The 57,671-nt window shown below is 72.0% G+C and carries 40 protein-coding genes and 3 pseudogenes (1 of these 43 running past the window's edge); 22 read left to right on the forward strand and 21 right to left on the reverse strand.

Annotation, left to right across the window (positions count from 1 at the left end):
• The 4 genes from AC0693_RS13775 to AC0693_RS13790 form a co-directional block, all read right to left on the reverse strand.
• Nucleotides 1-8,159: type I polyketide synthase (locus AC0693_RS13775; protein ID WP_478801868.1), on the reverse strand; the 8,159-nt coding region annotated here is incomplete at its 3' end.
• A 282-nt stretch (nt 8,160-8,441) separates the two neighbouring features.
• Nucleotides 8,442-9,986: a PH domain-containing protein gene (locus AC0693_RS13780; protein ID WP_478801869.1), complete on the reverse strand. Its 1,545-nt coding sequence runs from the start codon at nt 9,984-9,986 to the stop codon at nt 8,442-8,444.
• Nucleotides 9,983-10,483 (reverse strand): PH domain-containing protein, encoded by a 501-nt coding sequence (locus AC0693_RS13785; protein WP_356408377.1) that lies wholly within the window; start codon nt 10,481-10,483, stop codon nt 9,983-9,985. Before AC0693_RS13785 ends, AC0693_RS13780 begins: the two co-directional genes overlap by 4 nt.
• 40 nt (nt 10,484-10,523) lie before the next feature.
• The gene (locus AC0693_RS13790) at nt 10,524-11,120 is read right to left on the reverse strand and encodes a hypothetical protein (protein WP_469337439.1); all 597 of its coding nucleotides are present in this window, start codon (nt 11,118-11,120) and stop codon (nt 10,524-10,526) included.
• Nucleotides 11,121-11,276: 156 nt separating this feature from the next.
• On the opposite strand from AC0693_RS13790, the gene AC0693_RS13795 reads away from it, so the two are divergent.
• Nucleotides 11,277-12,578, forward strand: a complete 1,302-nt coding sequence (locus AC0693_RS13795) for a sensor histidine kinase (protein WP_469337441.1) — start codon at nt 11,277-11,279, stop codon at nt 12,576-12,578.
• On the forward strand, nt 12,571-13,203 hold the full coding sequence (locus tag AC0693_RS13800) for a response regulator transcription factor (RefSeq protein WP_356408386.1): 633 nt from the start codon (nt 12,571-12,573) through the stop codon (nt 13,201-13,203). The genes AC0693_RS13795 and AC0693_RS13800 overlap by 8 nt, the downstream gene beginning before the upstream one ends.
• Nucleotides 13,204-13,324: 121 nt before the next feature.
• Here AC0693_RS13800 and AC0693_RS13805 read toward each other — a convergent pair whose 3' ends face one another.
• Complete coding sequence (locus AC0693_RS13805; RefSeq protein ID WP_478801870.1) at nt 13,325-16,168, reverse strand: helix-turn-helix transcriptional regulator; 2,844 nt, start codon at nt 16,166-16,168, stop codon at nt 13,325-13,327.
• Nucleotides 16,169-16,280: 112 nt separating this feature from the next.
• Nucleotides 16,281-17,045: a thioesterase II family protein gene (locus tag AC0693_RS13810; protein WP_469319315.1), complete on the reverse strand. Its 765-nt coding sequence runs from the start codon at nt 17,043-17,045 to the stop codon at nt 16,281-16,283.
• A gap of 777 nt (nt 17,046-17,822) precedes the next feature.
• Here AC0693_RS13810 and AC0693_RS13815 point away from each other — a divergent pair.
• Nucleotides 17,823-18,362 (forward strand): hypothetical protein, encoded by a 540-nt coding sequence (locus AC0693_RS13815; RefSeq protein ID WP_478801871.1) that lies wholly within the window; start codon nt 17,823-17,825, stop codon nt 18,360-18,362.
• Between the two features lie 178 nt (nt 18,363-18,540).
• On the opposite strand, the gene AC0693_RS13820 is transcribed toward AC0693_RS13815, so the two are convergent.
• On the reverse strand, nt 18,541-18,744 hold the full coding sequence (locus tag AC0693_RS13820; protein WP_356408397.1) for a hypothetical protein: 204 nt from the start codon (nt 18,742-18,744) through the stop codon (nt 18,541-18,543).
• Between the two features lie 82 nt (nt 18,745-18,826).
• Here AC0693_RS13820 and AC0693_RS13825 point away from each other — a divergent pair, with 82 nt between their 5' ends.
• From AC0693_RS13825 to AC0693_RS13835, 3 genes are all read left to right on the forward strand, one after another.
• Nucleotides 18,827-19,726 carry an aminoglycoside phosphotransferase family protein gene (locus AC0693_RS13825; RefSeq protein WP_478801872.1) on the forward strand — a complete coding sequence of 300 codons (900 nt, stop codon included), beginning with the start codon at nt 18,827-18,829 and terminating at the stop codon, nt 19,724-19,726.
• Nucleotides 19,727-19,729: 3 nt separating this feature from the next.
• Nucleotides 19,730-20,110, forward strand: coding sequence for a hypothetical protein (locus AC0693_RS13830; RefSeq protein ID WP_478801873.1), 381 nt, complete (start codon nt 19,730-19,732; stop codon nt 20,108-20,110).
• A gap of 850 nt (nt 20,111-20,960) precedes the next feature.
• Nucleotides 20,961-21,620 carry a DEAD/DEAH box helicase family protein gene (locus tag AC0693_RS13835; RefSeq protein WP_478801874.1) on the forward strand — a complete coding sequence of 220 codons (660 nt, stop codon included), beginning with the start codon at nt 20,961-20,963 and terminating at the stop codon, nt 21,618-21,620.
• A gap of 45 nt (nt 21,621-21,665) precedes the next feature.
• On the opposite strand, the pseudogene AC0693_RS13840 reads toward AC0693_RS13835, so the two are convergent.
• A pseudogene (locus AC0693_RS13840) lies at nt 21,666-22,704 on the reverse strand (MFS transporter).
• A 129-nt stretch (nt 22,705-22,833) separates the two neighbouring features.
• Here AC0693_RS13840 and AC0693_RS13845 point away from each other — a divergent pair.
• The 6 genes from AC0693_RS13845 (at nt 22,834) to AC0693_RS13870 (ending at nt 25,971) form a co-directional block, all read left to right on the forward strand.
• Nucleotides 22,834-23,043, forward strand: coding sequence for a hypothetical protein (locus tag AC0693_RS13845; protein ID WP_478801875.1), 210 nt, complete (start codon nt 22,834-22,836; stop codon nt 23,041-23,043).
• Nucleotides 23,044-23,073: 30 nt separating this feature from the next.
• Nucleotides 23,074-23,373 (forward strand): hypothetical protein, encoded by a 300-nt coding sequence (locus tag AC0693_RS13850; RefSeq protein ID WP_478801876.1) that lies wholly within the window; start codon nt 23,074-23,076, stop codon nt 23,371-23,373.
• Nucleotides 23,374-23,782: 409 nt separating this feature from the next.
• A complete protein-coding gene (locus AC0693_RS13855; protein ID WP_478801877.1) occupies nt 23,783-24,199 on the forward strand; it encodes a hypothetical protein in 417 nt (138 codons plus the stop codon).
• Nucleotides 24,196-24,528 carry a winged helix-turn-helix domain-containing protein gene (locus AC0693_RS13860; RefSeq protein ID WP_478801878.1) on the forward strand — a complete coding sequence of 111 codons (333 nt, stop codon included), beginning with the start codon at nt 24,196-24,198 and terminating at the stop codon, nt 24,526-24,528. The genes AC0693_RS13855 and AC0693_RS13860 overlap by 4 nt, the downstream gene beginning before the upstream one ends.
• A 106-nt stretch (nt 24,529-24,634) precedes the next feature.
• A complete protein-coding gene (locus tag AC0693_RS13865) occupies nt 24,635-24,973 on the forward strand; it encodes a hypothetical protein (RefSeq protein WP_478801879.1) in 339 nt (112 codons plus the stop codon).
• Between the two features lie 188 nt (nt 24,974-25,161).
• Nucleotides 25,162-25,971, forward strand: a complete 810-nt coding sequence (locus AC0693_RS13870; RefSeq protein ID WP_478801880.1) for a transposase family protein — start codon at nt 25,162-25,164, stop codon at nt 25,969-25,971.
• Nucleotides 25,972-26,168: 197 nt separating this feature from the next.
• Here the strand turns inward: AC0693_RS13870 and AC0693_RS13875 are convergent, their stop codons facing one another.
• Nucleotides 26,169-27,536 (reverse strand): NAD(P)-binding domain-containing protein, encoded by a 1,368-nt coding sequence (locus tag AC0693_RS13875; protein ID WP_478801881.1) that lies wholly within the window; start codon nt 27,534-27,536, stop codon nt 26,169-26,171.
• A gap of 205 nt (nt 27,537-27,741) precedes the next feature.
• Here AC0693_RS13875 and AC0693_RS13880 point away from each other — a divergent pair, with 205 nt between their 5' ends.
• The 3 genes and pseudogenes from AC0693_RS13880 to AC0693_RS13890 all read left to right on the forward strand — a co-directional run bounded on the left by AC0693_RS13880 (nt 27,742) and on the right by AC0693_RS13890 (nt 29,222).
• The gene (locus AC0693_RS13880) at nt 27,742-28,107 is read left to right on the forward strand and encodes an ArsR/SmtB family transcription factor (RefSeq protein ID WP_478801882.1); all 366 of its coding nucleotides are present in this window, start codon (nt 27,742-27,744) and stop codon (nt 28,105-28,107) included.
• A pseudogene (locus AC0693_RS13885) lies at nt 28,104-28,597 on the forward strand (N-acetyltransferase family protein). Before AC0693_RS13880 ends, AC0693_RS13885 begins: the two are co-directional and overlap by 4 nt.
• A gap of 229 nt (nt 28,598-28,826) precedes the next feature.
• Nucleotides 28,827-29,222, forward strand: a complete 396-nt coding sequence (locus AC0693_RS13890; protein WP_356408420.1) for a hypothetical protein — start codon at nt 28,827-28,829, stop codon at nt 29,220-29,222.
• A gap of 46 nt (nt 29,223-29,268) precedes the next feature.
• On the opposite strand, the gene AC0693_RS13895 is transcribed toward AC0693_RS13890, so the two are convergent.
• Genes AC0693_RS13895 through AC0693_RS13905 form a run of 3 tightly spaced genes read right to left on the reverse strand, consistent with a single transcriptional unit; the run spans nt 29,269 to nt 31,726 of the window.
• Nucleotides 29,269-30,333, reverse strand: coding sequence for an ArsO family NAD(P)H-dependent flavin-containing monooxygenase (locus AC0693_RS13895; protein ID WP_478801883.1), 1,065 nt, complete (start codon nt 30,331-30,333; stop codon nt 29,269-29,271).
• The gene (arsB, locus tag AC0693_RS13900) at nt 30,330-31,421 is read right to left on the reverse strand and encodes an ACR3 family arsenite efflux transporter (RefSeq protein WP_478801884.1); all 1,092 of its coding nucleotides are present in this window, start codon (nt 31,419-31,421) and stop codon (nt 30,330-30,332) included. The genes AC0693_RS13895 and arsB overlap by 4 nt, the downstream gene beginning before the upstream one ends.
• On the reverse strand, nt 31,418-31,726 hold the full coding sequence (locus AC0693_RS13905; protein WP_356408423.1) for an ArsR/SmtB family transcription factor: 309 nt from the start codon (nt 31,724-31,726) through the stop codon (nt 31,418-31,420). Before AC0693_RS13905 ends, arsB begins: the two co-directional genes overlap by 4 nt.
• Before the next feature lie 99 nt (nt 31,727-31,825).
• Here AC0693_RS13905 and AC0693_RS13910 point away from each other — a divergent pair, with 99 nt between their 5' ends.
• Nucleotides 31,826-32,245, forward strand: coding sequence for an arsenate reductase ArsC (locus AC0693_RS13910; RefSeq protein WP_478801885.1), 420 nt, complete (start codon nt 31,826-31,828; stop codon nt 32,243-32,245).
• 4 nt (nt 32,246-32,249) lie between these two features.
• Nucleotides 32,250-32,545, forward strand: a pseudogene (locus tag AC0693_RS13915) (NAD(P)/FAD-dependent oxidoreductase); the annotation flags it as partial.
• A gap of 50 nt (nt 32,546-32,595) precedes the next feature.
• Here the strand turns inward: AC0693_RS13915 and AC0693_RS13920 are convergent.
• Nucleotides 32,596-34,461, reverse strand: a complete 1,866-nt coding sequence (locus AC0693_RS13920; RefSeq protein WP_478801886.1) for a YVTN family beta-propeller repeat protein — start codon at nt 34,459-34,461, stop codon at nt 32,596-32,598.
• Between the two features lie 421 nt (nt 34,462-34,882).
• Nucleotides 34,883-36,388 (reverse strand): hypothetical protein, encoded by a 1,506-nt coding sequence (locus tag AC0693_RS13925; protein WP_478801887.1) that lies wholly within the window; start codon nt 36,386-36,388, stop codon nt 34,883-34,885.
• Nucleotides 36,389-36,545: 157 nt separating this feature from the next.
• On the opposite strand from AC0693_RS13925, the gene AC0693_RS13930 reads away from it, so the two are divergent.
• Nucleotides 36,546-36,698 (forward strand): hypothetical protein, encoded by a 153-nt coding sequence (locus AC0693_RS13930; RefSeq protein WP_478801888.1) that lies wholly within the window; start codon nt 36,546-36,548, stop codon nt 36,696-36,698.
• Nucleotides 36,699-36,957: 259 nt separating this feature from the next.
• Here AC0693_RS13930 and AC0693_RS13935 read toward each other — a convergent pair whose 3' ends face one another.
• A complete protein-coding gene (locus AC0693_RS13935) occupies nt 36,958-37,893 on the reverse strand; it encodes a nitrilase-related carbon-nitrogen hydrolase (RefSeq protein WP_478801889.1) in 936 nt (311 codons plus the stop codon).
• A 388-nt stretch (nt 37,894-38,281) separates the two neighbouring features.
• On the opposite strand from AC0693_RS13935, the gene AC0693_RS13940 reads away from it, so the two are divergent.
• On the forward strand, nt 38,282-38,923 hold the full coding sequence (locus AC0693_RS13940; protein WP_478801890.1) for a hypothetical protein: 642 nt from the start codon (nt 38,282-38,284) through the stop codon (nt 38,921-38,923).
• 255 nt (nt 38,924-39,178) lie between these two features.
• Here the strand turns inward: AC0693_RS13940 and AC0693_RS13945 are convergent, their stop codons facing one another.
• The 6 genes from AC0693_RS13945 to AC0693_RS13970 form a co-directional block, all read right to left on the reverse strand.
• Nucleotides 39,179-40,960, reverse strand: a complete 1,782-nt coding sequence (locus AC0693_RS13945; RefSeq protein ID WP_478801891.1) for a hypothetical protein — start codon at nt 40,958-40,960, stop codon at nt 39,179-39,181.
• Nucleotides 40,957-44,778, reverse strand: a complete 3,822-nt coding sequence (locus tag AC0693_RS13950; protein ID WP_478801892.1) for a vWA domain-containing protein — start codon at nt 44,776-44,778, stop codon at nt 40,957-40,959. The genes AC0693_RS13945 and AC0693_RS13950 overlap by 4 nt, the downstream gene beginning before the upstream one ends.
• A 4-nt stretch (nt 44,779-44,782) precedes the next feature.
• The gene (locus AC0693_RS13955; protein ID WP_356408437.1) at nt 44,783-45,973 is read right to left on the reverse strand and encodes an ATP-binding protein; all 1,191 of its coding nucleotides are present in this window, start codon (nt 45,971-45,973) and stop codon (nt 44,783-44,785) included.
• Entirely contained in the window at nt 45,970-50,952 is a 4,983-nt protein-coding gene (locus AC0693_RS13960) for a hypothetical protein (RefSeq protein WP_478801893.1), read from the reverse strand. Before AC0693_RS13960 ends, AC0693_RS13955 begins: the two co-directional genes overlap by 4 nt.
• On the reverse strand, nt 50,949-51,803 hold the full coding sequence (locus tag AC0693_RS13965; protein WP_478738420.1) for a DUF4132 domain-containing protein: 855 nt from the start codon (nt 51,801-51,803) through the stop codon (nt 50,949-50,951). Before AC0693_RS13965 ends, AC0693_RS13960 begins: the two co-directional genes overlap by 4 nt.
• Before the next feature lie 852 nt (nt 51,804-52,655).
• Complete coding sequence (locus AC0693_RS13970; protein ID WP_478801894.1) at nt 52,656-53,975, reverse strand: MFS transporter; 1,320 nt, start codon at nt 53,973-53,975, stop codon at nt 52,656-52,658.
• A 228-nt stretch (nt 53,976-54,203) separates the two neighbouring features.
• Here AC0693_RS13970 and AC0693_RS13975 point away from each other — a divergent pair, with 228 nt between their 5' ends.
• The 3 genes from AC0693_RS13975 to AC0693_RS13985 form a co-directional block, all read left to right on the forward strand.
• A complete protein-coding gene (locus tag AC0693_RS13975) occupies nt 54,204-56,189 on the forward strand; it encodes a S9 family peptidase (protein ID WP_478801895.1) in 1,986 nt (661 codons plus the stop codon).
• A complete protein-coding gene (locus AC0693_RS13980; protein WP_469319338.1) occupies nt 56,186-56,350 on the forward strand; it encodes a hypothetical protein in 165 nt (54 codons plus the stop codon). Before AC0693_RS13975 ends, AC0693_RS13980 begins: the two co-directional genes overlap by 4 nt.
• Nucleotides 56,351-56,446: 96 nt before the next feature.
• Nucleotides 56,447-57,671, forward strand: partial view of a cytochrome P450 family protein gene (locus tag AC0693_RS13985; protein ID WP_478801896.1) — the 5' portion only. It continues 74 nt past the right edge of the window; the window shows 1,225 of its 1,299 coding nt (coding positions 1-1,225); it begins with the start codon at nt 56,447-56,449; its stop codon lies beyond the right edge, outside the window.

A 57,671-nucleotide genomic window follows, 5' to 3' on the forward strand; every position in this document is an offset into this window, starting at 1 on the left:
GCCTGCACCAAAGCGGCGGTAGCAACAAGCCCACCCACCTCATCCAGCGCCAGCAACGACACCACACCAACCACCGAACCAGCACCAGCCAGCAGTGCAACCAGCCCAGCACGGTCCATGCCCGGATCGACTACAACCCGACGCACCCCAGCACCCAGCGCGGCGACCACCGCAGTGTCGTCCACACCACCAGCCGGCACCACGACCAGCCACTCACCATCCAGCCCACCAGCAGACGCCGCTGCCAGCGGCTTCCACGACACCCGGTAACGCCAGGAGTCGACCTGCGCCTGCTCCTTCGTCTGGCGGCGCCACGCCGACAGGGCGGGGACGAGTTCACTGAAACTCGCGTCGTCGTCGACCTCCAGCTCCGCGACCAGCGAGGCGAGATCTCCGCGCTCGACCGCGTCCCAGAACCGGGCGTCCACCGCGTCGACCGCCTGCACTGGGGCCGAACCGCCGCTCGACAGGGCGGCCTCGGGCCAATAGCGGCGACGCTGGAAGGCGTACGTCGGCAGCTCCACCCGACCGGTACCCGCGTCAGCAAGCAAGGTGGACCAGTCGACGGTCACACCGCGCACGTACGCCTGCGCCAGAGCCGCCACCGCGGTCTCCGCCTCCGGCCGCCCGGCGCGCAGGACCGGCACGAACCCGGCAGTCGCATCGCCCGTCACACACTCCTGGGCCAGCGCCGACAGCACACCGTCCGGCCCCAGCTCGACGAACGTCGTCACGCCCGCGGCCTCCAAGGCCCGCACACCATCGAGGAAGCGAACCGCCTCCCGGACGTGCCGCACCCAGAAGTCCGCCGAACCCATCTCGTCCGAGACCAGCGCACCCGTCAGGTTGGAGACAACCGGAATCCGCGGAGCGGCGAACTCCAACCCCGCCACCACCTCACGGAAGTCCTCCAACATCCCGTCCATGTGCGGCGAATGGAACGCATGGCTGACGGTGAGCCGCTTGCTCTTGCGGTCGGCGAACACCTCCACCACCGCGAGCACGGCGTCCTCGTCACCGGCAACGACCACCGACTGCGGACCGTTGACCGCAGCGATGCTCACCCGCTCGTTCAACAGCGGCAGGACCTCGTCCTCCGACGCCTGCACCGCCACCATCACCCCACCACCCGGCAGCGCCTGCATCAGACGCCCCCGCGCAGCCACCAACGTGCACGCGTCCTCCAGCGAGAACACACCCGCGACATGCGCGGCCGCGATCTCACCGATCGAATGACCCGACACGAAGTCCGGCTTCACACCCCACGACTCGACGAGACGGAACAGCGCCACCTCGACCGCGAACAACGCCGGCTGCGCCCACTCCGTACGGTTCAGCAGCTCCGCATCCGCACCGAAGAGGACATCCCGCAAAGGCACATCCAGATCGAACCGCGCACACACCGCATCCAGCGCATCCGCGAAAGCAGGGAAGGCGTCATACAACTCACGCCCCATCCCCAGTCGCTGGCTGCCCTGACCCGTGAACAGGAAGGCCAGCCCTTCCCCGGACACCGTGCCCTGGACCAGGCCCGGCACCTGCGCGCCCGCCGCAAGGGCGCGCAGTCCGGTGAGCAGCTCTTCGCGGTCCGCGTTCTGCGTGACCAGAACGGCCCTGGCCTCGAAGGCGGACCGTCCGGCCGCGAGGGAGCGCGCGACGTCGGCGGCAGCTGCCTGCGGGTTATCCGCCAGCCAGGACACGAGCTGTTCGGCCTGGGCGCGCAACGCGTCCGTTCCCTTGCCGCTGACAACGAAGGGCAGGACAGAGGCTGCGATCCCGGTCCCTGTCCGGTGACCGGCTGCCGTCGCCCCGCCATCGAGCGGCGGGGCCTCTTCGATGATCGTGTGGGCGTTCGTCCCGCTCAGGCCGAAGGAGGACACACCGGCCCGGCGCGGGCGACCCGTCCCGGGCCACTCGCGGAGCTCAGTCAACAGCTCGACCTCACCCGCGGACCAGTCGACGTGCGGGGTGGGAGCGTCGACGTGCAAGGTCTTGGGCAGTACCCCGTGCTGCATCGCCAGCACCATCTTGATCACACCGGCCACACCCGCGGCGGCCTGCGTGTGACCGATGTTCGACTTCACCGAACCGAGCAGCAGCGGACGGCCGTCCTCGCGCTCCTGACCGTACGTAGCCAGCAGCGCCTGCGCCTCGATCGGGTCACCGAGCCGCGTACCGGTACCGTGCGCCTCGACCGCGTCCACGTCGGCAGCCGAGAGCCCCGCACTCGCCAGCGCCTGGCGGATGACACGCTGCTGCGAAGGCCCGTTCGGGGCCGTCAGACCATTGCTGGCACCGTCCTGGTTGACGGCCGAACCCCGCACCACCGCGAGGACCGGGTGACCGTTCCTCCGGGCATCCGACAGCCGCTCCATGAGCAGCATGCCGACACCCTCACCCCAACCGGTCCCGTCCGCACCAGCCGCGAAAGCCTTGATCCGACCGTCCTGCGCCAACCCACGCTGACGGCTGAAATCGATGAACGCGTCAGGGGTGGACATGACGGTCACACCACCGGCGAGCGCCAGGGTGCACTCACCCTGGCGCAGGGCCTGAACGGCCAGGTGCAGGGCGACCAGCGAGGACGAGCATGCCGTGTCGACCGTGATCGCCGGGCCTTCGAGGCCGAAGACGTACGAGATGCGGCCCGAGACGACGCTCGCCGCGTTGCCCGTACCGACGTGCCCCTCCAGGCCCTCGGCGTCGCCCGCGACCAAGGAGAGGTAGTCCTGGCCGTTGGTGCCGACGAAGACACCGGCGCGGCTGCCCTTGAGCACGGCGGGGTCGATGCCGGCCCGCTCGAAGGTCTCCCAGGAGGTCTCCAGCAGCAGGCGCTGCTGCGGGTCCATCGCAAGGGCCTCGCGGGGCGAGATCCCGAAGAAGTCGGCGTCGAAGTCCGCTGCGTCGTAGACGAAGCCGCCTTCGCGGGTGTACGAGGTCCCGGGCTGGTCCGGGGCCGCCGCGTAGAGTCGGTCCAGGTCCCAGCCACGGTCGGCGGGGAACTCGGCGACGGCGTCGGTGCCTTCCGAAAGGAGCTGCCAGAGCTGCTCAGGCGTCCGCACACCGCCGGGGAAGCGGCAGCTCATGGCCACGATGGCGATCGGGTCCTCGTCCGCCGCTACGGCACGGTCCGAGGAGGTATCGGCCTCGGGAGCGGCGCCCGTCAGTTCCCCGCGCAGGTACTCCGCGAGGGCCGAGGCCGTGGGGTAGTCGTAGACGAGGGTGGTGGGGAGCTGAAGCGCGGTGGCCGCGCCGAGTCGGTTGCGGAGGTCGACCGCGGACAGGGAATCGAAGCCGAGCTCCTTGAAGGCGCGCTCCGCGCCCACCTCCTCCACACCGTCGTGCCCGAGGACCGCGGCGACGTGCGTACGAACCAGGCCGAGCAGTTCGCGCTCCTGCTCGGCCCGGGGCAGCTCGGCCAGCTTCGCGAACGCCCCTCCGGCGACGTCGGCGCCTGTGACCACGGTCCCCTGACCGGTGACGGCGGCAGTGGGTCGGTGCGTGAAGTCGGCGAGCGAGGGGTTGGGACGGACGGCCGCCACGACGTCGGAGAGGCGCTCCCAGTCGATGTCCGCGACGGTCAGGGCGGCTTCGGGAGAGCCAACGGCCTGCGTCAGAGCGGCGATCGCCGAGTCGGGCGCCATCGGCGGCACACCCTCGCGCCGCATCCGCGCATCCATCGCCTCGTCGGCGGCCATACCGCCTTCGGCCCACGGACCCCAGGCGATGGACGTCGCGGCCAGACCAGCCGCACGCCGCTGCTCTGCCAGGGCATCCAAGTAAGCATTCGCAGCCGCGTAGTTGCCCTGACCAGCAGCACCGATCGACCCACTCATGGAGGAGAACAGCACGAAGGCATCGAGCTCGATCCCCAGCTCAACCGTCAGCTCATGGAGGTTGAGCGCGGAGGTGGCCTTGGCCCGCAGCACGCTCTCGAACCGCTCCGGCGTCAACGCATCCAGCACACCGTCATCCAGCACACCAGCCGTATGCACCACAGCCGTCAACGCGCCGGCCTCGGCAGCCAACAGCTCCCGCAACGCCCCGCGATCAGAAACATCACAAGCAACCACAGACACATCAACACCCAGATCGGCCACCAGCTCAGCCACACCAGGAGCATCCGGACCACGGCGACTGGTCAGCACCAGACGCTCAACACCCGCACCAGCCAGCCAACGAGCAACCCGCCCACCCAACGCACCCGTACCACCCGTCACCAGCACCGTCCCCGACGGCGACCACGAACCCCCAGCCCTCGCCGCACGCACCAGACGACGACCGAACACACCAGAGGACCTCACCGCCACCTGGTCCTCGACACCATCCAGGACCGCAACCAGCCGGCTCATGGCCCGCTCGTCCCACACCTCGGGAAGGTCGACCAGACCACCCCAACGCTCCGGAACCTCCAGAGCCGCCACCCGACCCAAACCCCACACCTGCGCCTGAACAGCAGACACAAGCTTGTCGGAACGGCCCACACTCACCGCACCACGCGTCAGGCACCACAACGGCGCCCCCACCCCAGCATCACCCAACGCCTGCACCAAAGCGGCGGTAGCAACAAGCCCACCCACCTCATCAAGCGCCAGCAACGACACCACACCAGCCACAGAGCCCACACCGGCACCAGCCAGCAGTTCAACCAGCCCAGCGCGGTCCGTTCCCGGATCCACCACAACCCGACGCACCCCAGCACCCAGCGCAGCAACCACCGCAGTGTCATCCACACCACCAGCCGGCACCACGACCAACCACTCACCATCCAGCCCACCAGCAGACACAGCCGCCAGCGGCTTCCACGACACCCGGTACCGCCAGCCGTCGACCTCCGACTGGGTCCGTACCCGGCGGCGCCACGCCGACAGGGCCGGGACCACCTCGCTCAGGGGCTGGTCTGCGTCCGCGTCCAGTTCGAGGGCAGCGGCCAGCGCGGCCACGTCCTCGTGTTCGACGGCGTCCCAGAACTCGCTGTCGGCGGGGTCGGTCCCGCGCGACCCGGCGGTGGCCTGCTCGGTGGTCTCGGGGCGGGCGTTCATCCAGTAGCGCCGGCGCTGGAAGGGGTACGTCGGCAGATCCACCCGCTGCGCGCCCGTACCGGCGTAGAAGGCGGCCCAGTCCACGTCCGCGCCCTGGACGAACATCCGGGCGACGGCGTCGAGCAGGGTGGCGGCCTCGGGGCGGCCAGCGCGCAGTCCGGCGGCGAAGACGGGTACCGATGCAGCGGTGCCCTGGGTTTCGGTGGCAGCGTGGAGGCAGTCCTGGGCCATGGCCGTGAGGACGGGGTCGGGGCCGAGTTCGAGGAAGGAGTCGGCGCCGCGGGCACGCAGGGTGCGTACGCCGTCGAGGAAGCGGACGGCGTCGCGGACGTGCCGGACCCAGTGCTCCGGGTCGGCCAGTTCGGCGGCGGTGGCCGTGGTGCCGGTGAGGAGGGAGACGACGGGCAGAGTGGGAGTGCCGTATTCCAGGACCTGCGCGACGCGGCGGAACTCGTCGAGCATGCCGTCCATGTGCGGGGAGTGGAAGGCGTGGCTGACGGTGAGGCGCTTGGTCTTGCGGCCCTGGGCCTCGAAGGCCTCGGCGATGGTGACGACCGCGTCCTCGTCGCCGGCGATCACGACGGCCTGCGGTCCGTTGACGGCGGCGATGCTGACCCGGCCCGCCGTCAGGAACGGCAGGATCTCGTCCTCCGCGGCCTGGACGGCGATCATTGCCCCACCACCCGGCAGCGCCTGCATCAGGCGACCGCGCGCAGCGACCAGCGCACACGCGTCCTCCAGCGAGAAGACGCCCGCGACGTGCGCTGCGGCGATCTCACCGACGGAGTGACCTGCGACGAACGACGGCCGCAGTCCCCAGGACTGGACGAGGCGGAACAGCGCCACCTCGATCGCGAAGAGGGCGGGCTGGGTGTATGCGGTCTGGTGCAGGAGGGCGGCGGCGGGTGTGCCTTCGGCGGCGAACAGGACATCGAGCAGGGGGAGTTCGAGCTGCTCGTCCAGGTACCAGGCGGCGTTGTCGAGGGCGTCCGCGAACACAGGGTGGGACAGGTACAGCTCGCGGCCCATGCCGAGGCGCTGGCTGCCCTGGCCGGTGAAGAGGACGGCGGAGCGGCCGGCGGCCGGGGCGCCGTGGACGACGGCGGGTGCGTCGATCCCGTCGGCGAGGGAGCGCAGGGCGTGCTGGAGGGCGGTGCGGTCGTCGCCGAGGACCACGGCGCGGAGGTCGAAGCGGCCTCGGGTGGTGGCGAGGGAGTGGCCGAGGTCGAGGGGGGTGGCGTCCGGGTGGGTGTCGATCCAGTCTCCGAGGCGGCGGGCTGCGCCGCGCAGGGCCTCGGGGGTCTTGGCGGACAGGGCCCAGGGAAGCGGGCCGGGCAGCTGCGCCGTTCCGTGCCCGGGCTCGATGGCCGAGTCGTCCGGCGCACCGGTGGGCGCGGTCTCCGGCTCCTCGATGATGGCGTGGGCGTTGGTGCCGCTCATGCCGAACGACGAGACGCCCGCCCGGCGCGGTGCGTCGGGCGAGGGCGGCCAGTCCACGGCCTCGGTCAGCAGGGCGACGGATCCGGCCGCCCAATCGACGTGCGGGGTCGGCGCGTCGACGTGGAGGGTCCTGGGCAGAATGCCGTGCCGCATCGCCATGACCATCTTGATGACGCCTGCGACACCGGCGGCGGCCTGGGTGTGGCCGATGTTCGACTTCAGGGAGCCGAGCCGCAGCGGCCGGCCCTCGGGACGGCCCTGCCCGTACGTGGCGAGCAGCGCCTGGGCTTCGATCGGGTCGCCGAGCTTCGTGCCGGTGCCGTGGGCCTCGACGACGTCCACGTCGGCGGGGCTCAGGCCGGCGTTGGCGAGGGCCTGGCGGATGACGCGCTGCTGGGCGGGACCGCTGGGGGCGGTCAGGCCGTTGCTCGCGCCGTCCTGGTTGATCGCGGTGCCGCGGACGACGGCCAGCACCTGGTGGCCGTTGCGGCGCGCGTCGGAGAGGCGCTCGACGACGAGCATGCCCGCGCCCTCGCCCCAGGCGGTGCCGTCGGCGGCGGCCGCGAAGGGCTTGCAGCGGCCGTCGGGGGCGAGGCCGCGCTGGCGGCTGAAGGAGACGAAGGAGCCGGGGCTCGCCATGACCGCGACACCGCCGGCGAGGGCCAGGGTGCATTCGCCGGTGCGCAGGGCCTGGACGGCGAGGTGCAGGGCGGCGAGCGAGGAGGAGCAGGCGGTGTCGACGGTGACCGTGGGGCCTTCGAAGCCGAAGGTGTAGGCGATGCGCCCGGAGGCGACGCTCGCCGCGTTGCCGGTGACGAGGTAGCCCTCGAAGCCGTCCGCGGCGTCCTCCAGGCGGGGGCCGTATTCCTGGGTCTCGGCGCCGACGAACACGCCGACCTGGCCGCCGCGGAGCCCGGCGGGGTCGAGGCCGGCCCGGTCGAAGGCCTCCCAGGAGGTCTCCAGCAGCAGGCGCTGCTGCGGGTCCATCGCGAGGGCCTCGCGCGGGGAGATCCCGAAGAAAGCGGCGTCGAATTCGTCGGCGTCGTGAAGGAATCCGCCTTCCCGGGTGTAGGTGGTGCCGGACCGGTCGGGGTCGGCGTCGTACAGGGAATCGAGGTTCCAGCCGCGCCGGGTGGGGAATTCCGAAATGGCGTCGGTGCCGTCGGCGACGAGTTCCCAGAGCATTTCCGGGGAATTCACCCCGCCGGGGAAGCGGCAGCCGATGCCGACGATGGCGATCGGTTCGTCGCTGCTGATCGCGGCGGTGACCGGGGCCTCGGCGGGGGCGGTCAGTCCCAGCAGCTGCGTGTGGAGGCGGCGGGCGAGGTGGTGCGGGGTGGGGTGGTCGAAAGCGAGGGTGACGGGCAGGAGCAGGCCCGTGCCGGCCACGAGTCGCGCGTGCAGGTCGACGGCGGCGAGGGAGTCGAAGCCGAGGTCGAGGAAGGAGCGGTGCGGGTCGAGGCTGGCGGGCGCGGAGTCGCGCATGGCGGCGATGGCCAGCGAGGAGACCCATGCGAGGAGCTCGGTGTGCTGTTCTTCCGGGGTCAGCCCGCCGAGGCGTTCGCGCCAGCCTTCCCGGAGGTCGGCGGCGGTGACGCTGTCGGTTTCACCCTGGGTTCCGCCCGTCTGGGAGGACCCGTCGATTTCGGCTGCGAAATCCTGGGATTCGTTCAACATCGTGCGCTCCATCACTCCGTGCACAGAAACCTGAGACCAGAGACGACCCTGGCACGGAAGAGTGGCCGCAGAAACCCCTATCGCTCCCCTAGGGGCCCCTATTCAGGGTCCCGGCAGGGGGTATTGGGCGACTCTGCGGGCGCAATCGAATCATGATGCCCCCGGCGCGCGGAGAATTGCAAGAATTCCACGGCATGAATTCTGGGCGCAAGAGCGGAAAGCAGAGGAGGAGGGGCGGTCACGGGGACCGTCCCTCCTCCTCCCGGGGGTGCGCCAGTTGGTCTAGGGGCGGCGTTCGATGAACGGCGCCAGCAGGCCGGGTACGGTCTCCTCGGCGAAGGCGAGGCCGTCGCAGACCCGTACGTCGCGGACCTTGTAGACGCCGTCGCCGACGGCGGTGGCGGCGCCGAGGGTGAGCAGTCCGGCCCGGCGCTGGAAGGCGGACCGGGTGATCGACCAGCCGATGATGCCGTCGCGTTGCACGGCGACGGTGCGGCGGGTGAAGGTGCCGGCCCGGGTGACGAGGTAGGGGCCGTCCAGTGCGTGGCCGAGGTTGCGGTAGGCGTCGTAGGCGAAGGCGGTGCCGATGGGGAACAGCACGACGGCCGTGATCCAGCCGGTGTGGACGAGGACCGGGGTGAGCCACAGGCCGAGGCCGACGAAGGGTGCGGCGAGCAGGACGGCCCAGATCAGGGCGCGGTTGATCCGGCGGCGCAGCGCGGCCCGGGGGTGGGCGGCCAGGTCGGCGGTGGTCGTCGGGGAGGCGCTCTCGCCCAGGACGCGGGCGGCGATCTCCTCGGCCAGGGCGACGGGGACGGGCGGGGTGAGGCGGCTGCGGCTGCTGTTCTCGTCCTCGTCACCGAGGCCGCTGGCGACGGCCTTGACCCGGGCGCCGCGGGCCCAGCGCAGCAGGAGGGGTTCTGCCACTTCGATGCCGCGCAGGCGCTGTTCCTCGATGCTGACCGAGCGGGTGATGAGCAGGCCGCGGCGGACGCGGACCATGCCTGGTTCGTCGCGGTCGAGGCGGTAGCCGCCCCAGCCCTCGATGAAGGTGGCGGTGGAGCCGATGACGCCGATGACGCCGATGACGAGGAGGGTGACGAGGATGCCGTACCACAGGGGCACGGAGCCGAAGCGCGCCTCGATGTCCTTGACGACGCCTAGTTCCAGCGGGTCGACCTTCAACTCGTGCAGGGTGCGGTAGACGCTGCCGACGGCGATGAAGACGCCGCCGACGCCCCAGAGGGTGAGGGGGGCGTAGCGCAGCCAGGCCCAGTCGAGTTCGGCGACGGTGGTGTCGGCGGCGGGGTCGGCCGGGGCGAACCCGTGGCGGGCCTGGCGCAGTTCGCTGAGCTGGCGGCGGAGGGCTGCGGCGTCGCTGACGGCGAGGCCCTCCAGGGACAGGCCGCCGGAGGTGGAGCCCTGGTCCCCGGTCGCGATCTTCAGGGAGGTGAGGCCGAAGATCCGGTGGAGGGGTTTGGCGGTCAGGTCGACGCTGCGGATGCGGTCGACGGGGACGGACCGCTCGCTGCGGAAGAAGTACCCCTTGTGGAGTTCCACGCGGTCGTCGGTGATGCGGTACCGGGTGGTGAAGTACCGCATCAGGCTGATGCCGGAGATGACGAGGCAGGTGATGAGGAACGAGGCGCAGGTGATGAGGACTTGGAGGGTGACCTTGCCGCCGGCGAGGGCGGTGGTGGCACCGAAGGTGGCCAGGGGGACGGCCAGCACGCTCAGGTTGACGAGGATCAGGCGGGGGTTGAGGCGCCCCCAGCTGTCGTCGGAGGCCCGGTCCGTGGTGTGCCGCACCGCGGCGTCGGGGCTCACGTGGCGTCACCGGGTACGGCCTGGGTGGAGCGGGTGAGGTGTTCCACGAGGTCGGTGGCGGTGCCGTGGTCGAGCCCCTTGATCTTCACGGCGCCCGCGGAGGAGGCGCTGGTGACGGTGATCCCGGAGAGCTGGAACAGCTGCTGGAGCGGGCCGCGGAGCATGTCGACGGTCTGGACGCGGGACAGGGGAACGACCCGCCAGCGCTGCCAGAGCCAGCCGGAGGCGGCGTAGACGGCCTCGTCGGTCACCTCCCAGCGGTGGACCCGGTAGCGCCAGGTCGGCATGAGGCCCATGTAGAGGAGTCCGGGGACGAGGGCGACGAGGAAGAGCGGGCCGAAGACGAATCGGGCCGGTGCGATGGTGAGCCAGAGCACGCCGAAGACGAGCGGGAGCGGCAGGGCGAAGAGGGACGACTGGAGGGTCCACCAGCCGACGGCGCGGCTGTCGACGCGGTGGCGAGGCGGACGGAGCGTCAGTTCTTGGTTGTCTAGCACTGCTTCATCCTTGTTCCTGAACGGTCGTGGATCTCGCCGGTCAACGCGCACCGCGCTGTTGTCGGTGGCTGCGGTCGGCATCGGTATCGGCATCGGTGTCGGTGTCGTCGGGGCCGGCTTCGGCGACGGGGGTGCTCGCGGCCCGGGCGGCCCGCAACCGGGACTGCAGCACCGCGGTGCGGGCCGTCACCATCGACAGCGACATCAGGGCGAGCGAGCTGATGAGGACGTCGCTGCCGCTGAGCTGGTAGTCGGCGGTGAACCGGGTCATGCGTGCGCCGAACCAGTTCTCGCACCCGTAGGCGAAGAGGATCTGGCCCGCGCACAGCAGGATCCAGACCGCCGCGTGCCCTGGCCCGCCGGTGCTGCGGACGTCCCCGGCCCCGTCGCTGTGAACGCCGAGCAGGGAGCTCACCACGAGGCCGCAGATGGCCCCTATCCCGATCCCGGCGAGGTGCAGCGACATGTCGTTGCCCGCCGTCGGGAAGGAGTCCACGCTGACGGCGACGGCGAGGACGGCCACCAGTGTGGGGATCGTGGTCCTCACGGCGGTGATGCGCCGGTTGCCGGAATCCGTCGCGAGGATGACGGCCAGGATCGACCCGCAGGTGATGAGTGCCGTCGTGAACTGGCCCACGTGCCCGAACCCGCCCTTCCCGCATTCCTCGAAGCCCCTCGCTTCTTCTTGGATCCCACGGTAGGCGGGGCGCTGCGGGTGGCGGGACGACCGATCGGTGGGACCGGCTGTCCACCGATCGATGGACACGTGCGGGGTCGTGGTAGGACTGGTGCCGTGCACACACATCCCGAGGAGACGCAGGCAGGGACGAAGGGTGAGGGGCCGACCCCGCGGGCCGCGAGCTACGGCCCCGATTCCGGGAGCCGTTGGTTCGGCCTGTGGGACGGCTACTTCGCGATCTCCTACCTCGTCACCGTCATTCTGCTCTTCACGTCCGCCGAGAGCCAGACCCACCGGGCACTGTCCGTCGGTGCGCTGACCCTGATCGTGCCCTGGTACGCGGGGCTCGGGCGGCGGCTGATGATGAACCGGTCGAGGCACCGGCAGAGCGCGGTGTTCTCCGTCGGACTGTTCGTGCTGTTCGCCGCGGCCGGCCTGCTCGATCTGGCGGCTTCGTTCGCGCTGTTCGCGGTGGTGCCGATGCTGATGATGAGCCTGTCGACGCCGCCCGCGATCGTGCTGGTGGTGCTGGCGAACCTGTGGCCGGTGACGGTGGTGTGGCTGCAGGGTGGGGAGTTCGATCCGCACATCCTCTCGGTGCTGCCGATCTCGCTGCTCGGGATCGCGCTGTCGGTGCTGCTCGGCCTGTGGATCACGCGGGTGGTGCGGCAGAGCGCCGACCGGGCGGAGCTGATCGCCGAGTTGCGGCGCAGCCGTGAGCGGGAGGCCCAACTGTCGCATCAGGCGGGGATCTCCGCGGAGCGGGAGCGGCTTGCGCGGGAGATCCACGACACGCTGGCGCAGAGCCTGACCAGTATCATCGGCCTGGTGCAGGCCGCCGAGTCGGACGTGGCCGCCCATCCGGAGCGGGCCCGCAGCCGGCTCGGGCTGGCCGGGCGGGTCGCCCAGGACAGTCTGGGGGAGGCCCGCGGTTTCGTCTCGGCGCTCACCCCGCCGCCGCTGCGGGAGAGTTCGCTGGTGCAGGCTGTGCACCGGCAGGCCGATCTGCTCCAGGAGGAGACGGGCCTGGTGGTGCGGTGCACGGCGCGGGGCGAGGAGCAGCCGCTGCCGATGGCGGTGAGCGTGGTGCTGCTGCGCTCCGCGCAGGAGGCGTTCGCCAATGTGCGCAAGCACGCGCGGGGCGCCCGTAGGGTGGAGGTACTGGTGGCGTACGCACCGGACGCGGTACGGCTCGTGGTCCGCGACGACGGCCCCGGCTTCGTGCCGGACACTTCGCCGGACGTTCCGCGGGACGCGGCGGGCGGCGGGCAGAGCGGCTTCGGGCTGCGCGGGATGCGTGCCCGGGTGGAGGAGATCGGCGGAATGGCACAGGTCAGCAGCGGCCCGGGAACGGGCACGGTCATCGAGGTGTCGGTGCCGCTGGGCCCGGTGGGGCAGGAGCCCGACGATGAGTGAGCGCGGCCCGATCGGGGTGATGCTGGTCGACGACCATCCGGTGGTCCGGGAGGGCTTGTCGGCGATGCTGGAGCTGGACGAGGGCATCCGTGTCGTGGGGCAGGCGGGTTCGGGTGAGGAGGCGGTGCCTCTGGCGGCGCGGTTGCGGCCGGACATCGTCCTGTTGGACCTGCGGATGGGCGCGATGGACGGGGTGACGGCGACGGGCCACATCCTGCGGGAGTCGCCGGGCACCAGGGTCGTCATCGTCACCACGTACGAGGACGACGCGGACATTCTGCGGGCGGTGGAGGCCGGTGCGGCCGGGTACCTGCTCAAGGGCAGTTCCCGCGAGGAGCTGGTGCACGCGGTGAAGGCGGCGGCGCGCGGCGAGACGGTGCTGACGCCGTCGCTGGCGCCGAAGCTGTTCCGGGCGCGGGTGGTGGAGGCACCGGTGCTGTCGGAGCGGGAGCGGGAGGTGCTCCAGTTGGTCCGGCAGGGGCTGACCAACGCGCACATCGGGCGCCTGCTGTTCATCAGCGAGGCGACGGTGAAGACGCACCTGTTGCGGGCGTTCAAGAAGCTGTCGGTGTCGGACCGCACGGCCGCGGTGATGACGGCCCTTGAGCGGGGCCTGCTGTCCTGACGGGCCCCGGCCGGGGGCCTGCCGGCCCGTGTCCGGCGCGCAGCGATCCCGTGCTCCGGCCGGGCGCGGGACGGCCCCGGTGGGAGCAGGGCGTGCGCGGCCGCGGCCGGGGCCGACGGGTTCAGGCGATCCCCGTCAGGTTGAGGTCCCACAGCCGGGCCGGCAGGTCCCGGCGCCGCTTGACCTTCAGCTTGCGGTAGATCCGGGTCAGGTGCTGTTCGACCGTGGAGACGGTGACGTACAGCTTGGTGGCGATCTCCCGGTTGGTGTCCCCGCGGGCGGCGAGGAGGGCCACCCGCGCCTCCGCCTCGGAGAGCACCTCCGCCTCCCGGGGCGGTTCCGTCTCGCGCCCGACGGTGACGGGCTCTCCGTCGACCTGGCCGGGAGTGAACTGTTGGCACAGGGGCTGTGCCCCGCAGGACTTGGCGACGTGCCAGGCCTTGCGGACGAACATCCGGGCGCGGTTGTAGTCCCCCGCGGCGCGGTGGGCGCTGCCCAGTTCGCCCAGGGCCTTGGCGAGTTGGAGCCGGTCGTCGCCCTGTTCGAGGAGTTCGACGGCTTCGGTGAGCCGCTTCAGCCGGTAGGTGAGGTCGCCGCTGGTCCGGGCGAGCGCGTACAGCAGGGGTCCGCGCGGTCGCACGCCGCAGGGGCCGGTCTCGCGCTGCTTCTGCTGCTCGACGTGCTCACGGGCGCGGGCTACGTTGCCGATGGCGAGCCAGGCCTCGGCGGCGTCCAGCCGCCAGGGGACCAGTTCGGCGGCGTCCATGCCCCAGGCCTGCATGAGTTCGCCGCAGGTGAGGAAGTCGCGCAGGGCAGCGTGGTAGCGGCCGGTGGCGAGGTGGCAACGGCCCCGGGCGCGGAGGTAGTTCAGGCCGAACTGCGTCTCCGACAGCAATTCGGGTACGGGCTGTTCGAGCAGGGCCATCGCTTCGTCGAGGTTGCCCATCTGGGTCTCGGCCTCGATGAGGACGGCGAGCGGCAGGGCGATGCCGACGCCCCAGCACTGTGTGGAGATCAGCGACATGCTCTGCCGGGCCTGGGCGGCCGCGCCGGGCAGGTCGCCCTGGCGAAGGGCGACTTCGGCGCGCACGACGCCGAGGGCGGCGTGCCAGGTCGGGGCGTTGCGGGCGGAGCACTCGGCGAGGAGCCGGTCGATCCAGGTGAGGGCGAGGTCGAGGTCACCCGCGTAGATCAGGGCAAGGACGGCGAGGACGAGGGGGGTGAGCGTGCGGTCGCTGAGGTGGTAGCGCTGGAGCACCCGGGTGGCCTCGGCGACGGCCGCGTCGCCCGGGCCGCCGCGCAGGGCGGTGCGCAGGGCCTCGGCGGCGGGCAGGTGGGCGTCCTCGGGCATGTCGTAGGGGGCGGCACCGTGGGCGGCGGGCTCGGCCCGGGCGGGGCCGTCGGCGGGGAACGCCTCGCGGACCGGGGGGCTGACCAGCGAGAGCCAGCTCTGTGCGGCGGCGAGGGTGTCGGGGGCGTAGGCGATGGGCTGCCCGGCCTCCTCGGCCTGCTGCGCGGCGGCCTGCAGGCCCCGTACGGCCTCGGCGGCCTGGCGGGCCTCGCCCATCCAGGCGAGGCAGCTCACGGCGTGCAACAGGTCCTGGTCGCTGAGGCGGCCGGCGCAGAACTCGCGGGACAGCTGGCGCAGGTGTCCTTCGGCGGCGCCCGGGCTGCTGCGCCAGACGATGCTGACGAGGCGGGACTTCAGGGCGGTGCGGCGCGAGCCGTCGGGGCAGGAGTCGACGGCGAGTTCGCCGCACCTCAGGGCGAGCTGGGGGTCGTCCTCGACGAGCGCGTGCTCGGCCGCCTCCTGTAGGACGGCTATCGCCCATTCCTCGACCGGTTTGCGGGTGGCCAGGAGGTGGCGGGCGATGTCGAGGGCCGCGGCGCCCTCCTCGTGCAGGAGGCGGGCGGCACGCTGGTGGAGCGCGGACAGCGCCCCGGGCGGGGCCGCGGCCAGGACGGCGGCGCGGCTGGCCGCCAGGCGGAACGATCCGCCGTGCAGGAGGCCGCAGCGGGTGAGGTCCTGGACGGCGAGTTCGACGGCGCGGACGTGCACGTCGGTGATACGGGCGACGAGGGCCGCCGGGGCGGCGTCGCCGAGGACGGCGATGCCACGGGCGACGGCCAGCAGGTCGGGGTCGCCGCGGTGCAGGCAGTCCAGGACGGCTCGTTCGAAGGTTTCGGCGGGGGCGAGCGGCTGGAAGGGCTCGCTGTCGCCGAGGGCGGCGAGTCCGTCCTCCAGGAGCGCCTTGACGAGGAGCGGGTTTCCGCCGGTGGTGTCGTGGCAGTCGACGGCGAGCCGTGCGGCCGCCGTGGAGAAGGGGCCTGACAGGATGCGCGCGGTGCCTTCCGCTGAGAGCAGCGGCAGGCGGATGGCGGTGCAGTGGGGCTGGCGGCGCAGTTCGGCATGGAAGGCCAGTTGGGCGGGTAGCAGTCGAACGCCCTCGGTGAGGACGATCAGGACGCCGGACTGGCGGACGCGGCGGGCCAGGCAGAGCAGGAAGGCGCGGGAGAGCTCGTCGCCGTGGTGGACGTCGTCGACGGTGATGAGGACAGTGCGGTCGCGGGCGATGCGCAGGAGGGAGGCGCAGACGTGTGGCAGGACACGCATGCCGGCCTCGACGGCCGCCGCGGTGTCGCCGCTGTCCACGGCCTGGGCGGTGACGCCGTCCAGGAGGGCGGTGGCCTCGGCGTGGACGGCGGGATCGAAGGCGGCGGCGCCGTCGAGAATCCGGCGCAGGATGCCGAACAAGAGGTAGCGCTCGGCGCGGGATCCGGCAGCCTCCAGGACCAGCACACCGTCGGAGACCGCCTCCTCGGTGAAGCGCTCCAACAGGGCCGTCTTGCCCACGGCGATCGGCCCGCTGATGGCAGCGACGCGGCCACGGCCACGGCGGGCGCTCCCGAGCAGGTCGGTCAGCGTCTCCCACTGCTTCTCACGCTCGACGAACCTTGCAACCACTGCGTTCCCTTCACCGGGGGTGTTCGGATGTGCGCCCGGCGGTGCACCGGGTCCTGCGTTCCTCGCGGTCGCCGGGCGGGCGGCGGTTCGCGCGGCCCGCCCGGCGACCGGCTCAGCCCTTCCGGGTGGCTGCTGCGAGCTCTTCGGAAACGATCTTCAAGATCTGCGGCTGTTGCTTGGCGAGGAAGAAATGGCCACCGGGGAAACTCCGGAGGTCGAATCCACCGAGGGTGTGGCCTTCCCAGGCTTCGGCTTCCTCGCGGCTGGTGCGCGGGTCGGATTCACCGGTCAACACGGTGACGGGGGTCTTCACCGTGTGCTCGGGAGCGGCGCGGTAGTTCTCGATGGCCGTGTAGTCGCTCCGTATGGCGGGGAGCACCATGCGCAGGATTTCCTCGTTGCCGAGAATGGCGGCGTCGGTACCGCTGAGTTCGCGCATTTCGGCGACGATGCCGTCGTCGTCGCGCAGATGCACGGTCTCCGGGCGGTGGCTGGAGGGCGAGCGCCGGCCCGAGGCGAAGATGTGGACCGGGACGATGCCGTGGTCGCGTTCGAGGCGGCGCGTCACCTCGAAGGCGAGGACGGCGCCCATGCTATGACCGAACAGGGCCAACGGGCGGTCCGCCCAGGGCAGGAGTGCGCTGGTCAACGCGTCGGCGTAGACACCGATGTCGGTGATGCAGGGCTCGTGCCGGCGGTCCTGTCGTCCCGGGTACTGCACGGACAGGACGTCCACCGCGGGCGCCAGTGCCTGGGCCATGGGGAAGTAGAAGGAGGCGGATCCGCCCGCGTGCGGCAGGCAGACGAGCCGGATCGCAGCGTCGTCCGCGGCCTGATAGCGGCGGATCCAGGCGTCGGCGTTCTGATTGTCGATCAAGGGGATGAAAACTCCGTGTTCTTGTCCGGGCACAGCGCGACAGTCCGTCAGACCCGGACATTGCGACTACATCCGTACAGGCGTTCCGTTTGCCCCATGTCTAGCAGAGCTCCCCCTACGTCCAGTACCCCTACATTTGCCCCCTACGAGGACTGGAAATCAGCCGGACGACAACGTGCGCAGTGGGGGCGATTCCTGGCCACACACGTCGGGCAGCGGGGCGCACCGGGTCCACAAGGCCCTTATGGCCGGTCGAGCCAGACGGGCCGATGGCTCTAATGCAGCGGCGGAAGCGACCTGGTGGGGAACACATTCAGCCACGTAGACGAGACCACCGTGCCGGGTGTTCGCTCATTTCTTGAACGAACTGCAACATTGCGGGCTTCACACCCTCGCTTCACGCCCTCGCTTCACGCCCCCGCTTCACGGGAGACCTCCACGGGAGACTTCGCGAGCAACCCGGGGCACGGTGGGTGGTTCCGTAGCGTTCGGGCAGGTCTCCTCAGGGAATCCCGGTCCGGGTCCGGTGGAACGCATCGTTGCTGATGCTGCGGCGATCGGCCCACCGCGCGCCGACCCCGACGACCACGGATCGCGGGCCCGTGCGCAGCCACCCGGGCGTCACCCGCGTTGACTCTTGTCCACCGGTCGATTGACAGCCGGGTCCGTCGGTCGGTTGTCCACGTGCACCCCTCCCGCTCCCTAACGTTGCAGGTGGAAGATCCGGGAGAGCCGCAACGCGCCCCCGTACTCATCGACATGAGGGGGACTTGACCCATGAGCCCGTTCTTGACCGCATTGATCGCCAGCTCGGTGATTCTGGTCATCATCCTGTCCACCGACCTGGGCACCCGCAAAGTCACCAACATGCGGTTGCTGCGCTCGATCATCGCTGTCGCGATCGTGATCGCGCTGTTCGTCCACACCCTCCCGCTGGGGGGCAACGACCCTTGGCTCCAGCTGGCCGGTATCGGTGCGGGAGTCGTCTTTGGCCTGATCGCCGCGGTCCTGCTGCCCGCCCACCGGGGCTCCGACGGCGATATCTACACCAAGGGCGGCATCACCTATGCGATCGTCTGGACCTTGATGTCCGCCTCCCGCGTGCTCTTCGCCTACGGTTCCGAGCACTGGTTCACCGAGGATGTCATTCGCTTCAGCATCGAGAACAAGCTGAGTGGGCAAGACGTCTACTCAAACGCCTTCGTCTTCATGGCACTGGCCATGGTCCTCGTACGCACGGCTGTTCTGCTCGGCAAGCGCCGCCGGCTGCGCGGCGCCCAGGCTCCGATTCCCGATGAGGCTGTCAATCGGGTATGACGGGCGATGTGGGGTTGTGGCACCGGCCAGGGCCGGCTGTCCCCCCGCGCGGTCACCCCGGACGTGATCGCAGGCATGACCGGGCTCCGGACCGCGGCCTCCGAGGCCCCGGAGTGACCGACGACTGAGGGCCGGACCGCCCGGTGCAGGGCGGTCCGGCCTTCGCTCGCGCCGGGGGTTATCCGTTGACGACGTGGTCGTAGCGCAGCGCGACGTAACCCGAGGCGGCGTGGTGCTGCCGCGCATGGGTGGGAAACCGGCGGCGCAGTACGGCCACGATCTCGCGGATCTCCTGGGCGGGCGTGCAGGGTGTGGCGACGAAGGAGAGCCGGTCGGGGGCGGGCGGGGTGAACAGGAGCGCCTGTTCCGCCGTGCGGACCATCAGGTGTCCGGGGTGGCCGGGCGTGGTGCTTGCCGGAAAAACGTTTGACGCCCGTCGGCGCCCGACGGTCGGATGACATGCCATGAGCACAGGGCACATGCATCCCGGCACACATCCCATCAACGACGACCTTGTGCGACGACTGATCGCCGGGCAGTTCCCGCAGTGGGCGGAGCTGGCGGTGGAGCAGTTTCCGTCCAGCGGCACGGTCAACGCCATGTACCGGCTGGGCAATGACATGGTCGTACGGCTTCCGCTGGTGAAGGGCGGGGCCAACGACGTGTTGCTGGAGCGGACGTGGCTGCCCCGACTCGCACCCCACCTGCCCACACCCATCCCCGAGGTGCTCCGGGACGGGCAGCCCGCCGAGGGGTATCCGTGGCCGTGGTCGGTGTGCCAGTGGCTCACGGGGGAGAATCCCGAGGCGGGGGCGCTGAGCGAACCTGTCCTGCTGGCCGAGGACCTGGCCGCATTTGTGGCAGCGATGCGGAGCATCACCCTGCCGGGTGCGCCGCGGGCCCATCGCGGTGGGCCGATCGCCTCGCTCGACGCAGAGACCCGGGCAGCGATCGAGGAACTGCGCGGGATCCCGCAGGAGGGCGTGGACTGCGATGCTGCCGCCGACGCGTGGGAGGAGGCGCTGCGGGCCCCGGGCTGGGACGGCCGGCCGGTGTGGCTGCATGCCGACCTCATGCCGGGCAACTTGCTGGTGGACGGCGGCAGGCTGACCTCGGTAATCGACTTCGGGTGCCTGGGCGTGGGTGATCCGGCGTGCGATCTGTTCCCGGCGTGGAATCTGCTGCCAGCCGATGTGAGGGAAGTCTTCCGCGAGGCGCTGGGCGTGGACGACGCGACCTGGATCCGCGGCCGGGGGCGGACGCTCTCACAGGCGCTGATTGCGCTGCCGTACTACCGAAGGACGAACCCGGCGATGGCGCGCAATGCCCGTCACGTGATCCGGACGGTGCTCGACGAAGGCTGAACGGTGAGGGTCGCCTGCCCCGGCTCCGCCGAGCCGGGCCTGCTGCTCTCCGGCAGCGAGCCGATGCCCAGGCAGGAAGCCGAAGCCCTCGCCATCGACATCGCCCGCCGCAGCACACCGGCCGAGGGCGGCTTCCGCACCTTCCAACCCGTCGTCAACGCAGACGCCTGCCTGCTGTCGGGGGCGCAGGAGGATTCGTGGATGGCGCGGAAAGCTCTGCAAGTGCCGAGGGGGAACGTGATGTTCGGCGCGCTGCTGCATGCCGCGGACGGGCTGCGCCAGGACGAGCAGCTGACCGTCCTGGAGGAAGATCTGCTGGACGCACTGCGGAGCGTGGCACCCGAGGAAGAAGTCGAGGAATGGGCGTCTACCGTGAGTCGGTAACCGCCCGGCAAGGTGCTGGTGGGGGTGCCCGAGGTCATCACAAGCCGTCCGGTCTCCCTGGGCTACAGCTTCGCGGACCCGACCGCCGGCGTCGACCGTCCGGCGGGGCAGCAGGGAGAACGGTCATACGGGCGGGTCAGATCGCAGCCCGACCCCGCCGGCAGTGCGTCGTCACCGGACACTGCGCGCGGCCGCTGCGCCGCCTTGCCGCCATCGGCCCCGACCGGGCGTTGCGCCGGTTCCCGACCGGAGGCGGCCGGCGGCACGGTGGCGGGGCACTGCCCGCCGCCCGGCCTGCCTCGTCCCAGCGCGCCATGTACGCCAGCGCCGGACCGGAACCTGGCCGGGGTGGGAGGGTACACGCCTGAGGCTCTCACCCATCGGGTGGAGCGGGAAGGCGCGGGCCGGTCGGTGCCGCGCCGGGCGGTGAGCCGATCGCGGTCGGCGGCCATGGGGAGGCCAGTGATCGTGAAGCTGGGCGTGGGATCTAGATCCCCAGGTCGATGCGCGACAAGCTCACGGCGGAGCAGCTGGACGCGCTGCGGAAGCTGGGCGTCAAGTGAGCGCGACAGAGGCGGCTGGACGGGCTTGCCTACGGTCCCCTTGAGCCTGCCCACGCCGGGGACGGTCATCGAGGACATCATGACTCATCCGTCTCCGGCCGTCGGCCAAGCCGCACGTCAGCACAGGACCTCGGTGTCTCACCTTGGCATTCGCCGAGGGCTGTCCGCTACGAAGCGACCGTACGGGTCGCTGCCATCAAAGAGTGGTTGTGACCAGCACCAGACGGGGTGGAAGGTTCCAGGAAAACCCTTCGAGGACATCATTACTGACCTGCAACCCTGGTGAGATGCTGCTCAAACTGACCGGCTCCAGCTGTTCGGGCAAGACCACGCTCGCCTACTCCGTGGGCGAGCGGTTGGGGCGGATTGCCGTGCACGACTTCGACGAGCTCGGCGTACCGGAAGACGCCGATCGCCAGTGGCGAAACCGCATGACCGAGATGTGGGTGCGTCGCGCGCTGGAATACCAGGCCCGCGGAGTCGACCTCCTGCTGACCGGGCAGTCCCCGCTGGGGGAGGTCCTGGCCAGCCCCTCCGCCCCGTTGCTGGACGGCATCGCGGTCTGTCTGGTCGACGTGTCCGACGAGGCCCGGCGCGGCAGGCTCACCAAGCGCGACCCGGACCGATGGGACGCTCCGGCGGTCGACGCCTTTCTCGGCTGGGCCGCTTGGCACCGCAAGCACGCCGAGGATCCCCGATCCCAACCCGACGTCATCATCGACGACAGCTGGCCCCGCATGGCCTGGCGCCGCTGGACCGGGTGGACCTCCGACGATCGGCGATGGTGCACCCACCTCCTCGACACCACGGACCAGCCTGTCGCGGACTCCGTGGATCAGGTTGAGCAATGGGTGACCGAACAGCGCGACGCGCTCCGATCCGGCCGCCTCCCCCTGTCACGGGGCTGGTCAGACCAGACAGCAGCCCGAGCCGACCACGACTTTTGATCCCCTTTCGCAACAGACCCCGGTAATGCGGCGGGTGGGCATTGCTCATGCTGGTCGGTTGCGGCTTGGCGCCGCGCCGAGGGAAAGGGCAGCTGCGGCGAGCGAGAACACGGCGAGGAGGAGGAACAGGGCGGGGTAGCCGCCGAGGAGGCCGGCAAGGCCCACGCCCGCGAAGGGCGCGAGGGCTGCGGCGACGGAGGCGGGCGCGCGCGCTGAGGAGGCCGGAGAGGCGGCCGTAGTGGGTGGTGCCCCAGCGGTCGGTGACGGCGGTGGCCTGCAGAAGGGTGAGGTTGCCGCGGACGGTGCCCGCCAGCACTGCGAAGAGGGCCAGGAGTGGCAGGGGGCCGGGGATGAGGGCGAGGGCCGTTGTGGTGGCTCCGCCGGCTGCGATCAGGGCGGCGGTGCGCGCGGTGACGGACAGGGTCAGGGCTGCGGCGAGGAGGAGGAAGGGACAGCTGCGCTCCACCGCCTGCCCCGTGGCGATGGCGTGCCGGGGGTGGACCGCCGGGGCGGGCGGCCAGGGTGCGCGCAGGCCGAGCGCGTGCGCGGGGATGGTCACGAGGGCGAGGACGGCAGCCAGGATGAGGTAGGTGGTGCGCCGGCTGAAGTGTTCGGCGAGAGCCGCGGTCAAGGGTGCGAAGACGGTGGAGGCGAGCCCTCCGGCCAGCGTGACGATGGGGAGGGCGCGCACGCGGTCCTCGCCCCACCAGCGGGTCAGGGCGGCGAAGGCGGGATGGTAGAACGTGGCGGCCATTGCCAAGCCCGCAAGGAGCCATCCGGCCGAGAACACGGCGAGGTTCGGTGCCCAGGCGATGGTCAGGAGCGCCAGCACTGCCAGGACGGAGCCGGCGGTCATGACGGCGCGTGGTCCTCGTCGGTGGAGGATGCGGCCGATGGGGATGCCAGCGAGGGCGGAGACGAGCAGGGCGCCGGAGAAGGCGGCGGCGGTGGTGGCCGGTGACCAGCCCGTCTGAGTGGTGATGCGGGAGTTCAGGACGGGGAAGGCGTAGTAGACGATTCCCCAGCTGGTGATCTGGGTGGCGCACAGGGCGGGCAGTGAGCCTACGCCAACTTGAAGTCGCAGGTCGAAGGGCTGGTGTGATCGATCCTCGGGGTACTCGTGCTGGTCGTGGGCGGCTGTCCGCGCCGTAGATCGTCCGTTAGCGGTTGGTTGCCAGTTTTTCGGTGCTCGATTTCGACGTACGATGCCGAGATGCACGCAGACAGCCCTCGGGACGCTCGCGCCCTCCTCCTCAACGGCACTGTCGGCGTGGGCAAGACAACCGTTGCCGAGGTCCTGGGCGACCTTCTCGCCGATGCCGGGGTCCCTCATGCTGTCGTCGATCTCGACTGGCTGCGCAAGTCGTGGCCTGCGCCTCCCGGTGACCGTTTCAACTTCGGCATGCTGCTGCGGAATCTGTGAAGCGTCACCGGTCACTATCTTGATGCCGGGGTGACGCGCCTGGTCCTCGCTGGTGTGATTGAGGACCAGGACGAGAGGAAGCTACTGGCCGATGCCGTGGGTGCTGAACTCTCGGTCTGTCGGCTCCAGGCTGAGCTGTCGATCATCCACCAGCGACTGGCCCAACGCCACGACAGCGAGCCCGAAGCACTGCAATGGCATCTGAACCGGTCTGGTGAACTGGACGGCATCCTCAGCCGGTCCGCAGTCGACGACTTCGTCGTCGATGTCGGCACAGACTCCGTCGCTGACGTCGCCGTATCGGTGCTCAGGGCAGCAGGCTGGACGTGACCATCGGATTGCAGCCGTAGTCGTCGCGGAGGCTCGGTCACACCCTTTTCGGGAGGGCCCGCCACCGCGGTGCGCCCTTTGGTGCGGTGCGGTGCGGTGCGCCTCCGTCAACTTGAACTTGCAGGTCGCAGTGCTGGTGTGACCGGTTCTCGGGGTGCTCGTGCTGCTCGTGGGTGGGAGTCTGCGGAGAAGATCGTCTGTCAGGCGGGCGGCTTGTTGGCTACGTAGGCCGCGCCACGGAGAGTGATCAGGTAGGCCCGGATCGGACAGGGGGGTGACGTTCTGCGCCTTCGAGTCGAGAGGTCGCATTTACGCTGTGAACTCTCCATCCCATCAAGTAGTTGCTACTCTGGCAAGTGGATGCCGGGAGTAAAAGGGGATGCCTCGGCGGCGACGGGAGGGGCGTGTCATGCGTGAACAGGCTGACGTAGCGGCAGCGTTGAAGGGGATTGCGCGGATCGAGGCGACAGCGCGGCTGCGAAGCCGCTGGTACGTGGGTTACCTGTGGCTGTTCGCCGTCTGGCAGCTAGTCCTGGTCCCTCTCGTATTGCTGTGGCACGGGGCGACGGGGGCGCTGGTCGGCGCACTTGCAAATGCCCTCGTGGTCATGGGGTTGTCTCTGTTCGCCATACGACAGCCTGTGACTCCGCGCGGCTACGGCGGCCTGCACCTCAAAGTGGTGGGCGCTTGGACGGCTGCCTACGTCTTGGCTCTCGTGCTCGGCTTCACGGTCTTCGTGAGCAATGCCGCCTTTGCCGCGGTGGCTGCTCTCGTATGCGCGCTGCCGGCTTCCGCGGCGGCCTGGCGGGAAGCGCGCGCCGCATGAGGCAGGAAACCTCGGCCGGCGCAGGGCAGGGCCCTCACCCGCGACACGGCCTCGCTCCTCTTCTGGCCTCGGCTGTGCGTCTGTCGATCGTCGCGGCTCTCGCTGCTGTGGAGAAGGCCGAGTTCGCCTACGTGCGGGATCTCGTGGAGATCACCGACTCCGCCCTGTCGAAGCAGGTGTCGCGCTTGGAGCAGGCGAACTGGGTGACGGTCGAGAAAGGGCAGGTCGGGCGTCGGCCGCGGACCTGGTTGCGTCTGACCGAGGACGGAGCAGATGCCTACCGGCGCCACCTTGCCGCGCTGACAGCGATCGCGGGCCACTGGAATTGAAGTGACACAGACGGGTGAGAACGGCTGCCACGGTGTGCGCAGCCGTTCTCAGCCGGCTCGTCGGTTTCTCCTCTGTGTCGCCCGGATGCCTTCTACGATCCGCCGCATGCTGGATCCCGAACTGCTCGAACGGATCACCGCGCGGCGTGCGGAACTGGACGAACTTGAAGAAGAGCTGGCCAAGCAGCTGACGGAAGTACGGGCTGAGCGTGATGAACTCGCTGTCGCCGAACGCGTCCTTGAGCGGGTGAGTGAGCAGCTCGCCGACGAACGCGCCCAGGCTGCGCCGATGCCCGGGCAGGTGGGCGGCCGGGCGGTGACGCTGGTCCCGCACCGCGAGCCGGGTGCGGACGAAAGCTTGCTCCCGCCGGACTACCAGCGCATCCTCGCCGCCGTGCGGCAAGCTGCCGGACCGGCATGGCTCGCGAGGTCGGCGAAGCGGTGAGGGTGGACGTCAGCGTGCGAGCCAAGCTGGAACCACTGCGTAGCAAGCTGGTCAGACTCGTCGATCGCGGCTGGCTCCGGAAACTGCCCGACGGCCGGTTCACCACCCGCCTGTGACCGGGAACGCCGCCACTCGGAGCGGCTCGGTACCGGCGTAACCGGGGTGCCCCCGGCGGCCGTCGGAATTGTGTGACGAATACCAAAGAGTTCGCCGAGGACACCTGCCCGATTGTCTACCGGTGCCGCCTGCCGCTGTCCACGAGCACCGTCAACCACCTCGCCGACCTGCTGCGACGCCACCTGAAGGCGATCCGGTCCCGGTGGCGGATCCTGCCGCCGGGGAAGATTGCGGTGATCGTCCTGGCCGTACTGCGCCACGACCAGCGCCTGGCCGACATGGCCGGCGGCAATAACGTGTCCGAGTCCACCATCCGCCGTTGGCGCGACGAGCTGATCGGACTGCTTGCCGCCCAGGCGCCGCGCCTGGACCGTGCCCTGAAGAAGGTCGCCAAGCAGGGCGGGGAGGTCGTCTTGGTCGACGGCACCCTCATCCGCACCCAGCGCCGCACCGGGAGGGCCGACCGGTGGAACTACTCCGGCAAGCACCGCAGTCACGGCCTGCACTTTCTCGCCCTGACCGACGAAAGAGGCCGACTGATCTGGATATCCGCTGCCCGGCCTGGCCGCACCCACGACAACACCGCCGCCCGCCACGACCGCATCCTGGCCCACCTGCGCGAGGCTGGCCTCGGGGCGTTGGCTGATCTGGGCTTCCGTGGCCTGGACAACGACATCCACGACCCCGTGATCGTCACCGGCTATGTCGCCAGCCGCACCCACAAGCTCACCGCAGGCCAGAAGGACGCCAACCGCGTCCTCACCGTTGGACGCGCGCCGGTCGAGCACGGCTTCGCCCACCTCAAGAACTGGCGATCCTTACCAAGCTCCGTACCGACCCCGCCCGCGCCATCCACCTCCTGCGCGCCCTGCTCGTCCTGACGAACCTCGAAGTCAACCGCTGACAAACGATCTTCTCCGCGGACTCCCACCCACGACCAGCACGAGGACCCCGAGAACCGTCACACCAGCCCGTTGACCTGCGAGTTCAAGTTGGCGGAGGCTCAGTGCGGCGCGCGGCCGTGACCGGACCCCCGTCCCGGTCACGGCCGCGTCGGCCTGGGTGTGTTGCATGGAGGTCAGCAGCCGCCGGAGGAGGCCGGGGCGCCGATCGTGAGGGTGGCCGGGGCCGCGCAGCAGCCGCCACCGGTCTCTTCGGCGGCCCGGGGCTGGTCGAAGAGACCGGCGCCGCCGCAGACTCCGGTTTCGGGGAGGGTGAGTTCGACGCGCTCGGCGGCGTCCTGGTCGCCGGCGAGGTGGGCGGCGATGGAACGGACCTGCTCGTAGCCGGTCATGGCGAGGAAGGTGGGGGCGCGGCCGTAGGACTTCATGCCGACGAGGTAGACGTCCTTCTCCGGGTGGGAGAGCTCTTTCACGCCGTGGGGGTAGACGGTGCCGCAGGAGTGCTGGTTGGGGTCGATCAGCGGGGCGAGTGCGACGGGGGCCTGAAGGCACTCGTCCAGGCCCAGGCGCAGCTCGGAGACGAACGACAGGTCGGGGCGCAGGCCGGTGAGGACGATGACCTCGTCGACCGCGTCGAGGCGGCGGCCGTCTTCGGCGACCAGGACCAGGCGGCCGTCGCTGTCGCGTTCGACGGCGTCGGTGCGGAAGCCGGTGACCGCGTCGGCGTGGCCGCCGTCGACGGCGGCCTTGGCCGCGAGGCCGAGGGCGCCGCGGGCGGGCAGCTGGTCGGCGCTGCCGCCGCCGAAGGTGGAGCCGGAGATGCCGCGGCGCAGGATCCAGGTGGCGTGGGTGCCGGCGCCGTCCTCGGCCTCGGCGAGGTCGGCGAGGTAGGCGAGGGCGGTGAAGGCCGAGGCGCCGGAGCCGATGACGGCGGTGCGCTTCCCGGCGTACCGGGCCCGGGCGGCCGGGTCCTTGAGGTCGGGGATGCGGTAGGAGATCCGGTCGGAGGCGGCCTGCTCGCCGAGCGCGGGGAGGCCGTCGCCGCCGATCGGGCTGGGGGTGGACCAGGTGCCGGAGGCGTCGATGACGGCGCGGGCCAGGAGCCGCTCCTCACTGTCGTCGGCGCCCTGGACGCGGATGGTGAAGGGCTGGGACTCGCGGTCGGCGTCCACGACGCGGTCGCGGCCGGCGCGGGAGACGCCGGTGACGGTGGCGCCGTACCGGACGCGCTCACCGAGGACGTCGGCGAGGGGCTGGAGGTAGAGCTCGGCCCAGTCGCCGCCGGAGGGGTAGATGGCGCCGTCGGGCGCGGTCCAGCCGGTGGGGGCGAGGAGCTTCTCGGCGGCCGGGTCGACCACTTCGGACCAGGTGGAGAAGAGGCGTACGTGGGCCCACTCGCGGGTGGCGGTGCCCGCGGTGGGGCCGGCTTCCAGGACCAGCGGGGTGAGCCCGCGCGCGATGAGGTGGGCGGCGGCGGCCAGGCCGACGGGTCCGGCGCCGATGACCACGGTGGGCAGGTCGGCGGTGGTGGCAGGCGCGTTCACGGCAGGCTCCTCGCTTGTTTCGACATCCGTCGATGGCTCGCGGTGTCAGCATGGCAGTTGATTCGATGAGCGTCAACATAGACAGATGTCGAATTAGCTGCGGATGGGAGTGTCGATGTGGCGGCGATCGAAGGCGACCGGTCCGGTGCGGTGCAGCCCGCCGCGCACCCTCGTCCACTGCTTCGACGTGTGTCAACATAGACGCATGTCGAATGTGAAGGCTCTTCCGCTGCTGGACTCCGCGACCGCCGCTCCGTGCTGCCCACCGCTGTCGGAGCGCCCACTGACGGCCGAGGAGGCCGAGCGGACCGCCCGCATGTTCAAGGCCCTGGGCGACCCGGTCCGCCTGCGCCTGTTCTCCCTGGTCGCCTCGCACGAGGGCGGCGAGGCGTGCGTGTGCGACATCTCCGACGTGGGCGTCTCCCAGCCGACCGTTTCCCATCACCTGAAGAAGCTGCGGGAGGCCGGACTGCTGTCCTCCGAGCGGCGCGGCACCTGGGTGTACTACCGGGTGGAGCCCACGGTGCTCGCCGCCATGGGGCAGCTCCTCACCCGCGCGGCCGCCGCGTGAGCCTCACCATCGCGCCGCTGGCCGACGTACACGCGGACGAGGTCCTGGCGATCTACCAGGCCGGAATCGACGAGGGCAACGCCACCTTCGAGACCACCGCCCCCACCTGGCGCGTGTTCGAGGAGGGCAAGCCGGCGGAACACCGTTTCGCCGCCGTCGGGCGGACGGCAGGGTACGGGGGTGGGTGGCGGCGAGCGCGGTGTCGGACCGGTGCGCGTACGCGGGCGTCGTCGAGCACTCCGTCTACGTGCACCCCGGCGCCCGCGGCCAGGGAGTCGCCTCCGCGCTGCTGAGCGCCCTCATCGGCTCGACCGAGGCCGCCGGAATCTGGACGATCCAGTCCGGCATCTTCCCCGAGAACCGCGCCAGCCTCGCCCTCCACCAGCGGGCCGGCTTCCGCGTGATCGGCACCCGCGAGCGCGTCGGCCGCCACCACGGCGTGTGGCGCGACGTGGTCCTGCTGGAGCGCCGCAGCCCAACCGTTGACTGACGTCACCTCCCACCGGATCACCGTCCGCTGCCCGACCCGACGTGTCTGCCTTCCCTGCCGCTGGGACACCCGCGCGCGTTGCTCCCACGTCCGATGACCCGTGACGGCCGCTCTTGGACGCCCAGGTCGATATGGGCAGTCGAGGAGCCAAGTCGCTTACGGGAAGCGGGTGTTGCCTATCCCGCCGGATCGGGTAGAGACTGCTTGCGAGCCGAGAGAAGGTGCGCCCATGGCAGCAGCAGGACCGGAGCGCGTCGCCTGGTTGTCCGAGAGACAGTTGGCCCGAGCCTGGCCGACCATCCGGGCGACCTGCCTGGACGCCACCGCGAACGCCAACGGAGTCCGCAACAACCACCGTGTAGCGCACGGCACTTGGGGACCGGTCCAGTGGCGTGCGTACCATCCCGCGGACGTCGCCCGGGTGGCCAGGGCGATCGCCGACGGCACCGCCGAGCTCCAGCCGCACTGGCGGAACGACACCCCCGAGGCGAAGCTGCTCGATCAGCGCCTTCGCAGGGAGAACCTGCCCGGTGCCATCGGGTGCGGGCTGCTCATCGCCGTCCCGTTGTCGATCATCGTCGTTCTCCTGATCATGGCCTGGAACGCCGCCTCCGGATCGTCTTAGCCGGCGCGCCCCTGCGACCACGGCGGCCTCCTACTGGCGGGCGTACCTAGCAAGCGTCGCCGAGGAGTTCACGGATCTCGCGGGCCGCGTCGCGGGCGGTGCGGCCGACGCCGATGAGAGTGGCGGAGGCGGGGCCGGTCCAGTCGCCGTAGCCGAGCAGGTGCAGGCGGGGTTCGTCCACCGCTCGGGTGCCGGCCGTGGCGATGTGGCCGCGGCTGCCTCTCAGGCGCAGGGGGGCGAACGGGGCGAGGGCGGGGCGGAAGCCGGTGCACCAGATGACGGCATCCGCTTCGGCTCGGGTGCCGTCGGCCCATTCGGGACCGGTGGCGGTGAGGCGGGTGAACATCGGCTTCGCCGCCAGAAGCCCGGCATCACGGGCCGACCGGACCGGGGGCACCGCCACGATGTCGCCGAGAGAGGCGATGCCGCCGGTGTCGGTGCGACCGGCGTCGAGAGCGCGCCGGCGGGCGGTCGCGGCGTCGAAGAGGGCGCGGCCGTCGATGTCGTCGGGGAGGTAGCGGGGCGGGCGCTGGGTGACCCACGTCAGGTCGGCGGCGGATGCGAGGTCAGCGGCGATCTGGGCCCCGGAGTTCCCGCCGCCCACCACGATCACCCGCTGCCCGGCGAACTCGCCTGGGCTTTTGTACTGGACGGTGTGGAGCTGGCGGCCGGTGAATTCCCGACGGCCGGGGACGGCGGGCAGGAAGGGGCGGGTCCAGGTTCCCGTCGCGCTGATGACGGCTCGGGCCCGCCAGTCACCGGCGTCGGTCTCGACCCACAGGTACGCGCCGTCGCGGTGGACCGCGGAGACCCACACGCTCCGCTGCACGGGGAGCTCGTAGCGCTTCTCGTAGTCGGCGAGGTACGACACGACGTGCCCGGCGTCCGGGTAGACCTCGCCCGGCGGGGCCGGCATGAAGCGGCCGGGCAGTGAGGAGTACTGGGCCGGGGAGAAGAGGTGGAGGGAGTCCCAGGTGCGCTGCCAAGCTCCGCCCGGTGCCGCCTGGGCATCGAGGATGACGTGCTCGATGCCCAGGCGGCGCAGGTGGTAGCCGGCGGCGAGCCCGGACTGGCCGCCGCCGATCACCACCACGTCGGTGCGCTGTGTCATGAGCTGAGCTGGTTGTCCGTGAACTTCTTGCGCCAGGCCAGCGACACATGGACGAGGGCCACGAGGACGGGGACCTCGATGAGGGGGCCGACGACGCCGGAGAGGGCCTGCCCGGAGGTGACGCCGAAGGTGGCGATGGCGACGGCGATGGCCAGCTCGAAGTTGTTGCCCGCCGCGGTGAAGGCGAGGGTGGCGGTGCGGTCGTAGTTCAGGCCGATCGCCTTGCCGAGGGCGAAGGTGCCGAACCACATCACCGCGAAGTAGACGAGCAGCGGAAGCGCGATCCGTGCAACGTCGAGGGGCTGGGAGGTGATGGTCTTGCCCTGGAGGGCGAAGAGGATGACGATCGTGAACAGCAGCCCGTACAGCGCCCAGGGGCCGATCTTCGGCAGGAACTTCGCCTCGTAGTGCGCCCGGCCGAGCTTCTTCTCGCCGATGCGTCGGGTGAGGAAGCCGGCGAGCAGCGGGATGCCGAGGAAGATGACGACGTTCAGGGCGATCTTCCACACGGAGATGTCGAGGTGCTCGCCGTTGCCGAGGCCGAGCCAGCCGGGCAGCAGGTCGAGGTAGAACCAGCCGAGCACGCCGAAGGCGATGACCTGGAAGACGGAGTTCAGGGCGACCAGGACCGCGGCGGCTTCGCGGTCGCCGCAGGCGAGGTCGTTCCAGATGATGACCATGGCGATGCACCGGGCGAGTCCCACGACGATCAGGCCGGTGCGGTAGTCGGGCAGGTCCGCCAGGAAGATCCAGGCGAGCGCGAACATGAGGGCGGGGCCGAGGAGCCAGTTGATGACCAGGGAGGAGATCATCAGCCTGCGGTCGCCGGTGACCGCGTCGAGCTTGTCGTAGCGGACCTTCGCCAGCACCGGGTACATCATGACCAGCAGGCCGATCGCGATGGGCAGGGAGATCCCGCCGATCGCGACCTCGGCGAGCGCGTCGTTCAGGCCGGGGATCAGTCGTCCGAGCCCGAGCCCGAGGCCCATGGCAAGCAGGATCCAGACCGCGAGGTAGCGGTCGAGCGTGGACAGCTTCGCCACGACCGAGGCGTCCTCGGTCGTCGCGGGAGCTTGGGTGGGGGTCACGGACAGGCCCTCTTGTTCTCCGCAGCGGAGCGAGCGGTGGCGGCCAGGTCGGCGAACTGGCCGGCGAGCTGGGCGATGACGTCCGGACGCAGCTTGTAGTAAGTGAAGCGGCCGCACGGTTCGGTCTCCACGACCCCGGCCTCTCTGAGCACCTTCAGGTGGTTGGACAGGTTGGTCTGCTTCGCGCCCGTCTCCTCCACGAGGTGGGTGGTGCACAGGGTCTCGCGGGCGAGCAGGGTCACGATCCGGAGCCTGAGGGGATCGGCCAGGACCCGGATCAGTTCAGTGTCGACTGACGTCATCATGGACTGATACTGTCACATCATTCCGGCCTGACACCAGTCTGGGCTGATTCATGGATCGTGCCGGCGCCCGGCAGACCCTGGTCGATGAAGGAAGAGACGATGTCCTCCACCCCGCTCGCGTCCGTCCTGTTCGTCTGCATCCACAACGCAGGCCGCTCTCAGATGGCCGCCGGGTTCCTGCGCCACCTGGCCGGAGACCGCGTCGAGGTCCGCTCCGCCGGGTCCAGACCCGGCGAGCGGATCAACCCCTCCGCGGTGGCCGCGATGGCCGAGCTGGGCATCGACATCTCCGGCCAGAAGCCGAAGGTGCTGACCCCCGAGGCCGCGCAGGCGTCCGACTACATCATCACCATGGGCTGCGGGGACGCCTGCCCGTACTTCCCCGGCAAGACCTACCTCGACTGGCAGCTCGAAGACCCGGCCGGCCAGGGCGTCGAGGCCGTCCGCCCCATCCGCGACGAGATCAAGGGCCTCATCGAAGGCCTGATCGCCGAGATCGACGCCAAGAAGCAGGGCTGACCCGGTGACCGACACGACCACCACCACCGATGACGGCATACGCGAGGTCATCATCATCGACTCCGGCCCCGCCGGATACACCGCCGCCCTCTACACCGCCCGCGCCCAGTTGTAGCCGCTGCTGTTCGGCAGCTCCATCTTCGTCGGCGGCTCCCTCGCCACGACCACCGAGGTGGAGAACTTCCCCGGCTTCCCCCAGGGCGTCGACGGCCCCGACCTCATGACCAACATGCGGGCCCGGCCGAGAAGTTCGGCGCGGAGATGATCGACGACGACATCGTCGAGACGCGCAAAAGAGGAGGCCGCCCGCGTTCACGGGCGGCCTCGTTCTTATGCGTGCCGGTAGCTGGTCAGCAGCTGGTGGTGGTGTCGCCCGGGTCGGTGGTGCAGGTGTCGGCGCCGAGGCCGCCGTTGGCGGTGTCGCCGCCTGCGCCGTCCTGGACGTTGATGTGGTCGTTGCCGACGCCGCCACCCATGGTGTCGGTGCCTTCGGTGTCGACGAGGGTGTCGTTGCCGTTCTGGCCGTCGAGGTCGTCGTTGCCGGGGCCGCCGTAGATGTGGTCGTCACCATTGTCGAACAGGTACAGCAGCGAGCCCAGCAGGGTTTCGCCGTAGTTGGTGTCGTTGCCGGCTTCGCCGTAGAGGTAGTCGGCGCCGTTGCCGCCGCCCATGATGTCGTCGCCGGCACCCCCGTACAAGGTGTCGTCGCCGTTGCCGCCGTCGACGGTGTCATTGCCGGTCCCGGCGTAGACAGTGTCGTTGCCGCCGTTGGCCTTGATGGTGTCGTTGCCGCCGAGGCCGCAGATCACGTCGGCGCCGCTGGTGCCGTTGAGGGTGTCGTTGCCTGCGGTGCCGGTGATCGTGCAGCCGTGGCCGTTGGTGACCGTGGTGGTCTCCGCGTCTGTGTTGTTGCCCGGGGTGGAGTCGGTCACCGCCGAGGTGGTGGTGCCGGTGGCCGTGATGGTGCCCGTCGTCTGCGGTTCCACGGTCACGGTGATCGTCGCGGAGGCCCCGCTCGCCAGGGCGCCCAGTGTGCAGTTCACGACCGGGGCGCTGACGGTGCACGAGCCCTGGGAGCTGGCCGCGGACACGATGCCGGCGGCCGAGCCGGACAGGGTCAGCGTGGAGGTGGTCGATGTCGCGGCGGCCGGACCGTTGTTGGTGACGGTCTGGGTGTAGGTCAGGGTGTCGCCCAGGGCGGTCGGGTCGGCGGAGTCGGTGACTGTGGAGGCCAGGTCCGCGGAGGGGGCGCTGGGGGCGGCGGGGGCGAAGGCGACCGCGTAGGGGAAGGAGCCGAACGCAAAGGTCGCGGTGACGGTGTTGGTGGCGGTGTCGATGACCGACATGGTGCCGTTGTAGCCGTTGGGGACGTACACCGAGGCGCCGTTGGGGGTGACAGCGGACTCGAACGGGCCGTTGCCGACGCCGACCGTCGCGGTGACGGTGTTGGTGGCCGTGTCGATCACCGACACCGAACTCGCGGAGTTGTTGCTGACGTAGGCGCGGGTGCCGTCCGGGGACAGCGAGAGGCCGAACGGGCCGATACCGACGGGAATGGTGGCGGACACGGTGTTGGTGGCGGTGTCGATCACCGAGACCGTGTGCGAGTTCTGGTTGCCTACATAGGCGTGGGTGCCGTCCGGGGTGACCTTGATGACGTTGGGCTTCTCGCCGACGCCGACGGTGGCGACGACCGTGCCGGTGGCGGTGTCGATCACCGATACCGTGTTGCCGTTGTTGTTGGAGACGTAGGCACGGGTGCCGGTCGGGGACAGCGCGATGCCGAACGGGAGAGCGCCGACCGCGACGGTTCCGGTGACCGTGTTGGTAGCGGTGTCAACCACGGAGACGGTGTTCGCGCCGGAGTTGGCGGTGTAGAGGGTGGCGCCGTCCGGGGACACCGCGAGCTTGACGGGGCCGTTGCCGACCGCGATGGTCGCGGTGACGGCGTTGGTGGCGGTGTCGATCACCGACACGGAGGACGAGCCGTTGTTCGCGACGTAGGCACGGCTACCGTTCGGGGACACCGCCACACCGATCGGGGTGGAACCGACGGGGATGGTCGCGACCGCCGTGTTGGTGGCCGTGTCGAGCGCCCTGACGGTGTTGTCGCTCAGGTCGGCGACGTATGCCACCGGGGCGGACGGCAGCGCCTGCGCGGCGGGAGCGGGCAGCGCGACCAGTCCGGCGATGGCGAGCGCACCGGCGGCGACCACCGCGGAGAATCCACGTCGCAGACGCGACGGGCGTAAGACGGAACGTGAGGACATCAGGTGCCTCAACCCTTCCTCAGGGCTCGTCCGGCGTCAGGATGTCGCGGGGCAGCCTGAGAGCGCCGCATGTTCGCCAGCCCCCGGTCACCGCACCGGGACGTACCCGCAACGGAGCGAACATCCTTGGTGACCAACAGTGTTGGCCCCTCGACTCGCCCAGCATGCCACCTCCAGCTCCGCGGCAGACCCGAACCGGCACATTGGCGGACCGGGCCCGCAAAACAGCGGCGCCGCCGAGAGGTCTTCCCATGCAACGACGTGGCCCGCGCCTGCCTCCTGCCCCGCGGTCCAGCAGGGCGGACGCTTCGCGGCCCCGCAAGCGGCTGCGTGCCTGCGGACCTGCACCGGTGGAGTGAGAGCGGTCCTACTGCTTCGTGTAATGGGGAGCGGGCCAGGGGAAGAGGTCGAAGAGCATCAGGATGATCCAGAGCAGGTGGAAGGCAGGGGCCGCAATGCGTGCGGGCACCTTCGTGATTCCGATGAGCCTGAGGGCGCCGTAGAGCGGTGCCAGGCAGAGGATCGTCGTCGTGAGGACGTCTGTCCACCGGGCGCCGGCACTGCCGTGCCTGGCAGCCATGATCTGGCCGGACAGGTAAAGCACCATGAGGACGGGGGCGAGCGGGACGGCGAGCAGGGCGCGCACGGCCTTCAGGAGTTTGATGTGGGAGGACGCCTTCTTCGGAGCCGGGTCCAGGGCGGGAACGGTAGGGGGACTGGAGGGAGGTTTCGGTTCGTCGGCGACAAGCCCGAGGTGCTGAAGGAGTAGCAGCCATGCCGGGTTCCGCCTCGACGCGGCGGGGCTTGATTCGTGGAGGGTGGCCGCGCGCTGGGCCGGTACGAGACGGGCCGGGCCGGACGCATGGACAGCTGTGGCCAGGCGAGCGGGGCCGGCCGCATGCAGAGCTGGCGCCAGGCGTGCCGGGCCTGCCGCGTGGAGTGCCCGCACCACCTGGGTCAGTGCGGCTCGGCGCTCGGTGTCGCTGCTGGTGGGGGGCTTGTCCAACACGCTTTTGGACACGCGTTGGACAGCGTCTTGGGCAGCCAGAGGGATCGGTGGCAGGTCGGGGTCGTGGACGGGCTGGAGGTCTTCCTCGATCAGGGCCTCGTCCTGGAGGCCCTCGGCCGTGATGTGATCCAAACGGGCCTCGAAGTCCACGTCGTCGACCTCGTCCGCCATGTCCGGGGGGACCGGCTGCAGGGAACCGTGCGGGACAACGGTCAGGTCCTGCGTCTCGCGCTCCAGACGGCTGATCTCCTCTTGGGCGCTGAGGACCTCGGTCATCCAGAAGTCCTGCTGTTCTTCCGCCGTCATCCGGCGGCCGCGGGCCCGCTCCTGCTGGATACGGACCCGGCCCAGCCACTGCCTGGCCTGCCCCAGACGGCGCTCCGCCCGGACCCGTTCCCTCTGGTCGGCGATGTGCAGCAGGAGCTCAGCGTTCTCCAGCCGGCTCTGCGTGTAGGCCAGCATCGGGCGCAGTTCCGCGAGGTGCTTCTCCGCGTTCGCGGCGAGTGCCTGGTACTTGAGGACCTGCTGGAGGGCGTCGTCCCGCCGTTGGTGCTGACGCACCACGTCCCCGCCGGGCGTCATGCGGGCGGCACGGCGCTCGGCGTCCGCTGCGGCCCATCGCTCCCAGGCGTCCCTCACCGCGGTGTTGCGGGCCGCGCCGGGCTTGGTGAACGCCTCCAGCAGGATCCCCAGGACGGGCTTGGGGATGAGCTGGGAGCCGTTGAGGTAGTTCCCCCACGTCGAGCTGCTGGGCTCGAAGCGGTCCGCGAGTTCCCGGACCGTCGCGCCCCCGGTCAGCCGGACCAGGAACAGCGCCAACTGCCCGCCGGCGGTCCTCTCGTCGATGTCACGCTGCGGTGCCACCGCGCCCCTCCCCCGCCGTCCAGTTCAGTCCTGACCACCCCATGACCAACCCGATCCCCCCTCCCACCAGCCTCGATACGACCCGCCCGCCCCTGGACAGGCGCTCGCCGGTCACTCTCTGGCCAGCCCAGTACGCCCTGCCGACAGGGAGCAGACCATGACGCTGTCCACGCTGTACGCCTTCCTCGGCCACGACCTCCTCGGCAACACCCTGGCCGCGGCCCTCATCAGCGGGGCCGGGTACACAGCCAAGAAGATTCAGGCCAAGCTCCGCAACCGGAACACCAATACCGACCGCACCACTTCCTGACGGACCGACCGGGGGCGCACGCTCTCCCCCGGCAACGACGGCCATCGGCATCGCCGTGACTCCGGCGGGCGCCCTGCCGCCTGATCGGATGCCGGCCGCACGCTCAAGCCCCGCCGCTGAGCCGGCGGGCCCCAGCTCAGTGGAATCCTCCCCCTTGCTACCAGCGAGTGGGGAGATGCCTGGCCGCCATGGGGCACGCTGTGCGGTTCCGATGGCGGCGAGTCCGCGTGCTGCCTGCTCTGCGGTACCGGTGGGGGCCTCAGTGGGCGGGTTGCAGGGCGGGGTTGAGGGTGAGGCGGTTGTCGGTGGGGTGGTGGCCTTCGGGGCTGAACGGCGGGACCGTCCCGGGAAGGCAGTCGGCGATGAGCAGGCAGTCATGGTGGCGGTCTTCGGCGGTGGCCGCGACAAGGGGTTCGCCGTCGGGTGCCCAGATGCCGGAGTTGCCCTGGTACTGCCAGGTGCCGGCGGGGACCTGCTCCCAGCCGCGGCGATTGGCGTAAGCGATGAACAGACGCCAGATACTGGCCATGGCCGGGATGATGTGGCGGGTGGCGTCCTGGTAGGGAACCTGGCTCATGCTGCCGTCGGCCAGCCGAAAGTGGAAGTCCGCAGCCGTCGGCCCGAGGACGACCTGCGCGTTCTGACCGGCGAGGTACTGGTACAGCGGCGGAAATTCGCACTCGTAGCAGTTGAGCACCCCCACTGCGATGCCGTTCATGGTGACGACGGGCGGCAGCTCCTGCCCGAAGGAGTAGTTGCGCCGCTCGGCGGCCCCGTACAGGTGGGTCTTGCGGTAGTTCGCCGCCACCAGCCCGTCCCCGGTGATCACGCTGATCGAGTCGTAGAAGGCGGTCCCGTCGCGTTCGGGGTAGGGCAGGACCATGGCCAGGGCGTTCTCCTTGGCCGCCAGCCGGGCGCGCTCGATCGAGGGACCCTCGCGGTGCTCGGCCAGCTCCCGGCACTGCTCGGGCCCGATGGCGTAGCCGGTGGTGTACTTCTCCGGGAACACCACCACCTGGCAGCCGTAGTCGGCCGCGAGCGCGGCCACCTCGACCAGGCGTTCCAGGTTCTGCTTCACCGCCTGCCGGGTACCGACAGGGCCCTGGCCCTGATACAGGGCCACCCGCAGCCCTTCACCGACAGCGGGCGCGGCATGCGAGGCGGAGCGGAACACGACACGAACGGGCTCGGTCATCAAAGGGACGTCCTCGGTGAAGGGCGGTCCAGGTGACCGCCACGCCAGCAAGAACGATTCACCGCGCCATCGGAAACCAAGATCCTTCTCCCGCCCGCATCGAACCCAATCGACACGACCTCCCAGAGAGAGCTCCCAACGGAGCGGCAGAGAAGTCGGAACGGTCCGGCTCGGAGTGTCTTGCAGTTGCGCCGCCCCGCCGGCCTTCACCTTCAGCCAGCGGGGGAAGACGGCGGCATGTGCGTGAGACCCGAGGCTGACGCCGGTCGGTCCCGGGTCTGAGGCGAACCGGCGATCAATTACGGATCAAGGCGGATGGCCCGGGCGGGGACGGACGCCAGGATGGGGCGACCCCATCAACGGGGCCCGCAATCACCTGGAGAGCCCGATGACTGCACTGCCCCGCCCCAGGACGATGGCCCTCCCGGCCCTCCTCGCCGCCCTCGTCGTCGGCTTACCCCTGAGTGCTGCCCCCGTCGCGTCCGCCGAGCAGCGTGCCGACAAGACCGCGTACGCAAGCGTCACGGGGAGCGCGGAGTTCGTCCTTCCCTACTACCCGGACGAGGACGTCCGCTCGTTCAGGTTCGACGCGCAGGCGGCTCCGTACAGTCGGCCGTTGCCGGGGATCCCCACGGGGCTTCCGAGCGATGCTCGGGGCACGGTCACGGTCTCCCACTACTCCGCGGAGCGAAACAAGACCTACACGTCCGAGGGCCTCGTGGACTGCCTGGTCACCGGCCCCCACACCGCGACGCTGACGGCGATCATCACCAGGGTGAGCGACGGCGGCCCGGTGGATGACGTCGGCAAGCGGGTCGGGTTCAGTGTCTACGACAGCGGCGAGGACAAGGGGCGCTCCCGGGACCGCGTGGGCTTCTCCTGGAACGGAGTGAACCTGCTGCCGACCGGCGACGCCGTTCCCGCGGAGGCCCTGGTCGGCACCTGCATGGCCCCGGCCCCGTACGCCCCGGTGACCAAGGGCGGCTACACGGTCAGGCATGCCGAGCTGCTTCCCCTGCCGAAGGACTGACGGGCTGGCCGTTTCTCTCGGACCACCCGGCTGACCGGATGAAGACGTCTTTGTTCACGAGAGTTGTCGTGAACAAAGACGTCACCGCCACCAGGCGCTCAACCACCACCCGTCCAGCCCCAGCAGCTCACGGCTCCGCCGACTCGTGAGAGCGGCCGAGGGGCGGGACGCCGAGCCGACGGCTTGTGCGCTGGGCGCCCGGAGCAGCAGGACATCCGCGAACTGGGTGGCCGTTTCGGCTCATCCCGCAGTTCCTCACGGTTCCGGCTGCCACGCCGCCGCACACAGTGAGGTCTCGGCCGCCTCCGCGTACAGGGCCGCGCCCAACCAGGCGCGGGCGAAGTCGGTCGGGTCGGCGGGGAGCAGGCGGCCGAAGGGGTCGCGGGCGCGCCGGGTGGCGGTGCGTTGCAGTTCGGCCAGGAGGTCGGCGGCGGTGGGGAGGGCCGAGCGGCGCAGCTGCCCGGCGTCGGCCGACAGCGATCCGGGGACGGCCAGGAAGGGGCGTCCGGCGGCGACGGCCTGTTCGAGGCGGCGGCGCAGGAGGTGGAGGGGGGCCGGGTCCGTCCCCCGGCCGGTGGGGACCTGTGCGACGGGCGGCGGCGGGGCGGAGGGGAGGTCGGCGCGTTGCAGCCGGTCCAGCCCCAGGTCGACGCGCCGGGCGGGATCCGCCGGATGGGCGGCCGCCAGGAGCTGGAGGGTGGGCCGGGAGTCCGGGACGAGGCGGCCGACGACCCGCAGGCGCGTGCCGGGCAGGGCTGCCAGCATCCGGAGGTTGTCCCGGTACGCCAGTGCGGGATGGTCGTGGGCCGCGGTGAGGCGGAGCGTAAGGTCGCCGCACGTGGCGAGGAGGCAGTCGCCGCCGGTCTCTCGGGCGGGACCCATGAGCGTCACGTCGAGGAAGAGCAGGTCGGCGCCGGGAGCGTCGGAGTGCAGGGCGCGCGCGGCCTGCACGGCGGCCGGCGGGGCCCACAGGGCGGCAATGGGTTCGTCCGTCCAGGCCGCGCCCGACGCCTGGACCGCCTTGCAGCCGGCGCCCGCGCCTAGGCGGCCGGTGGGCGAGACGGTGGCCCCCGACAGGGCGAGCCCGGCGTGGGACAGCTGGCGGTGGGTGAGCGCGGTGTCGCCCAGGCGTACGGTGCGCCCGGCTGCCGCCGTGGCACGGCCGGGGCCGCCCGGGGCGACGTCCGAGACCGTGTGGAGGCGGCCGTCGGCGGCGGCGGTCCAGGTAACGGCGCCCGCGTAGCCGCCGGCGGTGATCAGGGGTTCGGTGAACAGGCCGTACAGGCGCAGGGATCCGTCGGGCAGGTAGGTCTGCCGGGCGGTGCCGCGCAGGGCGGCCAGTTCGGGGCCGGTCGCGTCGGGCAGCCGGTGGGCGATGCCGAGCAGTTCCCGGACGGCTGCCGTGAGGTCGGCGAGGCGGTGGGCGGGGTCGGCGGAGCGGGCGGAGCGCAGCGCGGTGACGACGGAGACGGCGGCCGCGGCCGGGCGGGGCAGACCACCGAGCTTGGCCGTGTGGGCCGCCCGCAGCAGCTCGGACTGCAGGACCGCTCCGGCGCCTTCGATGCCCGTGTCGAGCACGGCGGCGCCCGCGGCCCACAGGTGGCCGGCCGCGGCACGCTGATCGGGGGTGGCCGCGCTCTCCTGGGCCTGCGGCGTCTGCGGCGTCTCCGGGGTTCCGGCGTCCGCGCCGGAGGACGATTGCCCGGCGTCCGCGCCGCAGGGCGGGCCGGCAACGGGTTCGGCCACCACGTCGGCCACCGGCGCGGCGGACGCGATCGCCGCCCGGTGCAGGCAGCCCGGGGCGAGCAGGCAGCCGCAGCGGATCGCGTCCGCCGTGGTCACCATCCCGGCGGGGGCGTGGAGTTCCAGGCCGGTCTCGTCGTCGACCTCGATCCGTACGGTGTCGCCGTCGCGGCTGACGGGCCGGTCGGCGATCTTGGTGATGGCGGCGTCGAGCCGCTTGCGCAGCCTGGGCGAGAGCGCGCCGACGATCTCGGCGGTCACAGCGGGCGCGACGGCGGGCAGGTGGTGGCTCATGCGATCTTCTCCCCTACCCAGCGGGCGAGTTCGAGCGGGCTGAGGGCGGCTACCGGCATCCCTGCGGCGACGAGCTGCCCGGCGACGCCGGTCGAGTACCGGGGGCGGCCGGCGTCGTCCAGGCTCGCGCAGCCGAGTACGTGGCACCCGGCTCCGACGAGGGTGCGTACCTCGGAGAGGAGCCCGCCGACCGGGTGGCCCTCCTCGAAGTCGCTGATCACGACGACCAGGGTGCGGGACGGCACGGTCACCAGGGTGCGGGCGTGGCGCAGCCCGGCGGCGATGTGGGTGCCACCGCCGACCCGTACCTCCAGCAGCAGGGACAGCGGGTCGTGCACGTGGTCGGTGAGGTCGATGACCTCGGTGGAGAAGGCGAGGAAGTGGGTGGAGAGGGTGGGTACCCCGGCCAGGACGGCGGCGGTGAGGGCCGACCAGATGGTGGAGGCCTCCATGGAGCCGGAGACGTCGGTGACCAGGACCAGCCGCCAGTCGGCGGCGCGCCGGGCGCGGGAGCGGAACACCGGGTGCTCGGGGATGATCTGGACGCTGCCGTCGGCGGTCCGGCGGGCGGTGGCGAGGTTGGCGCGCAGGGTGCGGGCCAGGTCGAGCTGTCCGCCGGGGCGTCGGCTCGGGCGGGGCAGCGTCATGCCGGTCAGGGCGGGGCGCAGCCGGGTGGCCAGCTGCCGGGTGAGTTCGTCGACGAGCCGGCGGACGAGGGGGCGGAGTACGCCGAGCCGGGCCTCGGGCAGGCCGCCCGCGTGCTGGAGTACCGTGCGCAGCAGGTCGACGGAGGGGCGGACGACGGCGGGGTCGAGTTCGCCCAGGACGTCGCGGCGGCCGGTCGCGGCGGCCGCGGCGAGAACCTCCTCGCGGATGCCGGGGCCGAACAGGGCGGACAGTTCCTCGGACCACTCGCGGACGCCGGGGTAGGGCGCCTGGCGGCCGCCGCGGCTGCCCGCGCCGAGATCGCCGCGGGAGCCCTCGCCGCGGCCGTTGCCGTACAGCTCGTCCAGCGCGGTGGCCAACGGCGCTGCGGATGGCGGCAGTTGCTGCGTGCGGCGGCCGAGCACCAGTCGCCAGCGGTCGGCGGGGGCCAGGACGCGATCCGGCGCGGCTGCGGCCTTCCCGGCCGCGCGCCCGGATGCGGCGGGCGCCGCCGGGAATGCTGCCGGTGGCAGGCCCGCCCGTGGTGCGGCCGCGCGGTCGGCGGCGACACCGGGCGCAGCGGCGGCCGGGGCCGGTGGCTGGCCGGGGGCGTGCGGCGGCGTACCGGTCAGGCCAGGGGGCGTGGGCTCCGCCGCGGTGGCTGGTGACGGTTCGCCGCAGCGGTGATCGCCGTCTTGCGGCGGCGTCGCGGACGGTCCGCAGAGGTCGGGTTCCGCCGGGAGGGCGGGTGGCAGGAGGCCCAGCCGGGCCAGGGTCTCGCGCGCGGACAGGTCGGCGCGGGTCCACAGCGCCAGCGTGGCGGGGTCGATGCCGTCCGTGTCGGTGACCAGGCCGGCTGCGTCCCCGAGCCGGTCCTCCACCGCCGCGAGCAGCCGGTCGCGGGCGGCGGGGCTGAGTGTGTCGAAGCCGCCGCGCAGCGCGGGTAGGCGGTCCAGGAAAGCGGTGTCCGCGAGGTCGGTGACCCGGTCCAGCACCGGGTCGAGGACGGGCGCCATGGTCTCCAGGAGCGGAGCGGCCGCGGTGAGCAGGCCGGTGAGGCGCGCGGTCAGCGCGGTCCGGGTGGCTGCGTCGGTGGCCGCGTCCACCCAGGACGCGGTACGGGTGCCGAAGGCGTGGGCGTCCTCGTGGCCGAGCAGGACGCGAACGGCTCCGGCCGCCCCGGACATCAGGGGCGAGCCGTCGGCGGCCAGCCGGGTGAGGGCGTCGGTGAGCCGGATCCCGCCGAAGACGTCCGCGCGGTGGGCGAGTTCGAGCAGGGCCCGGGCGTCATGGGGGTCGTCGGAGCCGGTGAGGCCGTCGACCTGGCGGACGGCGGCCGAGGTGAGCAATTCGCCTGCCGCCGCCGACCGCGCGGCGCGGTCCGGGTCCGGGCCGAGTCCGGCGACGTGGCCGGCCCGGATACGGTCCAGCAGGCCGAGGGCGGCCAGCAGTTGGGGCAGCGTGCCGGTGGCCGGGACGACCTCGGCCAGTGCGGTGAGCCGTTCGTCTGCCAGTGCGGGCAGTCCGCAGGCGGCGGCCTGCGCGAGGCCGTCGATGCTCTGGGCGGCGGTGGGCCCTCCGTCGTCCTGTTCGGCTCGGCGCCGTTCGCGCAGCAGGCCTTCGGCGGCCTGGGCCGGGGTGACGCCGCGGATCCCGGCGGCGGTGAGCATGGCGGCGGTGGCCGGAGTCCAGCGCACCTCCCACCGGGTGGTCACGGCCTCGCCGGCGCCGGCGCCCGTTACGGGCGTCGACGTGGCGTAGGGGATGCCGCAGACCGTCAGTCTGCGCAGCAGGAGTTCGCGGCGGCGGTCGAGGTCGGAGCGCAAGGGGTCGAGCCGCAGGTCGCGGGCGGCAGGGCCCGTGTCGGCGGGACCGGGCAGGCCCAGGGCCGCGACCTCGTCCTCGACGGCCGGTGCCAGACCACTGCGCGGGGCGGCAGGTGCAGGCCGGCCGGAGCGGGTGCCGACCAGGACCCGTTCCAGCGATCGGGCGACCGCGCGCCCCCGGCCGAGGGGTTCGCCCTGGGTCAGTACGGTCTGCACGGCTTCGATGAGTTCGCCGCGGCCGGGCGCGGGCAGGTCGCGCAGCCGGGCGAGGTCGCCCGCCAGCCGGACGATCTCGCGGGCGTCCGCGGGCCCCGAGGGGTGGTCCTGCGCACGCAGTTCGCCGCAGATCCGTACGGCCGTGGTGAGCAGTGCCTCGTACAGGGCGGCCGGGCGGCCCGCCGCCTCCAGAACGAGGTGCTGCCATTCGGGGTCGCGGATGCCCGCCGGATAGCCGGAACGCTCGTCCAGCAGTGGATAGGTGTACGGGATCAGGGAAACGGTCCAGGCCGGACCACTGGGGAGCTCGTCCTCTGGCGGCACCGGGCCGGGCCCGGGGCCCAGCAGCGCCGGGGTGTGGAAGGCGCCCACGATCACGGCGGCCCGGCGCCCGGCGGCGGTGGCCTCCTCGATCCGGGCGCGCATCCAGCGCTCGCGGGCCAGGTCCGACCCGTCCACCGCCCCGGCCCGTTCGGCGTCGTGCCGCAGCGCCCAGCCCGTGAGCAGGGCGGCACGGCGCAGCGCCTCGGGCGGGGAGCCGGGGGCGGCGGCTTCCACCAGGCGGTCCCACAGGTCCTCGCCGGGGCGGCCGGTGAGGCGGGCGGTGAGCGCCTCGCGCAGCCCGGGTCCTTCGTGCCCCGCCCCGGCCGGGCGCGGGGGCTCGAACCGGGCGGGGTCGGACAGCGGAAGGTCGCAGGCGATCACGGGGACGTCGTGGCGGGCGGCCCAGCGCAGGGCGACGAGTTCGGGCGAGAAGTCGGCGAACGGGTAGAAGGCGGGCCCGCGCCCCTCCCCCGCGCCGTCCCTGCCGGAGGTGGCGGGGACGGCGGCCAGGGCGACGGGGGCCCGGGTGTCGGCGTGGGCGAGCCAGGGCAGCCACTCCTGCAGATCCGCGGGGAGCTCGACGAGCAGCACCTCGGGCTTCGCCGCGTCCAGTAGCTCCGGCATGACGGCGGCGAGCGACGGCGCGTGGTGGCGCACGCCGATGAGGTACGGGGCGGTGGGGTCGGTCAGGGCCGCCACCGCCTCGTCCCGAGTCATGGCGGGGGCGGCGGAGTCCGGTGCAACGGTGGATTCGGACAGGGCGGTGGAGGCTTCCGCAGGAGTGGCGGCCGGGGACGGAAGGGTCATGGCGTCAGTTCTCCAGGGCCGGGCGCAGGTCCCACAGGGTGCGCCAGGTGGCCGAACCCTGCTCGGCGCGGCGGCGCACCGCGCCGTCCCAGTAGCCCAGCAGCCGGGCGGCGTCGGCCGGGTCGTCCTTGCGGACCACGCCCAGCAGGTGCCCGGGGAGCAGGGACAGCACGTCCCGGTCGCCCGGGAAGTACGCGGCGGCCAGGGCCAGCGAACCGGCCACGGACACCGCCTCCGCGGTGCTCATCACCGTGGAGGGGCGCTCGACCTCCCAGCCTTCGGCCGACCGCCCGTCCCGCAGGTCGCGGAAGGCGGTCACGAGGGCTTCGAGGATCGCGTCGTCCACCTGGAAGGGGGCGCCGGCCCGGGTGACGGCCGCATGGGCCTGGCGGCGTACCAGGGCGGTCTCGGCGTCCAGGTCACCGATGGGGCCGACGGTCTCGAAGTTGAAGCGGCGCTTGAGGGCCGCGGACATCTCGGAGACGCCCTTGTCGCGGAGGTTGGCGGTCGCGATGAGGGTGAAGCCGGGGGCGGCGTGGGCGAGGGCGTCGGCGCTGCCGGCGAGCTCCGGGACGGCGATGCGCCGTTCGGACAGGAGTGAGACCAGGGCGTCCTGGACCTCGGGCAGGCAGCGGGTGATCTCCTCGACGCGGGCCACCGCGCCACGGGTCATGGCGGTGAGGACCGGGGAGGGCACCAGGGCCTGCCGGGTGGGGCCCTGGGCCAGGAGCAGCGCGTAGTTCCAGCCGTACTTGAGCTGGTCCTCGGTGGTGCCGGCGGTGCCCTGCACCACCAGGCCGCTGGTGCCGCACACGGCGGCGGACAGCAGCTCGGAGAGCATCGACTTGGCGGTTCCGGGCTCGCCGACGAGCAGCAGCCCGCGTTCTCCGGCGAGGGTGACGACGCAGCGTTCCACCAGGGCGCGGTCGCCGACGAACTTCTGCTCGACCACCAGCTTGCGGGGGACGCCGTCGGGCGCCGCGGCGCCCTCGGGCAGCCGCAGGGCCTCGCCCGCGCTGCCCATCACGAAGGTGACGACGGCGCGCGGGCTCAGCAGCCAGGCGGGCGGGCGGGGGCCGTCGTCGTAGGCGGCGAGGAAGGCCAGTTCGGTGGCGTGGCGGTCCTCGGGCGGACTGACCTGCCGGCCGGACGGGGGTGCTGACGGGGGTACGGGAGTGGTGGTGTCGGTGGTCATCGGCGGCGGCCCTTCCGGGTGGCACGGGTGGTGAGTTCTTCGAAGGCGGGGGCGTCGCCGTCCTTGACACGGCTCCATGCGCGGGCGAACAGGGCGGGCACCGGCAGTTGCGGCACGGCGCGGGTGTGGTCGCGCAGCGGGTAGAGGGGTTCCTTCCAGGTCTCCACCGGCAGGGCGGGGGCCTTGAAGTCGTGCCAGCCGCAGGGCAGGAACAGGGTCCGGCCCGCGCGGGACCGCTTGGCCTCCAGGACCAGGCCGGTGGCGGCCAGTTCGGTCCTGGCCTTCTTCGCCCGGCCCGGCGTCCAGCCGGTCCAGCGCGCGCGGTCGCGGTCGGTCGGGTCGGGCAGTGCGAGCAGTTGCAGGTAGAGCGCGGCCGCGTCGTCGCCCAGCCCGTGGGTCGCGGCCACCTCGGCGACCAGCTCCGGGACCGAGCGGGCGGGGTCCTGGGCGTAGCCGGTGAAGCCGCCGGCAGCCGATCCGGCCAGGACGGCCTGTTCGAGGTCGTCGCCGAGCAGGGCCCGCACGGCGGCCAGGGAGTGGCAACGGCCCGGGCCGACCAGCCCTTCGAGCAGCCCGAGAACGGGATCGTCCGCGCCGGTGATCCCGGCCGTACGCACCAGCGTCATCTCGTTGTCGCCGTACCAGGGGCGCAGCACGAGGGCGTCCCCGAGCCGGGTGAGGCCGTCGGCTCCCGCCCCTCCCGTCGCGGGCAGTCCGTACGCCGTGCGCAGTGGGACCGCGGTCGGGGTGCCTTTCTCCGTCCATTCCACGTCCAGGTCGAGGATGAGGCCGGGGTCGGCCAGGCGCCTGCGCAGCGCGGCGAGTGCGGCCGGCAGGTGGGCGCGCAGCGGATGGCCGTACGGCAGTCCGTACGCCAGCCCGCCGAGCGCCGCCACCGCGCTCGTGAGGCTTCCGCGGGCGGGGACCGCGGCCGGGTCCTCCGCCACGAGGTCGCCGTCCTTGTCGAGGCCCATCGCGGTGGTGCGGCTGAGCCACGCGGTGCGGCCGGGGTTGAGGACGGCTTCCGCCGACGCCGTGGAGACACCGGCCAGGGCGTCTCCCAGCTCCTCCGGCAGCCGGACCAGCGATCCCAGGCGCTCCGCCCAGGTCTCGGCGGCCGCCGCGGTGTCGGGGCCGCTCTCCCACAGGTCGGCGGGGTCGGCGGGCAGCAGCGCGTCCAGCAGCGCCAGCCGGTTGCCGGCGCCGAGCGCGCTCAGCCTGGCGTCGGCCCGTTCGGCCTGCCGGGCCTTGAGGCCCACCAAGTCCAGCCCGGCCGCGTCGAGTCCGCCGGTCCCCGCCGCGACGAGAACGGCCGCCTGTGCGGGGCCGATGCCGGTGGCGGCGTCGAGTGTGACGGGAGCCTCGGGCCGCCACGGCGCGGCGCCGCGCTCGCGGACGAGGCGGATCAGCGGGAGCAGGCGCTCGTGCGGGAAGGCGGGGGTGTACCGCTGGTCCTCGTGGTGGGTGAAGTCGGCGATCTGGCCGAACGCCCCTTCCGGATCGTGGTCGAGGGCGAGCCAGTGGACGCGGTCGTTGCGGTGGGTGTGCTCCCGGCGGAGGATCACCACCGTGCGGTCGCCGCGGCGCAGCACCTGGCCGAGCCGCTGCCTCTTGCCGACCCGGTCCTCACTGTCCTCCTCGCACAGCAGGACCTGCCGCAGGGCGCCCGCGGGGTGGGCGAGCGGGCCGGTGGCGACCGCTTCCAGGAGGAGCAGCAGCGCCTCCCGGTGTTCGTCGGTGGTGGTGGGGGCGGCGGCGCGGTAGGCGAGGGGGCCCAGGGCGTCCAGGAACGGCAGCCAGGCCAGGTCCATGCCGGGGACGGTGTGGGTCTCGCTCGTCCAGCCGTCGCCCAGAACCGGCAGCGGGGCCGGGTCGGGCAGCGGCTTGCCGTCGGCGGGCTTGCCGGACAGGACCTGGTTGACGGAGAGGATCTGCTGGAGGCCGCTCCACTTCGCTTCGCGCCCCCAGTAGCCGTACCTGCCCGGCGCGGCGATCCCGTTCACGGCGGCGGTCAGGGTCGTGTCGTCCCCGTGGACGGGCCGGTGGTCGGCGTACATCCCGTCGCCGTGCCGCTTCGCGCCGTGCGGCTCGTCCTGCGGGGGTGCGACGTAGGCGGCGGTGGCGGCGCGGTGGCGGGCGGCCGTCCGCACGAGCGCGCTCACGCCGGTGCGCAGCCGGGCGTCGGTCAGCGCGGGCAGCGCCGTGGCCACGGCGGCCTCGATGAGCTCGTCCGCGGAGGGACCGTTGTACGACGTGTCGGCTGCGACCGCGGCCTTCCGCTCGGCCAGCGCGGTGTCGACGGCGTCGAGGAGGGTCGCGACCTGTGCGTCGGTGACCGCGCGCAGGGCGGCCGAGCCCCGCTCGTCGCGCGGGCGCAGGGCGTGCCAGAACGCGGGCGGCGGGACGTACCGGGTGCCGGCGGCGTACTCGCCGCCCTGGTCTCCCAGGGGGACCGATCCCAGCGCGTCCGTGGTGACGGCGCCCGCCGGATAGAGCTCGACGCTGTCGCCGACGACAGCGGCGAGGGGCGCGGCTCCGCCCGGCAGCCGCAGGGCGCCCAGCGGTACGGGGTGGTCCCGGCGGCCCGGCGCGACGGCCAGGGTGACGGTCCGCCCGTCGGGGGTTCCGGAGGTGACGCGGCGGTCGGGGTCCTGTCCCTCGGTGCGCACCCAGCGGCCCAGAACGGTGCCGTCGGTGCCGAACGGGGTGCTCTCCAGGCCCGGGAACAGCGGCAGGACCTCACACTTTTCGGTCGCGAGGTGGGCGCCGTCGCGGATTCCCGACTGGAGGAACGCGGGCAGCGAAGCACGCCCGTGGGTGCCGCCCGCCGGGTCGTACTCGACCCAGCAGTGGTCGCGGCCCTGCTTACCCTGGCGCCAGTGTCCGGTGCCGTCGCCCAGCACGGGGCGGGTGGACGGCAGGGTGGTGTCGCCCGCGTGCAGGGTGCGGCCGCCGGTGGCACGGCCGCCGCCGGGCAGCGGCAGCGACGGGGAGCCGACTTCCTGCCCGTTCCACCACTGCGGCAGCTGCTCGCCGCCGAGGGTGAAGGGTTCACCGGGGCGGGCCGACCAGTACGCGCGCTGCTTGCCGTCCTCCGCCCAGATGACCAGCAGTTCGCCGTCGGTGTACCGGAAACGGGGTCGCCGCCAGCGGTCCAGGTCGGCGGGCAGGCGCAGCTCGTGTTCGAGCAGCACCCCTTCGGGGCCGACCACGACGGCCGTGTGGCGGTTGGCGACGACCAGGGCGGGCCAGGCCTCGGCGACCACCATCCAGTGGTTCTGGTCGGTCCGGTCGGTGTCGAGCCGCCGGTACGTCTCCTCCAGGGCGGGCCAGCCCAGTTCGTCCAGAACGCCGGCGCGCAGGGTGGCGCCGAGGACCGGCGCCAGGTCGTGGGCGGCTATCCGGGCGACGGCCTCCGGATTGACCTGGCCGGCGACCGCGCGGAAGGACGACAGACGCCGCAGCGCCGCTCGCGAACCGGGCAGTCCCGCCGCCTCGGTGAGTTCCGCGGCGCGATCGCCCAGCCAGTCGTGGAGCACCGCGCCGAGCACCGGGTGGGCGGCGATCGCGGCGAGCGCGGAGTCCTTCGAGCGGTGGCCGTTCATGCCGTTCAGCGCGTCGTACAGCAGTCCGCGCAAGCGGGGACGGCCGGCGACGGCCGTCAGGTCGCGGCGGCCCGGGGCATCGTCGCCGATCCAGCGCTCCAGCGGCAGGTGGACGTTGGCGCCCGCCGCCGGTTCGACGACGGGGATGTCCCAGGCGACGCAGGCGTCCAGCAGGTCCAGGTCGGCGCCCGCGTGCCAGCGTCCCCGGAAGAGGTCGACGGGGCGGCCGTCGGAGCGCAGCCGGGGGGCCATGCGCTCGACGAGGTCGAGGGTGCGCGCACAGCGCTCCGAACTGGACGAGCCGTGCTTGCGGTGCAGGGCCCAGCGGCTGAGCCAGTCCGCGGGGTCGACGCCGTCCGTGCTCTGCGCATCGGTGAGCAGGGCGTCCGCGCCCGTCTCGGCGAGCAGCGACAGCCAGGCCTCGTCGGCCTTCCGGTCGTCGCCGAGGCCGGTCGGCATGATCTCCAGCAGGCGGGCGCGGATCTCCGGTCGCGCGGCGGCGAGCGCCACCAGGGTCGGACGGTAGGCGGTCCAGAACGACGCGGGGGCCCGGACGATGCTCGGTGAGCCGATCAGGTCGGCGACGAAGGCGATCTCGGCGGTCTCCCGGTCAAGGCCCGCGGCCTTGACGAGCGCGCGGGCGTCCTGTGGCAGGGCGGCGTACGGCGCCATGCCCGCACCGCAGCGCTCGACGGCGAGTTGACGGAACTGCGCCCAGGCCTCGGCCGGGTCGAGGCGACGCGAAAGGTCCTGCGCGTGGTCCTTGAGCGCCTTGACGGTCAGGGCCCCGGCGAAGGCGAACTCCAGGAAGACGGCGCGCTGCCGCTCCTCGTCGACCGGCAGGCCGTGGACGCGCTCGGCGGCGCGCGCCTTGCCGAAGAGCGTCGCGGCGTACGTGCTGTTGTCGTGCTGGAGGAAGACGCGCGCGGCCTGCTCGTAGAACGTCGGCAGGAAGTGCGGTACGGCGCGGCCGAGCCGGGTGGCGAGTGCCTCGAAGCCGTCCTTGGCGGCGCCTGCCCGGGACTTGGCCTGGCGGGACAGCCGTTCCATGTCCTTGACCAGGGCCAGCGCGTGGTGCCCGTTGGCCGGATCGTTGACCAGGGCCCAGGCGGGGAAGCCCAGTGTCTCGCGGCGCACCTGCCCCACCTCGGGGGCCTCGGGCTCGCGGGCGAGTCCGAGGAAGTCCAGTGCCAGGTCCTCCGCCTCGCCCAGGGTGCCCGCCACCAGGCGCACCACGCGCCGGTCGTCCAGGGCCGGGTGGGTGTAGGTGCGGGCGGTGAGGGTGTCGGCGTCGTCGCGGGCGACGGTGCCGGTGCGCAGGATGGCCCCGGCGTCCAGCAGGGCCGCGGCCCGGGTGATCTCGTCGGTGTTCATGCCGCCTGCTCCTCGTCCTCGATGTCGCGTCCCGCGTATAGGGCCGCCGCCATGCGCATGCCTTCCGACCAGGCGACCGGGCCGACGTGGCCGGCGGTCAGTGCACGGCCTGCGGCGTCGGTCCAGGTCAGCGAGCCGGTCTCGGTCCGCTCGTAGCTGTCGTAGTCGCCGATCCAGATGCGTGCCTCGACCGTCGCGCCGTCCTCGACGACCGGGCACACCGCCTGGCCGCCGCGGGCCCGGTAGCCGAGCTGGGTGGTGCGCCCGTGCAGGAACCGCAGTTCCTTGAAGGCGCCGCCCGCGTAGTCGTCGACCGAGGCGGTCTCCGGGTCCAGGTCCGCCGGGCGGTGCCAGACCTCGCGGAAGAGCTGCTGTACCCGCTGGTCCACGGTGAGTTCGACCGCGAACTCGCGGAGTTCCTCCAGGTCCGCCAGCAGCACCGGGTGGGGGATGCGGACCAGCTCGGGGCTGATGCGCACCGTGTCGCCGTCGAGGTCGACCAGGCCGAGGCCCCGGACGGGGTCGGCGTCACGGAGGAATCCGGCGACTTCGCCGTCCTCTCCCGTGACGACGAGGTCGTACAGCGCGGCGCGCCAAGCCGTGTCCTGCCACACCTGGGCGATGACCGCGGCGGGGACGGGCAGCGAGCGGACCATCCAGCGCTCCACGTCGGCGACGCACTGACGTTCGTGCCGATCCAACCACTCCACGAGCTGGCGCAGTCCGACCACGGCCGGGTCGTCCGCGAGTTTCCCCGGGACCGTCTTCAGCCGACGACCCGCCGCATTGCGGCAGACCACTTTCCCGTCGTCGAGGGCGACTTCGTAGTCGCCGGCCGGAACCCACCCCATGTGCTGTCTCCTCGGTCAGACGGCCTGGTCCGGGGCATGGCAAGGCATGGCACACCCCCCGTCGCAGCGCCGCCGCGATCACGTTGGTGTGACTCTAGGCGCAGCCTCGGACAATGCCTCAGGCAGCGCCTCGGGAGGGCGGATCACTCCCTGTGGGGGCCGGAGCGAAGCCCCGGACCCGCCGGTTCACGCCATCACCTGCGGGCGGCCGAGAGTGGTGTGGCGGCCGGCACTGCAGACGGGGAGCCGTACCAACAGGCAGCCGCCGGCCTGGTGGTCGAAGTAGCCGCCGGTACGACGCGTCATGCGGTGCTCACGGTCGTCCGTGTCCACTGAGCGTGCGATCCGGTACGCGGGCCTGATCGGCCGCGTTCCCCTGAAGGTACTTCGGCCGCGGGTACCCGCCGTCGTTCAGCGCCCGCCAGGTGTCAGTGACCGTCTCGGCTACGGGGCGACAACGCATCCCGGTGGCCGGGGCCTTGGCCGAGGAAGCGGTCCAGTTGCCGACGACCTCGGGGATGTCCGGGGCCCAGAGCGGCACCTCGGCCCACGGCTGCACCGCCCTGGAAGGGGGCGATTACGAGGAAGGCCCCCGGATGGTGCTCAGGCCGCCAGTGGAGTCGATGCCGGCGCAGGCCGCCGAGTCGGTGCCCGGCCCGGGAGCGCCGGTGGGTGGCGCCGCCGATGAGCAGAAGTTCGACGGGCACCGGACGATCCTCTTCACCCCGGCCGCCCCGGGCGGGCAGGTGGTGTTGCAGACCCGGCGAGGCTCTGATTCAGGACCGACGCCCGCACCCGCGGGCGACTGGACCAAGGTTCGCCGCCGCGACACCACCGAAGCCATCTTCCCTGTCACGTCGCCGTGTTCAGCTTCGAGGCTGTTCGCGGGAGGTTTTCATCGCAGTCCCCGGTGGCCTGGAGGCGGCGCAGGGCCAGGATCAGATTGCCGCTGGCGAACGTCGCGAGCGCGGCGATGCCCCACAGGGTCGCCGCGACACCGGCCCGGTCCAGCACGGCGCCCGCAGCCAGGAAGCCCAGCGGCCCGGCCAGGGCGCTGATCGTGACCACGGCCTGCAACACCTTGGGCCCGAAGCCGTCCGGCAGCCGGACGGAGAGCAGGCCCATCAGCGGCGCGTTCGCCAGGGGCGCGGCGGCCGATGACAGGCCGACGGCGACGACGAGCACGCCGGCCGGCACGGGCGCCAGGAGCGTCCACAGGGGCAGAGCGACGCAGACCAGGGCCGTACAGGCGAGTCGTACGGGGGCGACCCGTGCCGCCAGCACATAGGCGGCCACCGCGCCCACCAGGCCACCGGCGCCATGGGCGGCGATCAGCAGGCCGCCGATCCTGGCGTCCCCTCCGAACCGGGCGAACGCCAGCACCGGCATGGTGATCATCAGGGTTCGCAGCATCAGCCCGAACACCACGGTGGACAGCATCGCCCGGCTCAGGAACCAGTCGTCGCACAGATGCCGCACCCCCGCCCACAGGCCGCGGGGCCCAGCCGCGGACCCTTCGGCCCCGCCATGCCCTGCCGGGACGCGGCGCAGCAGCAACAACCCAGAGAAGGCGAACGTTGCCGCGTCCAGCCACACCACCGATATGGTCCCCACCAGCGGGATCAGCGCGCCGGCGAGCGCCGGTCCGGCGAACGCCGAGCCGTTCTGCACACCTGCCAGCGCACTGTTGGCGCGGGCCAGAGAGCGGGCGTGCGGGCTCAGCAGTTCCATCGCCAGCACCCGCTGTGCCGCGTGGTACGGAACGGCCAGGGCCCCGAGCGCCGTGACGATCACCAGGAGGACGGCCAGATCGAGCGCGCCCAGGGTCTGCAGCAGCGGGATCAGCGCCACCACCGGAGCGCGGGCGAGATCGGAGACGACCATGGTCCGGCGGGCGCCCAGGCGCTGGATGACCTCTCCGCCCGCGAAGCCGAGCAGCGCCATGGGCAGCACCTGGGCCGCGAAGACCAGGCCCGCCCGGGTGGCCGAGCCGGTGGTCTCCAGCACCAGCCAGGGCAGCGCGAGCATGGTCATCTGGGTGCCCAACGCCGTCACCGCGCCCGCGACGTAGACCGTCGTCAGCGCACGGCTCGGCCTGCCACCCGGTGTGCCGTTCGGTGCTCCGCCAGGTGGGACGGGGGCTGCGCTGGGCCGGGTCTCCGCGATCGTCATCGGGTCGCCCCTTTCTCCTCGGTGGGTCCGGGCCGTGTGGCCGCCCCCGCACCCTGTCGCCCGCCCACCGTCCGGTGCCAGGGAAGGACCGGCAGTAGCTCACTGACGCCGCTGCGCTTTCTTCCCTATGACGCAGCCCGCCCGTCCGGCAGTGTGATGGTCGTCGGAGCCCAGCACGGCCAAGGCCACCGGCGGCGGAAGCGGACACCAACGAAGGGAGGGACGGCGATGAGCGGCGGTATCGGAACGGCGGTGCACGTCCCGTCCTTCGCCACCCGCGACGGACGACGAGCGGTCGAGACCCGGTATGTGGACGGTCTCCCGCAGATCGTGGCCTGGGACCTGACGACGGGTCAGCGCCGCCAGGCGACCACCGCACCGCTGGGTGTGGAGACCGCCGCCATCGAGCCGGACGGCCACGGCCTGTGGTGGTTCGACGACGCTGCCGGCGGTCAAGGCCGCTGGCTGCGCGGACCGTTCGAGGGCGGGAACCCGCGCCCGGCGCTCGACGGCGTACCCGCCGGGCGGATGCACGGCCTGTCCTTCGACCCCCGCAGCGGCCTCGCCGCCGTCGGCGTCGGGGTCGCGGACCGCTCGCGGTACTACGTCGGCCGACCGGGCGAGCGTGCCCGCCTGGTGGCCGAGGAGCCCGGCTATGCGGCAGTGGTGGGCCTGGCCCCCGGCGGCCGGCTGCTGGCCACCGCGGGGTACCCGGCCGGAGTGGCCGCGGTCCGGCTGTGGTCACCGGCCTCCGGCGTCCTCGTGGACGCCATCCCCGGCGCGGCGGGGGACGGCGACGGCGGCGCGGTGTGGGCGCTGGGCTTCCGCCCGGACCTCGCCACCGCACGGCCGGAACTGCTGCTCGTCCTCGAACGCGCGGGCCGCTACACCCTGACCTTCTGGCGGCAGGGCGAGGGGATCCGTACGCACGGTCCCGGCTCCGCGCTCGACTTCGATACGGAGATCACCGCCTGCTGGTACGGGCCCGGCCGCACGGCGCTGGTCCAGCAGGACCGGGCGGGACGCAGCCGCCTGCTCCGCGCCGACCTCGACCGCGGTACGACGACGGTGCTTCCCACGCCCGAGGGCACGATCATCGACTTCTCCTGCGCACCCGACCGCACGGTCCACTGCCTGTGGAGCCGCGACGGCGAACTGCCCCGGGCACTGATCTGCCACCCGGAAAGCCCGGAAGGATCGGAAGGATCGGAAAGTGCGGAACCCCCGGAACCCCCGGAACCCCCGGATCGTCCCGACCGCTCCGGCCCTTCCGGCCGCTCCGGCCGCTCCACGACGGCGTCACGCGGCACGGCGCCCGGCGGAACGACCGGATCCGGGCGCCGCGAGCTGTGGACACGTCGGCCGTACGGGCAGATCCACAGCTTTGTGGCCACCCCGCCCGGCCGCAGTGCGGGCAACCGCCCCTGGCCGACGATCTTCCTCGTCCACGGCGGGCCCCACACCCACGACCGGGACGCCTATGACACCCGGACCGAGGCCCTGGTCCGAGCCGGTTTCGCCGTGGTGCGCACCAACTACCGCGGCTCGACGGGCTACGGCCCCCGCTGGCGGGACGACTTCGGCCACCGGGTCGGTCTCGCCCAGCTCGAAGACCTCGCCGCGGTGCGCGGCCACCTCATCGACGCGGGAGTCTCGGAGCCGGGCCGTACCGGCCTGTGCGGCTACTCCTGGGGCGGCTACCTGACGCTGCTGGCGATGGGCATCCAGCCCCGGCTGTGGGACGTGGGGCTGGCCGTCGTGCCGGTGGCCGACTACACGGCGGCGTACCGGGCGACGACGCCGGCGCTGCGGGAGGTCGACGACCGCCTCTTCGGCGGCACCCCCGAACAGGTGCCACACCGCTATCGCGCGGCCTGCCCGATGACCTATGTGGGCCGCGTACGCGGCCCGCTCTTCCTCGCCGCCTCGGCGGACGACGAGAAGTGCCCTCCGGAACAGATCGAGCGCTATCTCGCCGCGCTGCGGCGCCGCGACGTCCCGCATCGCGTCCGATGGCTCGGCGGCGGACACGACGTGGGCCGTGACCCGGCCGGACACGCCGCCGCCTGGACCGCCATGGTGCGCTACGCCGACGACGCGCTGCGCGTATCCCCCAGAACCGCCGACCGCCGCGACAGCGGACGGACCGGCTCGCACCACCCTGTTCACCACACCGAAGAAACCGAAGAAACCGAAGAAAGGTCAACCTCATGAAGCGTCATGGACTGCGCGTCGACCCCATCAGCGCCACCGAGCGGGAGCGTGGACTCATCATCCCGCCGCAGGAGGCCTCCCTGGACAAGGCGGTCCCGGTCCGGCCGAACGGCGCGGCGCGGAACTGCACCGCCCGCACGGAGAAGAACACGGAGAAGTAGTCGCCTCTGCAGTGAGCCCGAGCAGCGCCGTAGCGGGGTGCCACGCCCGGCACCCCGCCACGGCGCCGGCCGTGCCGGTGAGGAAAGGAGAACATCATGACCACAGCTACGGCAGCACCCCGGACGAACGGTACCCGGCCGGACAAGCACCGGCCGGACAAGCCCGAGACGACGGAACCGCGCCAGAACCCGCCGACGTTCCTCAGCGACCCGTACCCGAACCTGGCCAGGATGCGGCAATCGGCCCCGGTCTCCGTGCTGCACGGCGACGGCGGCCTGCGGCTGTGGATCATCCCGCGCTACGACGATGTCCGGGCCGCGCTCTTCGACCCCCGCTTCGCACAGGATGCGCGGCGCGCCCAGGCCCTGGCCGACAGCCGGGTCGAGGGCGTCAACCTGGGCACCGACATCACCCATATGCTCAGCAGTGATCCGCCCGACCACACCCGCCTCCGCCGCGTGGTCCAGGCTGCGTTCAGCCGCAAGCGGGTCGAGGCGATGCGGCCGATGGTCGAGCGCATCACCCGCGAACTCCTCGACGGGTTGGACGAGGCGGCCGCGCGCCACATGACCCGCACCACCACCGCCACGGTGGACCTGGTACGTGACTTCGCCTTCCCGCTGCCCATCCTCGTCGTCTGCGAACTGCTCGGCTTCCCGCCCGAGGACCGCGACCTCTACCGGCAGTGGTCGACCGCCGTCGTCACCCATGGAGGCGACCACGCGGCGTTCCTGCGAGCCGTCCAGGAGATGGGCTCGTACGTCCTGGCCCTCGCAGACCGGCGTATCCGCCGCAATGACCGTCCCGCCGATCTCCTCACCGAGTTGATGGCGGCCCGCGAGCGCGGGGAGCTGACGGACGACGAGATCGTGGGCATGGTCGCCCTGCTGCTGATCGGCGGGCACGAGACCACCGTGAACCTGCTGAGCACCTCCTGCCTCGCGCTGCTGCGCGATCCCGGCCAGGCCGCCTGGCTGCGCGCCGATCTCACCCGGATGCCCGCGGCCGTCGAGGAGTTCCTGCGCTACGACTCCCCCATCTGCATGGCCACCACCCGCTTCACCACCGAGCCGGTGGACGTCGGCGGAGTGGAGATCCCGCAGGACGAGTTCGTGCTGCTGTCCCTCGGCGCGGCCAACCGCGACCCGGCGCGCTTCCAGGACCCCGACCGCCTCATCCTCGACCGCCAGGACGCCGGCCATCTCGCCTTCGGTGGTGGCATCCACCGCTGCCTCGGGGCCCTGCTCGGCAAGCTGGAGACCGAGATCGCGCTCACCGCGCTCCTCACCCGTTTCCCCGGAATGACCCTGGCCTGCCAGG

The organism is Streptomyces sp. NPDC043876 (assembly GCF_056435825.1).

Coding starts and splice junctions, on each gene's coding strand:
- AC0693_RS13800 (WP_356408386.1), top strand. CDS start 12,571: ATGAGTGAGCGCGGCCCGATCGGGGTGATGCTGGTCGACGACCATCCG.
- AC0693_RS13815 (WP_478801871.1), top strand. CDS start 17,823: ATGAGCCCGTTCTTGACCGCATTGATCGCCAGCTCGGTGATTCTGGTC.
- AC0693_RS13820 (WP_356408397.1), bottom strand. CDS start 18,744: ATGGTCCGCACGGCGGAACAGGCGCTCCTGTTCACCCCGCCCGCCCCC.
- AC0693_RS13825 (WP_478801872.1), top strand. CDS start 18,827: ATGAGCACAGGGCACATGCATCCCGGCACACATCCCATCAACGACGAC.
- AC0693_RS13835 (WP_478801874.1), top strand. CDS start 20,961: ATGCTGCTCAAACTGACCGGCTCCAGCTGTTCGGGCAAGACCACGCTC.
- AC0693_RS13845 (WP_478801875.1), top strand. CDS start 22,834: ATGCACGCAGACAGCCCTCGGGACGCTCGCGCCCTCCTCCTCAACGGC.
- AC0693_RS13855 (WP_478801877.1), top strand. CDS start 23,783: ATGCGTGAACAGGCTGACGTAGCGGCAGCGTTGAAGGGGATTGCGCGG.
- AC0693_RS13860 (WP_478801878.1), top strand. CDS start 24,196: ATGAGGCAGGAAACCTCGGCCGGCGCAGGGCAGGGCCCTCACCCGCGA.
- AC0693_RS13865 (WP_478801879.1), top strand. CDS start 24,635: ATGCTGGATCCCGAACTGCTCGAACGGATCACCGCGCGGCGTGCGGAA.
- AC0693_RS13880 (WP_478801882.1), top strand. CDS start 27,742: ATGTCGAATGTGAAGGCTCTTCCGCTGCTGGACTCCGCGACCGCCGCT.
- AC0693_RS13890 (WP_356408420.1), top strand. CDS start 28,827: ATGGCAGCAGCAGGACCGGAGCGCGTCGCCTGGTTGTCCGAGAGACAG.
- AC0693_RS13895 (WP_478801883.1), bottom strand. CDS start 30,333: ATGACACAGCGCACCGACGTGGTGGTGATCGGCGGCGGCCAGTCCGGG.
- AC0693_RS13905 (WP_356408423.1), bottom strand. CDS start 31,726: ATGATGACGTCAGTCGACACTGAACTGATCCGGGTCCTGGCCGATCCC.
- AC0693_RS13910 (WP_478801885.1), top strand. CDS start 31,826: ATGTCCTCCACCCCGCTCGCGTCCGTCCTGTTCGTCTGCATCCACAAC.
- AC0693_RS13930 (WP_478801888.1), top strand. CDS start 36,546: ATGACGCTGTCCACGCTGTACGCCTTCCTCGGCCACGACCTCCTCGGC.
- AC0693_RS13935 (WP_478801889.1), bottom strand. CDS start 37,893: ATGACCGAGCCCGTTCGTGTCGTGTTCCGCTCCGCCTCGCATGCCGCG.
- AC0693_RS13940 (WP_478801890.1), top strand. CDS start 38,282: ATGACTGCACTGCCCCGCCCCAGGACGATGGCCCTCCCGGCCCTCCTC.
- AC0693_RS13945 (WP_478801891.1), bottom strand. CDS start 40,960: ATGAGCCACCACCTGCCCGCCGTCGCGCCCGCTGTGACCGCCGAGATC.
- AC0693_RS13950 (WP_478801892.1), bottom strand. CDS start 44,778: ATGACCCTTCCGTCCCCGGCCGCCACTCCTGCGGAAGCCTCCACCGCC.
- AC0693_RS13955 (WP_356408437.1), bottom strand. CDS start 45,973: ATGACCACCGACACCACCACTCCCGTACCCCCGTCAGCACCCCCGTCC.
- AC0693_RS13960 (WP_478801893.1), bottom strand. CDS start 50,952: ATGAACACCGACGAGATCACCCGGGCCGCGGCCCTGCTGGACGCCGGG.
- AC0693_RS13965 (WP_478738420.1), bottom strand. CDS start 51,803: ATGGGGTGGGTTCCGGCCGGCGACTACGAAGTCGCCCTCGACGACGGG.
- AC0693_RS13970 (WP_478801894.1), bottom strand. CDS start 53,975: ATGACGATCGCGGAGACCCGGCCCAGCGCAGCCCCCGTCCCACCTGGC.
- AC0693_RS13975 (WP_478801895.1), top strand. CDS start 54,204: ATGAGCGGCGGTATCGGAACGGCGGTGCACGTCCCGTCCTTCGCCACC.
- AC0693_RS13980 (WP_469319338.1), top strand. CDS start 56,186: ATGAAGCGTCATGGACTGCGCGTCGACCCCATCAGCGCCACCGAGCGG.